Annotated in this window: 42 protein-coding genes; 25 read left to right on the top strand and 17 right to left on the bottom strand. The window is 65.0% G+C overall.

The features are described from left to right. Together alaS and KHY18_RS17655 are read right to left on the bottom strand one after the other, a co-directional pair. The coding region (gene alaS, locus KHY18_RS17660; protein WP_213302739.1) for an alanine--tRNA ligase at positions 1-1,453 on the bottom strand (1,453 nt) is incomplete at its 3' end. Positions 1,454-1,621: 168 nt separating this feature from the next. Further along, positions 1,622-2,956, bottom strand: a complete 1,335-nt coding sequence (locus KHY18_RS17655) for an MFS transporter (RefSeq protein WP_213302736.1) — start codon at positions 2,954-2,956, stop codon at positions 1,622-1,624. A gap of 321 nt (positions 2,957-3,277) precedes the next feature. Here KHY18_RS17655 and cyoA point away from each other — a divergent pair, with 321 nt between their 5' ends. The 7 genes from cyoA (at position 3,278) to KHY18_RS17620 (ending at position 10,088) form a co-directional block, all read left to right on the top strand. Continuing rightward, complete coding sequence (cyoA, locus tag KHY18_RS17650) at positions 3,278-4,324, top strand: ubiquinol oxidase subunit II (RefSeq protein ID WP_213302733.1); 1,047 nt, start codon at positions 3,278-3,280, stop codon at positions 4,322-4,324. A 58-nt stretch (positions 4,325-4,382) separates the two neighbouring features. After that, entirely contained in the window at positions 4,383-6,380 is a 1,998-nt protein-coding gene (gene cyoB, locus KHY18_RS17645; RefSeq protein WP_213302730.1) for a cytochrome o ubiquinol oxidase subunit I, read from the top strand. Next, the gene (gene cyoC, locus KHY18_RS17640) at positions 6,373-7,005 is read left to right on the top strand and encodes a cytochrome o ubiquinol oxidase subunit III (protein WP_213302727.1); all 633 of its coding nucleotides are present in this window, start codon (positions 6,373-6,375) and stop codon (positions 7,003-7,005) included. The genes cyoB and cyoC overlap by 8 nt, the downstream gene beginning before the upstream one ends. Further along, on the top strand, positions 7,005-7,418 hold the full coding sequence (gene cyoD, locus KHY18_RS17635; RefSeq protein WP_213302724.1) for a cytochrome o ubiquinol oxidase subunit IV: 414 nt from the start codon (positions 7,005-7,007) through the stop codon (positions 7,416-7,418). The genes cyoC and cyoD overlap by 1 nt, the downstream gene beginning before the upstream one ends. 65 nt (positions 7,419-7,483) lie before the next feature. Further along, complete coding sequence (locus tag KHY18_RS17630) at positions 7,484-8,215, top strand: SURF1 family protein (protein ID WP_213302754.1); 732 nt, start codon at positions 7,484-7,486, stop codon at positions 8,213-8,215. Positions 8,216-8,278: 63 nt separating this feature from the next. Further along, positions 8,279-9,583: an ATP-binding protein gene (locus KHY18_RS17625; protein WP_249729199.1), complete on the top strand. Its 1,305-nt coding sequence runs from the start codon at positions 8,279-8,281 to the stop codon at positions 9,581-9,583. Next, a complete protein-coding gene (locus tag KHY18_RS17620) occupies positions 9,555-10,088 on the top strand; it encodes a response regulator transcription factor (protein ID WP_213302721.1) in 534 nt (177 codons plus the stop codon). The genes KHY18_RS17625 and KHY18_RS17620 overlap by 29 nt, the downstream gene beginning before the upstream one ends. Before the next feature lie 214 nt (positions 10,089-10,302). On the opposite strand, the gene cyoE is transcribed toward KHY18_RS17620, so the two are convergent. Together cyoE and KHY18_RS17610 are read right to left on the bottom strand one after the other, a co-directional pair. Further along, positions 10,303-11,199 (bottom strand): heme o synthase, encoded by an 897-nt coding sequence (gene cyoE / locus KHY18_RS17615; protein ID WP_213302718.1) that lies wholly within the window; start codon positions 11,197-11,199, stop codon positions 10,303-10,305. After that, positions 11,196-12,365 (bottom strand): COX15/CtaA family protein, encoded by a 1,170-nt coding sequence (locus tag KHY18_RS17610; RefSeq protein ID WP_213302715.1) that lies wholly within the window; start codon positions 12,363-12,365, stop codon positions 11,196-11,198. The genes cyoE and KHY18_RS17610 overlap by 4 nt, the downstream gene beginning before the upstream one ends. Positions 12,366-12,778: 413 nt before the next feature. Between KHY18_RS17610 and KHY18_RS17605 the strand changes: the two genes are divergently transcribed. From KHY18_RS17605 to KHY18_RS17595, 3 genes are all read left to right on the top strand, one after another. Beyond that, positions 12,779-13,006 (top strand): hypothetical protein, encoded by a 228-nt coding sequence (locus tag KHY18_RS17605; RefSeq protein ID WP_213302712.1) that lies wholly within the window; start codon positions 12,779-12,781, stop codon positions 13,004-13,006. 56 nt (positions 13,007-13,062) lie between these two features. Next, a complete protein-coding gene (locus KHY18_RS17600; protein WP_213302710.1) occupies positions 13,063-13,434 on the top strand; it encodes a hypothetical protein in 372 nt (123 codons plus the stop codon). A gap of 298 nt (positions 13,435-13,732) precedes the next feature. After that, positions 13,733-14,740, top strand: a complete 1,008-nt coding sequence (locus tag KHY18_RS17595) for a D-2-hydroxyacid dehydrogenase family protein (protein ID WP_213302707.1) — start codon at positions 13,733-13,735, stop codon at positions 14,738-14,740. A 45-nt stretch (positions 14,741-14,785) separates the two neighbouring features. Here the strand turns inward: KHY18_RS17595 and KHY18_RS27280 are convergent, their stop codons facing one another. The 3 genes from KHY18_RS27280 to KHY18_RS17580 are packed head-to-tail and all read right to left on the bottom strand — an operon-like array spanning position 14,786 to position 17,459. After that, positions 14,786-15,364, bottom strand: coding sequence for a hypothetical protein (locus KHY18_RS27280; RefSeq protein ID WP_213302705.1), 579 nt, complete (start codon positions 15,362-15,364; stop codon positions 14,786-14,788). Next, positions 15,364-15,798 (bottom strand): DNA polymerase III subunit chi, encoded by a 435-nt coding sequence (locus tag KHY18_RS17585; RefSeq protein WP_213302702.1) that lies wholly within the window; start codon positions 15,796-15,798, stop codon positions 15,364-15,366. Before KHY18_RS17585 ends, KHY18_RS27280 begins: the two co-directional genes overlap by 1 nt. A 20-nt stretch (positions 15,799-15,818) precedes the next feature. Beyond that, positions 15,819-17,459: a leucyl aminopeptidase gene (locus tag KHY18_RS17580; protein WP_213302699.1), complete on the bottom strand. Its 1,641-nt coding sequence runs from the start codon at positions 17,457-17,459 to the stop codon at positions 15,819-15,821. A 23-nt stretch (positions 17,460-17,482) separates the two neighbouring features. Here KHY18_RS17580 and lptF point away from each other — a divergent pair, with 23 nt between their 5' ends. The 5 genes from lptF (at position 17,483) to KHY18_RS17555 (ending at position 22,337) form a co-directional block, all read left to right on the top strand. Next, positions 17,483-18,586: an LPS export ABC transporter permease LptF gene (lptF, locus tag KHY18_RS17575; RefSeq protein WP_213302696.1), complete on the top strand. Its 1,104-nt coding sequence runs from the start codon at positions 17,483-17,485 to the stop codon at positions 18,584-18,586. Continuing rightward, on the top strand, positions 18,583-19,689 hold the full coding sequence (lptG, locus tag KHY18_RS17570) for an LPS export ABC transporter permease LptG (protein ID WP_213302693.1): 1,107 nt from the start codon (positions 18,583-18,585) through the stop codon (positions 19,687-19,689). The genes lptF and lptG overlap by 4 nt, the downstream gene beginning before the upstream one ends. Then, positions 19,686-20,069 carry a CbiX/SirB N-terminal domain-containing protein gene (locus tag KHY18_RS17565; protein ID WP_213302690.1) on the top strand — a complete coding sequence of 128 codons (384 nt, stop codon included), beginning with the start codon at positions 19,686-19,688 and terminating at the stop codon, positions 20,067-20,069. Before lptG ends, KHY18_RS17565 begins: the two co-directional genes overlap by 4 nt. An 87-nt stretch (positions 20,070-20,156) precedes the next feature. Beyond that, positions 20,157-21,098, top strand: coding sequence for a CysB family HTH-type transcriptional regulator (locus tag KHY18_RS17560; protein ID WP_213302685.1), 942 nt, complete (start codon positions 20,157-20,159; stop codon positions 21,096-21,098). A gap of 60 nt (positions 21,099-21,158) precedes the next feature. After that, positions 21,159-22,337: a pyridoxal phosphate-dependent aminotransferase gene (locus KHY18_RS17555; protein WP_213302682.1), complete on the top strand. Its 1,179-nt coding sequence runs from the start codon at positions 21,159-21,161 to the stop codon at positions 22,335-22,337. A gap of 10 nt (positions 22,338-22,347) precedes the next feature. Here the strand turns inward: KHY18_RS17555 and KHY18_RS17550 are convergent, their stop codons facing one another. The 3 genes from KHY18_RS17550 to KHY18_RS17540 all read right to left on the bottom strand — a co-directional run bounded on the left by KHY18_RS17550 (position 22,348) and on the right by KHY18_RS17540 (position 26,239). Further along, complete coding sequence (locus tag KHY18_RS17550) at positions 22,348-23,472, bottom strand: CaiB/BaiF CoA transferase family protein (protein WP_213302679.1); 1,125 nt, start codon at positions 23,470-23,472, stop codon at positions 22,348-22,350. A gap of 11 nt (positions 23,473-23,483) precedes the next feature. Next, entirely contained in the window at positions 23,484-24,461 is a 978-nt protein-coding gene (locus tag KHY18_RS17545) for a Bug family tripartite tricarboxylate transporter substrate binding protein (protein WP_213302676.1), read from the bottom strand. A 62-nt stretch (positions 24,462-24,523) separates the two neighbouring features. Beyond that, a complete protein-coding gene (locus tag KHY18_RS17540; protein ID WP_213302748.1) occupies positions 24,524-26,239 on the bottom strand; it encodes an acyl-CoA dehydrogenase family protein in 1,716 nt (571 codons plus the stop codon). A gap of 132 nt (positions 26,240-26,371) precedes the next feature. On the opposite strand from KHY18_RS17540, the gene KHY18_RS17535 reads away from it, so the two are divergent. The 4 genes from KHY18_RS17535 (at position 26,372) to KHY18_RS17520 (ending at position 29,439) form a co-directional block, all read left to right on the top strand. After that, positions 26,372-27,277, top strand: coding sequence for a LysR family transcriptional regulator (locus KHY18_RS17535; protein WP_213302673.1), 906 nt, complete (start codon positions 26,372-26,374; stop codon positions 27,275-27,277). A 131-nt stretch (positions 27,278-27,408) separates the two neighbouring features. Then, on the top strand, positions 27,409-27,852 hold the full coding sequence (locus KHY18_RS17530; protein WP_213302670.1) for a DUF2753 family protein: 444 nt from the start codon (positions 27,409-27,411) through the stop codon (positions 27,850-27,852). 45 nt (positions 27,853-27,897) lie between these two features. Beyond that, a complete protein-coding gene (locus KHY18_RS17525) occupies positions 27,898-28,524 on the top strand; it encodes a superoxide dismutase (RefSeq protein ID WP_213302667.1) in 627 nt (208 codons plus the stop codon). Between the two features lie 12 nt (positions 28,525-28,536). Then, a complete protein-coding gene (locus tag KHY18_RS17520; protein ID WP_213302664.1) occupies positions 28,537-29,439 on the top strand; it encodes a ZIP family metal transporter in 903 nt (300 codons plus the stop codon). Positions 29,440-29,465: 26 nt separating this feature from the next. Here the strand turns inward: KHY18_RS17520 and KHY18_RS17515 are convergent, their stop codons facing one another. Then, positions 29,466-30,947: a sensor histidine kinase gene (locus tag KHY18_RS17515; RefSeq protein WP_213302745.1), complete on the bottom strand. Its 1,482-nt coding sequence runs from the start codon at positions 30,945-30,947 to the stop codon at positions 29,466-29,468. After that, positions 30,947-31,672 carry a response regulator transcription factor gene (locus KHY18_RS17510; RefSeq protein WP_213302661.1) on the bottom strand — a complete coding sequence of 242 codons (726 nt, stop codon included), beginning with the start codon at positions 31,670-31,672 and terminating at the stop codon, positions 30,947-30,949. The genes KHY18_RS17515 and KHY18_RS17510 overlap by 1 nt, the downstream gene beginning before the upstream one ends. A 98-nt stretch (positions 31,673-31,770) precedes the next feature. Between KHY18_RS17510 and KHY18_RS17505 the strand changes: the two genes are divergently transcribed. The 5 genes from KHY18_RS17505 (at position 31,771) to KHY18_RS17485 (ending at position 35,395) form a co-directional block, all read left to right on the top strand. Further along, positions 31,771-32,421 carry a cytochrome b/b6 domain-containing protein gene (locus KHY18_RS17505; RefSeq protein ID WP_213302658.1) on the top strand — a complete coding sequence of 217 codons (651 nt, stop codon included), beginning with the start codon at positions 31,771-31,773 and terminating at the stop codon, positions 32,419-32,421. Beyond that, the gene (locus KHY18_RS17500; RefSeq protein ID WP_213302655.1) at positions 32,418-33,209 is read left to right on the top strand and encodes a molybdopterin-binding protein; all 792 of its coding nucleotides are present in this window, start codon (positions 32,418-32,420) and stop codon (positions 33,207-33,209) included. The genes KHY18_RS17505 and KHY18_RS17500 overlap by 4 nt, the downstream gene beginning before the upstream one ends. Before the next feature lie 100 nt (positions 33,210-33,309). Further along, positions 33,310-33,570: a pentapeptide MXKDX repeat protein gene (locus KHY18_RS17495; protein WP_213302653.1), complete on the top strand. Its 261-nt coding sequence runs from the start codon at positions 33,310-33,312 to the stop codon at positions 33,568-33,570. A gap of 61 nt (positions 33,571-33,631) precedes the next feature. Continuing rightward, on the top strand, positions 33,632-34,333 hold the full coding sequence (msrA, locus tag KHY18_RS17490; RefSeq protein WP_213302650.1) for a peptide-methionine (S)-S-oxide reductase MsrA: 702 nt from the start codon (positions 33,632-33,634) through the stop codon (positions 34,331-34,333). Positions 34,334-34,507: 174 nt separating this feature from the next. Beyond that, positions 34,508-35,395, top strand: coding sequence for a hypothetical protein (locus KHY18_RS17485; RefSeq protein ID WP_213302647.1), 888 nt, complete (start codon positions 34,508-34,510; stop codon positions 35,393-35,395). A 33-nt stretch (positions 35,396-35,428) separates the two neighbouring features. Here the strand turns inward: KHY18_RS17485 and rng are convergent, their stop codons facing one another. The 5 genes from rng to pcaB form a co-directional block, all read right to left on the bottom strand. Further along, entirely contained in the window at positions 35,429-36,919 is a 1,491-nt protein-coding gene (rng, locus tag KHY18_RS17480) for a ribonuclease G (protein ID WP_213302742.1), read from the bottom strand. A 23-nt stretch (positions 36,920-36,942) separates the two neighbouring features. Beyond that, positions 36,943-37,557 carry a Maf family protein gene (locus tag KHY18_RS17475; protein ID WP_213302645.1) on the bottom strand — a complete coding sequence of 205 codons (615 nt, stop codon included), beginning with the start codon at positions 37,555-37,557 and terminating at the stop codon, positions 36,943-36,945. Positions 37,558-37,708: 151 nt separating this feature from the next. Beyond that, positions 37,709-39,205 (bottom strand): fumarate hydratase, encoded by a 1,497-nt coding sequence (locus KHY18_RS17470; protein WP_213302643.1) that lies wholly within the window; start codon positions 39,203-39,205, stop codon positions 37,709-37,711. Between the two features lie 8 nt (positions 39,206-39,213). Next, the gene (locus KHY18_RS17465) at positions 39,214-40,191 is read right to left on the bottom strand and encodes a Bug family tripartite tricarboxylate transporter substrate binding protein (protein WP_213302641.1); all 978 of its coding nucleotides are present in this window, start codon (positions 40,189-40,191) and stop codon (positions 39,214-39,216) included. A 34-nt stretch (positions 40,192-40,225) separates the two neighbouring features. Then, positions 40,226-41,593, bottom strand: a complete 1,368-nt coding sequence (gene pcaB, locus KHY18_RS17460) for a 3-carboxy-cis,cis-muconate cycloisomerase (RefSeq protein ID WP_213302639.1) — start codon at positions 41,591-41,593, stop codon at positions 40,226-40,228. A 125-nt stretch (positions 41,594-41,718) separates the two neighbouring features. Here pcaB and KHY18_RS17455 point away from each other — a divergent pair, with 125 nt between their 5' ends. Further along, positions 41,719-42,453 (top strand): GntR family transcriptional regulator, encoded by a 735-nt coding sequence (locus KHY18_RS17455; protein ID WP_213302637.1) that lies wholly within the window; start codon positions 41,719-41,721, stop codon positions 42,451-42,453. The last annotated feature ends 139 nt before the right edge of the window (positions 42,454-42,592 follow it).

Below are 42,592 nucleotides of genomic sequence, written 5' to 3'. Positions count from 1 at the left end.
CCGCGGCCAGCGACTGCACGCTGGTGCCGTCGGCATACAGCGCCAGCACCTTGGCCGGCGTTGCGAGCTGGGTGTAGCCGGTGAAGGCATTGGCCGCGCCCGCGTATTCGAGCGCGCGGTCCATCTTGAACTTGCCGGCGGCACGCGCCTTGTTCTTCTGCTCTTCCATCGCCGCGCGGAAGCCGGCTTCATCGACGCTCAGGCCGCGTTCGCGCGCCACGTCATTCGACAGGTCGAGCGGGAAGCCATAGGTGTCGTGCAGCTTGAACGCCACGTCGCCGGGCAGCACCTTGACGTCGCCCGCGAGCGCGCTGTCGAGGATTTCCATGCCGTTGGCCAGGGTCTCGAAGAAGCGTTCTTCCTCGGCCTTGAGCACTTCGGTGATGCGCGCTTCCTGTTCGCGCAGCTGGGGATAGGCATCGCCCATCACGGCCACGAGGTCCTTGACCAGCTTGTGGAAGAACGGCGTCTTCTGACCCAGCTTGTAGCCGTGGCGGATGGCGCGGCGCACGATGCGCCGCTGCACATAGCCGCGGCCTTCGTTCGACGGGATCACGCCGTCGCTGACCAGGAACGAGGTGGCGCGGATATGGTCGGCGATCACCTTGAGCGAAGGCGTGCTCAGGTCTTCGATATGGGTTTCACGGCCGGCGGCCTTGATCAGCGCCGCGAACAGGTCGATCTCGTAATTGCTGTGCACATGCTGCAGGATGGCAGCGAGGCGCTCCAGGCCCATGCCGGTGTCGACGCAGGGCGCGGGCAGCTTGGTGATGCGGCCCTGCTCGTCCATGTCGAACTGCATGAACACGTTGTTCCAGATTTCGATGAAACGGTCGCCGTCTTCATCGGGGCTGCCCGGAGGGCCGCCGGGAATGTGGTCGCCGTGGTCGTAGAAGATTTCCGAGCAGGGGCCGCAAGGGCCGGTGTCGGCCATCATCCAGAAGTTGTCGGACTTGTAGCGGCCGCCCTTGTTGTCGCCGATGCGGATCACGCGCTCGGGCGGCAGGCCGATTTCCTTGGTCCAGATGTCGTAGGCTTCGTCGTCTTCCTCGTACACGGTGGCCAGCAGGCGTTCCTTGGGCAGCTTGTAGACTTCGGTCAGCAACTCCCAGGCCCACTTGAGCGATTCGCGCTTGAAGTAGTCGCCGAACGACCAGTTGCCCAGCATTTCGAAGAACGTGTGGTGGCGGGCCGTGTAGCCCACGTTCTCGAGGTCATTGTGCTTGCCGCCGGCGCGCAGGCAGGCCTGGACCGACGTGGCGCGCGTATAGGGGCGCTTGTCCGTGCCGAGGAACACGTCCTTGAACTGCACCATGCCCGAATTGGTGAACATCAGCGTCGGGTCGTTGCCCGGCACCAGCGAGCTCGAAGGCACGATGGTGTGGCCCTTGGAGGCAAAGAAGTCCAGAAACGACTTCCTGATTTCGGCAACGGAAAAAGTGGGTTGGCTCATGGCGTATGGTTTGGAAGTGCGCAGCGCCTGCACGCTTGCATGAAAAGGCGCGCCGCTGTGCAGCGGGACAATCTTCCATTATAGATTTGTGCAGCCCGCTGTGGAGCCCCAAACCCAACGCCCCCTGGTAAATGGCCGACCGGCACGCGGCCGGCCACCAGGAGAGACTCAGTCCCGCGCTTCAATCGCGCGGTTGATCGCCAGCGCCGCCAGCGTGCAGATGCCGCCCGACAGCAGGTAGATGCCCAGGCCGAACAGGCCGAAGCGGGCCGACACCGCGAGTGCCACCAGTGGCGCGAAAGCCGCACCGACCAGCCAGGCCATATCGGCCGACAACGCTGCACCGGTGTAGCGGTAGCGCGGCGTGAAGTTGGCCGTGACCGTGCCCGACGCCTGGCCGTAGGACAGGCCCAGCAGGATGAAGCCGATGATCAGGAAGGCATTGTTGCCGCCCTGGCCATTGCCCAGCAGGCCGGGACCGACAAAGCTGAACACGCAGATCAGCGCGGCCATGGTGCCCAGCGTGTTGCGCCGGCCGAAGCGGTCGGCGAGCCAGCCCGAACCCACCATCGCGACGCAGGCCAGGGCCGCGCCCAGCATCTGCACCCGCAGCACGTCGACCACGGGTTGCTCGGAGTAGATCTCGATATAGGACAGCGGGAAGATGGTCACCAGGTGGAACAGCGCGAAGCTGGCCAGCGCCGCGAACGCGCCGATGACGACGTTGCGGCCTTCGGTACCCACCACTTCGGAGGCCTTCACCGGCTCCAGTTCATTTTGGTGCAGCAGGTGCGAATACGACTGACCGACGACCAGGCGCAGGCGTGCGAACAGCGCGACGACGTTGATCGCGAACGCCACGAAGAATGTGTAGCGCCAGCCCCAGGACAGGAATTCTTTCGAGGTCGTATGGTCGTAGACGTAGGCGAACAGTCCTGCGGCCATGAAGAAGCCCACGGGCGCGCCCAGCTGCCCCAGCATGGAATACCAGCCGCGGCGCTCGCGTGGCGCGGAAATCGCCAGCAGCGACGGCAGGCCGTCCCAGGAACCGCCCAGCGCCAGGCCCTGGCCTATGCGCAGCACGGCGAACAGCACGATGGCCCAGGCGCCCAGGCTCTCGTAGCCGGGCAGGAAAGCCATGCCCACGGTACTGGTACCCAGCAGGAACAGCGCCAGCGTCAGCTTGGTGGCGCGCCCCCAGCGCCGCTGCACCGCCATGGAGATGGCCGTGCCGAACGGCCTGGCAATGAAGGCCAGCGAGAAGATGGCAAACGAAGCCAGCGTGCCGTCAAGGCGTGAAAAGGAGGGGAACAGCAGTGCGGGGAAGACCAGCACGCAGGCGATACCGAACACAAAGAAATCGAAGTACTCGGACGATCGACCGATGATCACCCCGACCGCGATATCACCAGGGCTGACCTCTTCGTCCGTATCGGCACGGGAAAGTGCTTCGGGGCTTTCGCGGCCCCCTGCAGACAATGCTGTGTAACCGGTTGCGCTCATAGAGATGCTCCCATTCAATGACTAGCTCTTTCTACGCTGGTCAACACCCGGGCCCGGTACGGCTTTGGCGCCTGCGCGCGTCAGCCAAAAACTACAGCCCGGCTACCGCCAGCCCCCTCACTCCGGCGGACTTCAAGCCCGCCGACATCGGTTCGGCCTACCCGCCTACAACGAAATCCGCTGATCTACCAAGAATGGCGCAATACACCCACGTATTGACGTGGGACAAAATGTCCAATCGACAATTTGCTCCTTTTTATTACATTTACGCTGGTTCCAATCTCACGTTTACACCTAAGCGCGCTCTGGCGCGCCCATGACATGCTTCAATCCAAGGAAATCCGTGGGCCTGCGTGGCTCACAGCTACTGCGCTTGTCGCCGCTCTCAGCGGCTGCAGCAAAGCCGTAGTTCTCAACCCCGCAGGCGATATCGCCTCGCAGCAAGGCGACCTGGTCGTACTGGCCACCTTGCTGATGCTGATCATCATCGTTCCGGTGATTCTGCTGACGTTCTTCTTCGCCTGGAAATACCGCCAGTCGAACACCGAAGCCGAATACGATCCAGACTTTCACCATTCGACCAAGCTCGAACTGATCATCTGGACCGCTCCCCTGATCATCGTGATCATCCTTGGTGCGATCACCTGGATCAGCACCCACAAGCTCGATCCCTATCGTCCTCTGGACCGCATCGATGCCCAGCGCCCGCTGGCTGCCGATGTCAAGCCGCTGACCGTCGAAGTCGTGGCCATGGACTGGAAATGGCTGTTCTTCTACCCGGAACAAGGCATTGCCACGGTCAACGAACTGGCCGCGCCCATCGACCGCCCCATCCACTTCAAGCTGACGTCGACCACCACGATGAACGCGTTCTACGTGCCTGACCTGGCCGGCATGATCTATGCCATGCCCGGCATGCAGACCGAACTGAACGCCGTGATCAACAAGGAAGGCGTCTACAAGGGCATGTCCTCGCATTACAGCGGCGCAGGCTTCTCGGGCATGACGTTCAAGTTCCACGGCCTGAGCAACGAAGGCTTCGCCGACTGGATCGCCAAGGCCAAGACCGAAGGCAAGGCGCTGAACCGCGAGACCTACCTCGCCCTGGCCACGCCCAGCGAGCGCAACCCGGTCGAGCGCTTCGGCATTGTCGACCCCAAGCTCTACCACACGGTGCTCAACCGCTGCGTCGAAGAAGGCCAGATGTGCATGCACACCATGATGGCCATCGACAAGGCAGGCGGCGAGTCCTATGCACGCGCCAAGGGCCTGAACCTGACCGCCGACATCTGCACGACCGAAGACGCCGACAAGATCACGGCAGCCCTGGAACCCGGCGTGGCCTCCCCCGCCGTCATCCAGCAATAAGCAATTCGGCGTGCAGCAGGCCCTCGCGGTCTGCTGTACGCCTCACAAGAGACCTTTTATGTCTGAACAATTTGATGCAGCCCGACTGATCTTCGGACGGTTGAGCTGGGAATCGATACCGCTGCACGAGCCGATTCTCCTCGCGACCTTCGCGGGAGTGGTGCTCGGCGGCCTTGCGGTGCTCGCGCTGCTGACCCGCTTCAAGCTCTGGGGCATGCTGTGGCGTGACTGGATCTGCAGTATCGATCACAAGAAGATCGGGATCATGTACATGATCCTGGGCATCGTCATGCTGCTGCGCGGCTTCGCCGATGCGCTGATGATGCGTGCGCAACAGGCCGCGGCCACGGTCGACGGGCTGGGTTTCCTACCGCCGCACCATTACGACCAGGTGTTCACGGCCCACGGCACGATCATGATTTTCTTCGTGGCCATGGCCTTGGTCACGGGTCTGATGAACTATGTCGTGCCGCTGCAGATCGGCGCGCGCGACGTGGCCTTCCCGTTCCTGAACAACTTCAGCTTCTGGATGACCACCGCCGGTGCCATCCTGGTGATGGTGTCGCTGTTCATCGGTGAGTTCTCGACTTCGGGCTGGCTCGCGCTGTCCAACCTCGGCCACAACCCCGAGGGCGTCGGTCTCGACTACTACATCTGGTCGCTGCAGATCGCGGGTGTGGGCACCACGCTGTCGGGTATCAACCTGCTGGTGACCATCATCAAGATGCGCGCTCCCGGCATGACGCTGATGAAGATGCCGGTGTTCGTCTGGACCTCGCTGTGCACCAACGCGCTGATCGTCGCCTCGTTCCCCGTGCTGACCGCCACGCTGCTGCTGCTGTCGCTTGACCGCTACCTGGGCACGCACTTCTTCACCAACGACATGGGCGGCAACGCCATGCTGTACGTGAACCTGATCTGGATCTGGGGCCACCCCGAGGTTTACATCCTGATCCTGCCGGCCTTCGGCGTGTTCTCGGAAATCACCGCCACGTTCAGCCGCAAGCGCCTGTTCGGCTACACCTCGATGGTGTACGCCACGGTCGCCATCACCATCCTGTCCTACCTGGTCTGGCTGCACCACTTCTTCACCATGGGCTCGGGCGCGAGTGTGAACTCGTTCTTCGGCATCACCACGATGATCATCTCCATCCCGACCGGGGCGAAGATCTTCAACTGGCTGTTCACCATGTACAAGGGCCGCATCCGCTTCACCGTCCCCATGATGTGGACCGTGGGCTTCATGGCCACGTTCGCCGTGGGCGGCATGACCGGCGTTCTGCTGGCCGTTCCCCCAGCCGACTTCGTGCTGCACAACAGCCTGTTCCTGATCGCTCACTTCCACAACGTCATCATCGGCGGCGTGGTGTTCGGTCTGTTCGCTGCCATCAACTACTGGTTCCCCAAGGCTTTCGGCTACACGCTCGACGAGTTCTGGGGCAAGGTCTGCTTCTGGTGCTGGCTGGTCGGCTTCTGGGTCACGTTCACTCCGCTGTACGTGCTGGGCCTGATGGGCGCGACGCGCCGCGTCAACGTGTTCGAAGACGCTTCGTACAACGTCTGGCTGTACATCTCGTTCTTCGGCGTGCTGATCGTCGCCGGCGGTATCGCTGCGTTCCTGATGCAACTGTGGGTCAGCTTCCGCAACCGCGAAGCCCTGCGCGACGTCACTGGCGATCCATGGGATGGCCGTACGCTGGAATGGTCGACCGCATCGCCCACGCCTGACTACAACTTCGCCATGACCCCCAAGGTCTACGAAATTGACGCCTGGTGGGACATGAAGAAGCACGGCTACAAGCGTCCGCTCGCGGGCTTCAAGTCGCTGCACATGCCCAAGAACACCGGCGCAGGCTTCGTGATCGCCATGGTCGCCACGCTGTTCGGCTTCGCGATGATCTGGCACATGTGGCTGGTGGCCGGCGTGTCGTTCGCCGCCGTGGTGCTGATCTCGATCATCCATACCTTCAACTACAAGCGCGATTTCTACATTCCAGCATCCGAAGTTGCTGCGACTGAAGATGCCCGCACTGAACTGCTTGCCCGCAATGTCTGAACTCCGCATGAACGCTGGCGCCGCTGGCGCCATTGAACCCCGCGACTACCACCTGGCCGAAGAACCGCACGTGGCCAACGGCACGGCGCTGGGCTTCTGGCTCTACCTGATGAGCGATTGCCTCATCTTCGCTGCCCTGTTCGCCACCTACGGCGTGCTGGGCCGCAACTACGCCGCCGGCCCGACCGGCGCCGACCTGTTCGACCTGCCGCTGGTGGCGATGAACACGGCTTTCCTGCTGTTGTCGTCGATCACCTTCGGCTTCGCTATGCTCAAGAAGCAACAAGGCAAGGTTTCGGCCACGCTGGGCTGGCTGGCCATCACCGGCGTGCTGGGCCTGTGCTTCCTGGGTCTGGAACTCTATGAGTTCTCGCACCTGCTGCACGAGGGCGCGGGCCCGGGCCGCAGCGCCTTCCTGTCGTCGTTCTTCACGCTGGTCGGCACGCACGGCCTGCACGTCACCTTCGGCCTGATCTGGCTGGTCGTGCTGATGCTGCAGATCAACAAGCACGGCCTGACGAACGAGAACAACCGCCGCCTGATGTGCCTGTCGATGTTCTGGCACTTTCTGGACGTGGTCTGGATCGGCGTCTTCACCTTTGTCTACCTGATGGGAGTGCTGTAATGAGCGCACACGACATCCACGCCGGCCACGCGCACGACGCGCATGACGACCACCACCACGACGCTGGTCCGCACAGCACCTTCTCCGGCTACATGACGGGCTTCGTGCTGTCGATCATCCTGACGGCGATCCCGTTCTGGCTGATCATGGCCAAGGTCATCGAAGGCCGCAGCACCGCCGTGCTGGTGCTCGGCGCGTTCGCGATCATCCAGATCCTGGTGCACATGTACTACTTCCTGCACATGAACAGCAAGGTCGAAGCCGGCTGGACGCTGCTGTCGACGATCTTCACCGTGATCTTCGTCGTGATCGCACTGTCGGGCACGCTTTGGGTCATGTTCCACATGAACGCCAACATGATGCCGCACCACGACCACGACGCGCCGGCCGCCATTACTGCTCCGCAGTCTTGACCTCCGCTCGTCCCCATGCGCTGAACGCCGGGCCTTCGGGCCCGCGTTCTGTTCTGCTCAAGGCCATGCTCGCACTGTTGGGCGTGGCCTTGTTTGTTTCGTTCCTGGCACTGGGCAGCTGGCAGCTGCAGCGCCGTGCCTGGAAGCTGGAACTGATCGATCGCGTCACCGAACGCGTGCGCGCCGATGCCGTGGCCGCACCCGCGCCTGCGCAATGGCCGCAGGTCACGGCGCAGCAGTATGAATACCTGCCGGTCACGCTGTCCGGGCGTTTCCTGGCGCACAAGACCGTGCTGACCCAGGCCGTCACCGAACTCGGCGCGGGCTTCTGGGTCGTCACGCCGCTGCAGGCCGACGACGGCAGCCAGACGCTGATCAACCGCGGCTTCGTGCCTACCAGCGAACGCCAGGCCTGGCTGCCGCAGGACAGCGCGCCAGTCGCCGACGCACCCGTGCAGACGGTCACGGGCCTGCTGCGCATGACCGAACCCGGTGGCGGCTTTCTGCGCGACAATGATTCCCAGCAACAGCGCTGGTATTCGCGCGATGTCGCGGGCATTGCCGCGGCGCAGGGCCTCGACAAGGCGGCGCCCTACTTCATCGACGCCGGCCGCCCCGGACAGCCCGTGGCCGCCGAGACCTGGCCGCGCCCGGGCATGACGGTGATCGCGTTCCACAACAGCCACCTGGTCTATGCACTGACCTGGTATGGCATGGCCTTGATGGTGCTGGTCGCTGCCGTGGTGGTGGTGCGCTGGGAAAAGCGCCGCGCCGCAGCCGCGCACAAGACCTTGTAGGCCGGCCGATTCACCGCTTGCGGCAAAATCGCAGCGGTGAATCGCCCCCTTCGCCCTCGCTCCATGGACCCGCTTTCGCAGGTCGACCTCACCACCGAACGCAAGAACATGCAGCTGCTGATACAGCTGCGCTGGCTCGCCGTGGTGGGCCAGGTGATCACGATCGCCCTCGTGCATTACGGCCTCGACATCCCGCTGCCGCTGCCCGAAATGACGGCCGTGCTGATGGCGCTGATCGTCACCAACCTCGGCTACCTGTATTGGTTCAAATGGCGCCGGCGCAATGTCACCAGCCTGGGTCTGTTCTGCGCGCTGCTCGCGGACGTGGCCGCGCTCGCCGTGCAGCTCTACCTCAGCGGCGGCGCGAGCAACCCCTTCATCTATCTGTTCCTGCTGCAGGCCATCCTGAGCGCCGTGCTGCTGTCGCCGGCCTACACCTGGGTGATTGCGGCCATCACCACGCTGTGCGTGATCGATCTCGCGGGTTCATCGCGCCCGCTGGCCGTGCAGCCGCACAACAACCTCTACGTCATCGGCCTGCTGACCTGTTTTGCGCTGACCACGGTGCTGCTGGTGATCTTTCTCACGCGCATCGTCGGCAACCTGCGCCGGCGCGACTCGCGCCTGGCCGACATGCGCCAGCGCGCCAGCGAAGAGGAACATATCGTGCGCATGGGCCTGCTGGCCACGGGCGCGGCCCATGAGCTGGGCACGCCGCTGGCGACCATGTCGGTGATCCTGGGCGACTGGCAGCGCATTCCCGAGATCGCGCGCCACCCCGAACTGCTGCAGGACCTCGACGAGATGCGCCAGCAGCTGCTGCGCTGCAAGAGCATCGTCACCAACGTGCTGCTGTCGGCCGGCGAAGCACGCGCCGACGCGCCCAAGCCGACCACCCTCTTTCGCTTCATGGACCGGCTGATCGCGCAGTGGCAGGAAACCCACCACCCGGGGCGTTTTCGCTACAACAATGGCATCGCCCAGGATATGGCGATCATTTCCGATACCGCACTGCAGCAGATGATCTGCAATGTGCTGGACAATGCACTGGAAGCCTCGGCCGACGAAGTCGAGCTGCGCCTGCGCTGCGAAAACGAGCAACTGGTGATCACCGTACTCGACCGCGGCACGGGCTTCGCGCCCGAAATATTGCGCAACTTCGGCAAATACCAGCAATCGAACAAGACGGATCGCGCCGGCCGCGGTGTGGGCCTGTTCCTGGTGACGAATGTCGCGCGCTCGCTGGACGGCACGGCATCGGCGCGCAACCGCGACGACGGCGGCGCGGAAGTGCGCATCGAGTTTCCGCTGTCGTCCATCACCTTAGGAGATACAGACCATGGACCCACGCCTGCTGCTGCTGGTTGAAGACGACGCCGCGTTCGCGCGCACCCTCGCGCGCTCGTTCGAGCGCCGCGGCTACCTGGTGCTGAGCGCGGCCAGCGCCGACGAAGTCAAGCTGCTGCTGCAGGAGCACCGCCCCGGCTATGCGGTCATGGACTTGAAGCTCGCGGGCAATACGTCGGGACTCAACTGCATTCAAATGCTGCACGAGCACAACCCCCAGGCGCTGATCGTGGTGCTCACGGGCTATGCGAGCATTGCGACGGCCGTGGAAGCCGTCAAGCTCGGCGCTTGCCACTACCTGGCCAAGCCGTCGAACACCGACGACATCGAAGCCGCATTCGGGCGCATCGCGGGCGACACCGAAGTCGAACTCACGCAGCAGACCAGCTCGATCAAGACTGTCGAATGGGAACATATCCACGAGACGCTGGCCGAAAGCGGCTTCAACATCTCCGAAGCCGCGCGCCGCCTGGGCATGCACCGCCGCACGCTGGCGCGCAAGCTGGAAAAGCGCCAGGTCAAATAGATTTTTTGCGATGCGGGGTGCCGACTCAGCGCTGTCCGCACAAATAGCGAATGGCCGGGCCCCCGAGCGGGGTAAGCGAGACAAAGTCTCGCAAGGCATCAAAAAGAAACAGCGGGCCTCGACCCCCGTTCGTCCTGAGCCCGTCGAAGGATGAACGGCCTGCGCTCAAGGCATGAAAACGAGCCGCTCAAGATCCGCGCCGGCCCTGCGATGGTCAGAAGAACAGGTAATGATCCACCAGCAACGCCGCGAACAGCAGGCTCAGATGCACCAGCGAGAACTTGAAGGTGCGCCACGCCAGCGCATCTGAATAGTTGCGGCGCAGGCGCCAGGCATAGGCGCAAAAGCCCGCGCCCAGCACCACGGCCGCGAACAGGTAGAGCCAGGAGCTCATGCCGTAGATGAACGGCAGCAGGCAGGCCGCGAACAGCACCACCGTGTACAGCAGGATCTGCAGCCGCGTGTATTCGCTGCCATGGGTCACGGGCAGCATGGGCAGGCCCGACTTGCGATAGTCTTCGACGCGGTACAGCGCCAGCGCCCAGAAATGCGGCGGCGTCCAGAGGAAGATGATCAGGAACAGGATCAGCGCTTCGGGCCCGACCTGGCCCGTCATTGCGGCCCAGCCCAGCACCGGCGGCATCGCGCCCGAGGCGCCGCCGATCACGATGTTCTGCGGCGTGCGCGGCTTGAGCACCACGGTGTAGATCACCGCATAGCCGACGAAGGTCGCGAGCGTGAGCCACATCGTCAGCGGATTGGTGCCTATGAACAGGATGGCCGCGCCCAGGCTGCACAGCGCGGCCGAGAACACCAGCGCATGCGAGCTCGACAGCTCGCCGCGCGCCGTGGGCCGCCATGAGGTGCGCTGCATGCGCGCGTCGATATGCTTTTCGACCAGGCAGTTGAACGCCGCGGCCGCGGCCGCGACCAGCCAGATGCCGGCGCAGGAAACGGCCATTTTCAGCCACTGCGCGCCCGACGGCCAGCCGGGCACGGCCAGCACCATGCCGATGAGGGCGCAAAAGACAATCAGCTGCACCACCCGCGGCTTGGTCAAGGCATAGAACTGGGCAATCCGTGAAGCGGAGGACAGGGTGTCGGTAGTCATGCGCGAGCGATGGCTTTCTTGGAAAGGGAGCGGCGCTGATCCATGTCGGCGCGCGAAGTGCGGCTGGTCGCAAGACTCCAGACCAGTACGCCCACCAGCGCCGCGGCGCCTCCAGTGTGCAGCACGGCGGCAATCAGGGGCCAATCAAATAAGACGTTCGACAGTCCGGTCATCACCTGCAGCAGCAGCAGGCCGCCGAGCCAGCGGCGCTGGCGCGTCAGCGCCTGGGCGCGGCGCAACGCTAGCAGCAGCGCGACCAGGGCCGCGGCCACCACATAGGCGGCGAGCCGGTGCAGGTAATGGATGGCGGTCAGGGCCTCGAAATCGAGGTGGCTGCCGTCCTGCAGCAGGCCCAGCGGGCGCCAGATCTCGAACGCCTGGGAGAAATTCATCGCCGGCCACCAACTGCCTTGGCAAGTGGGGAAGGTAGTGCAGGCCAGCACCGCGTAGTTGGTACTGACCCAGCCGCCGAGCGCAACCTGCAGCGTCACCAGCGCCAGGCCCGCGACCAGCGCGCGGCGCAGCCAGCGAGGAATGGCTTCGGGCACACGGCCTTGCACTGCCAGGCCATGGGCGACCGCGGGCACGCACAGCAGCGCCAGCAGCACCGTGCCGCCCAGCAGATGCAGCGTGACGATGGCGGGAAACAGTTTCTCGGTCACGGTCAGCGCGCCGAACGCGCCCTGGATGCAGACCCAGACCAGGCTGGCCGTGGGCCACCAGGGGCTGCGGCCCGCCGACAGCGGCGTCTTGCGCGCCAGGCGCCAGCTCATCAGCGTCAACGCGATGATCAGCACGCCCACGCCCGTGGCCAGGTAGCGGTGAATCATTTCGACCCAGGCCTTGCCATGGGTCACAGGGCCGGTGGGCATGGCGGTCTGCGCGGCGGTGATCTCCACATGCGCGCCCAGCGGGCTGGCGTTGCCATAGCAGCCCGGCCAGTCGGGGCAGCCCAGACCCGAGTCGGTGAGCCGCGTGAACGCCCCGAACATCACCAGGTCGAACGTCAGGAACAGCGTGAACACGCTGAGCGCGAGCAGGCGCTCGGCCGGGCCATGCTGGCGATTGCGAAACCAGACCCAGGCCAGCGGTGCGAGCGCGATCACCGCACCGATCAGCATCAAATGCAGCAGGGGTTCCAAATCGTAAAGGGGCTGGCTAGTCATCACTCGCTCTTGTCATGTGCGCCGGGCAGCGGCCTGCAGGGCTGCCACCCGGAGATTTCAAGATTGTCTGAAATATCTGAACGCTCTTCATAAAAAAACCCGCGCTGTATGCATTGCGCGAGGCGCGAGCGCGGCGCCAGGGCCGAAACGGAGCATGCGCAGACGAGCCCCGCAGGGCTGACAATCCGGCCTGGCAAGTGCAGACCGGGGCGCATTGTCCCGCGGCAATTCTATCGGTGCGCGTGCCCGGGCACAGCGCGGCCGCAAGTGACCCTATGGAAGATGGGTCTGGCCCGACATGGGCGAGCAGCTACCGTGCAGGCATGTCAGTCCATGCCGCCCAAAACATGCATCGTGGAACGCCGATTACATCTTGTCCTACAGTCGCCGCGACACCCGCCGATATCCAGAACATGACCTACATCGCTGATATGACCTGCATCGTCGACCTGCCCCTGGAGAGCCATGAACATGGCTTTGCCTGCTTCTCATGCGGCCAGCCCCTGACCTCATCGGGTGTACGCTATGACGGCAAGGGCGGCAGCATCTTGTTGCATTTGCGCTGTGCCAACGAGATGGGACAACGATTGATCGTCGACTCGTGGACCAACCGCCGCAAGCATGTGCACGCCACCGGCTGACGACCACCAAGCCGCGCCGAGGTGCGCATGCCGCGCACCTGCGCCCATAATGGGCCATGTCCACGCTTTCATGCCCTTTCTGCGGTCATACGCTGACCGATAGCACTTCGCCCTGCGGCGCGTGCGGAAAAACGCCCTCCACTTTTGCTTCGGCCGCTGACTCGCAGAAGGTCGCGCCCGCGCCGCGCAGCCGTCTCGTTCCCTGGCTCATCGGCCTGCCCGTCGGCGCGTTTGCGGTTTTGATGGTGGTGGGTTCAATGCTGTCGACGCCCGAAAGCAGCAACCAGTGGGTGGCGCGCGAAGCCATCAAGGTCTGCAACAAGGAAGTCGCACGCGCGCCCGAAGACCGCAAGCGGCCCGACCTGACCGCCAAGGACTGCGCCGATCTCGACGCCGCCTTCCGCAGCCAGTACGGTACCGAACCCTGAGCGGGCCATGCGCGCGCACAGGCCGTATATTCCTTGCAGGATATACAGCTTGATACATAACAGTGTAATCTGTAACAATCAAACTCGGTATTCGCGCTGCACGCCCTGCATCACCGACGCATGCTCGTTTGTGCATGCGGGACAATGGTGCATGCATGAGGCTTGCCTGGCGTAAGCATGGTGTACAGCCGACGACGCTGTCCACAATCCTCTTTTCTGTCCCAGGCACGCCTGCCACGCACAGGCACATGCTTGAGTTGCACCTACCTACCCAAAGCCCACGAGCTGGGAGCCCGTCATGAACATTGTCATTTTGGACGACTACCAAGACGCTGTACGCAAGCTGCATTGCGCCTCCCGCCTGGACGCGCTCAACGCCAAGGTCTACACCAACAATGTCAAGGGCCTGGGCCAGTTGTCGGTGCGACTGCGGGATGCCGACATCATCGTGCTGATCCGCGACCGCACCGCGATCACGCGGCAACTGATTGAAAAACTGCCGCGCCTGAAGCTCATCGCCCAGACCGGCCGGGTCGGCAGCCACGTGGACGTCAAGGCCTGTACCGACCATGGCATCGCGATCGCCGAAGGCGTGAGTTCGCCGGTCGCCCCCGCGGAGCTGACCTGGGCGCTGATCATGGCGTCGATGCGCCGCCTGCCCCAGTACATTGCCAACCTCAAGCACGGCGCCTGGCAGCAATCCGGCTTCAAGGCGGCATCCATGCCGCCCAATTTTGCGCTGGGCAATGTGCTGCGCGGCAAGACGCTGGGCATCTGGGGCTACGGCCGCGTGGGCAAGATCGTCGCCGGCTACGGCCGCGCTTTCGGCATGAACGTGCGCATCTGGGGCCGCGACGCGTCGCGCGCCGAAGCCCTGGCCGATGGCTACCAGGCAGCCAATACGCGTGAAGAGTTTTTCGCACAGTGCGATGTGCTGAGCCTGCATCTGCGGCTGACCGACGCCACCGAGCACATGATAGGCCTCAACGACCTGGCGCTCATGAAGCCCACGGCGCTGCTGGTCAATACGTCGCGCGCCGAGCTGATCGAGGCCGATGCCCTGGTCGCCGCGCTGCAGCGCGGTCGCCCCGGCATGGCCGCGATCGATGTCTTCGAAAGCGAACCCATCTTGCAAGGCCATGCGCTGCTGCGCATGGAGAACTGCATCTGCACGCCGCACCTGGGCTATGTCGAGCAGGACAGCTATGAACTGTATTTCGGCGCGGCATTCGAGAATGTCGTGAATTTCATCCAGGGCACGCCCACGCAGATCGTCAACCCCGACTACCAACTGGTCGGGCGCTGAGCACGCGCGCAGCGGCACGGGCCGCCGCGCACGGCCCTCATGCCTCTAGCGCGATCTGAACGCGCCCGTGCGGATCTCGGGCTCACGCTCCTGCGCGATCGCTTCCTGCACAGTCTGGCGCACCACCGATTCAAGCTCTTCCTGCAGGCGCAGCGTCACGGAACGCGTCTGCTCCTGCACCACCTGCGCAATCGACTCGCGCAGGCGCTGATCGAGCACGCGCTCCACGCGTTCGAGCAGACGCTGCACCAGCCGCTCCTCGGCCTGCATCTGGACTTGCGCCCAGGCGACGGCATCGAGCTCGGGACTGGGCTCGGGTTCCTGCTCCGCAAGGCTGGGCAGCACCGTCTCTGCAAGCGGAAAACGCGCGGCAGCGCCGGTCGCGGGAGAAGGCGAATACACCACGCGCGCAGCGGGCTGCGGCTCGGGCAGCGCGGGTTCAGGCGGGGGAGTGGGCGCAGGTGCGGGTGGCGACGCCGGCTCTTTCCACGCCACGGGCGCGGGCGCCACAGCGGGATCGGGCTGCGGCGGCGCCGCGGGTTCGGCGCTGAAAGCCGGGTCCGACACCACATCGGTCAACGTGGGCACATAGCGCGGCGGCGCCTTGGCATTGGGCAAGTCCATCACGCCCCTTTCAGCACCAAGTCATGGCGCACGATGTTCAGACCCAGACCCGCATAGTGCTTCCAGCGCACCCGGGCCTGGGCCCGGTCGTGCTCGTCATGCGCGCTCACCACCTCGACCACGCGCGCGAACGGCGCGAAGTGCGCCGGCACGCTGTCCCAGAGATTGAGCAGCAGGTCCTGGTGCGGCGCGCAGCGCTCGTCCTGGACCAGCACCACGGGCGACGCCGCGAACACCTGCGCGTCATCGCCTTCGCAGGCATGGGCCGGGAAGTCGGTCGGCGACAGCTTCCAGAGCATCTGCGACAAGGCCTGCGTCACCGCCGGAGGCCCGGTCACGACCACGCGCGCATCGTTGCGCAAGGCCTTGCGCACGAACCGGCAGACGTAAGCCAGCTTGTCGGGCGCGTTGAAATGAAAGGCGACTTCGGTCATGGTCACAGCGCTGGCGTCACTCAAAGCAGCGTATCGGTCGCGGCATCGGGCGCGCCGGCCGCGGGCGCGATCGTCTTGGCAACCGCTGCCGTGGTGTCGACCGATGCCGGCAGCTTGGCCGCCTTCGCAGGCTTGTCTGCCTTGGCGGGCTTGGCCGTTTTCACGGGCTTGTCGGCCTTCACGGCCTTGACCACCTTCGCCGCCTTGGCCGCCGCGGGAGCCGCCTTGGCGGCTTCGAGCAGGTAGTGCACCAGCAGGCCCACGGGACGGCCCGTGGAGCCCTTGGCAGCGCCGCCCTTCCAGGCCGAGCCCGCGATGTCCAGATGCGCCCAGGCCATGTCGCCCACGAAGCGCTGCAGGAACTTCGCCGCCGTGACGGCACCGCCCGCACGGCCGGCAACGTTGCCCATGTCGGCAAAATTGCTCTTGAGGCCTTCGGCGTAGTCGTCGTCCAGCGGCATGCGCCAGCACAGATCCTGGGCCTCGTCGCCCGCGTTCTGCAGCGCCTGGGCCAGTTCTTCGTTGTTCGAGAACAGGCCGCTGCGCAGCCCGCCCAGCGCGACCACGCAGGCGCCGGTGAGCGTTGCGATGTCGACCACGGCGCGCGGCTTGAAGCGCGCGACATAGGTCAGCGCGTCGCACAGCACCAGCCGGCCTTCGGCGTCGGTGTTGAGAATTTCTATGGTCTGGCCGCTCATGCTGGTGACCACATCGCCGGGCTTGACCGCGCGGCCATCGGGCATGTTCTCGCAGGCGGGAATCAGGCCCACGACGTTGATCGCGGGACGCAGTTCGGCAAGCGCACGGAACACGCCCAGCACGCTGGCCGCGCCGCCCATGTCGTACTTCATCTCGTCCATTTCAGCCGCGGGCTTGAGCGAAATGCCGCCGGTGTCGAACGTGATGCCCTTGCCCACCAGCGCCACGGGCGCATCGCCCTTGGCCGCGCCCTGGTAATGCAGCTCGATCAGGCGCAAAGGCTCTGCCGAGCCCTGGGCCACGGCGAGGAACGCGCCCATGCCGAGCTTGGCGACTTCGGCCGGGCCGTGGATCTTGCACTCGATGCCGGGCAGTTTGGCCAGCGCCTTGGCGGCGTCGGCGAGCAGCGTGGGCGTCGCGTGGTTGGCGGGGCGATTGGCCCATTCGCGCGTCAGGCCCTGGCCCAGCGCCAGCGCCACGCCGGCGTCGAATGCGGACTGCAGCGCGGCCTTGGACGGCACACCCAGCAGCACTTTTTCCAGGCTGCAAGGCTTGGCCGAGGGCTTGGTGGTGGTGAAGACATAGGTCGCATCGGCGAGCGCCTGCACGGCAGCAGTCAGCGCCGGCGCAGGGACATCAAAACTGAAGCACACTACAGCGCGCTTGAGCGCAGGAGCGCTCAAGGCCGGCCCCACGGCAGCCAGGGCCTTGCGGACTGCCTTGGCCGAGCCGTCGCCGGCTCCCACGAGCAGTACGCGGCGCGCGGCAATGGCGGGCAGATGGTAGAGCGACAATGATTTGCCGGCCTCGGTCTGCAGATCGCCATTCTTGAGGGCCAGGGCCACAAGCGAGGACAGGGGGTCGGACGCAGCGGGCGTGGGCTCGGCAACGAGCAGCACCAGCAGGTCACATTTTTCGTTGGCGGCAGCCGCAATGGTCAGTGCCTTGAGATCAAAGTTCATAATCGGCGTTTTCCTTTCAGCCAATGTTATTCGATTCATCCATACGCAAAGAGCTGGCCCGCAGCTTTGGCGCCACCTTGGTGGTGTTGGTCACGGTCGTCATGACCATGATGCTGATTCGCACGTTGGGCCAGGCATCCCGCGGCAATGTCAATCCCTCTGACGTGATCATGGTCATGGGCTTCACGGTATTGGGCCAGTTGCCCACTATTTTGGGGCTGAGCCTGTTCGTGTCCGTCGTGGGGTCTCTGTCACGCATGTACCGGGACAGCGAAATGGTCATCTGGTTCGCGAGCGGTCGCGGGCTGGTGTCGTTTCTGCCACCGCTGCTGCGCTTTGCCTGGCCGGTCGTGGCCGTGATCGCCGTGCTCGCCACGCTGGTCTGGCCCTGGTCCAACCAGCAGGTGCAGCAACTCAAATCGCAATACTCGCAGCGCAGCGACATCGACCGCATCGCTCCGGGTGAATTCCAGGAATCGTCCGACGGCTCGCGCGTGTTCTTCATCGACAAGGACACGCCGGGCGCCGACGCCGCGAGCAATGTGTTCATCGTCACCAACGAGCCGCATGCGGAGTCCGTGACCTCGGCACGCAGCGCGCGCCTGGTGGTCGAAAACGGCCAGCGCACGGTCATCCTGAGCGACGGTCAGCGCGTGGAGACGCAGACCAATGCGCCGGGCGTGAAGATCAGCGAATTCAAGGAATACGGCCTGCAGCTGGGCGAGGGCACGTCGAGCGCCGAAGAAGACGCATCGGCGCGCAGCCAGTACACGCACGCGCTGTGGAGCAGCGCATTGCCGGCCTACCAGGCCGAAATGGGCTGGCGCCTGGGCCTGCCGCTGGCGGCGCTCAACTTCATCGTGCTGGGCCTGGCCGTGGCCAGCGTGAACCCGCGCGCGGGCAGCAGCTCCAGCCTGATGATTGCGCTGTTTGCGTTCATCGTTTACTACAACCTCATGACCCTGGGGCAGAGCTGGGTCGGCGCCGGCCGCATCAGCGCGCTGGGCTTTCTGGCGCTGCTGCACGGCGGCACGCTGCTGTGCGCCCTGGGCGTGCTGCTCGCGCGCCACCACCGCTGGTCCATACGCTCGCTGTGGCCCGCCCGACGCAAGGAATCCGTGCAATGAAAGTCTTGCGCAGACTCATTTACCGCGATGCGCTGTCCGCCGTCGCCTTCGTGACCCTGGCTTTTCTGGGCCTGTTTTTCTTCTTCGATCTGATCGACGAACTGCGCTGGGTCGGCCGCACCGGCGGCGACCTGTACAAGCCTTCGCATGCGCTGGTGTTCGTGCTGCTGAGCCTGCCCAGCCACCTTTACGAACTGCTGCCCATCACCGTGCTGATCGGCACGATCTTCGTCATGGCGCGGCTGGCGCAAAGCTCCGAGTTCACCATCATGCGCACCAGCGGCATGGGCCCCTGGATGGCGTTGCGCACGCTGCTGGTGCTGGGACTGGGCTTCGTGGTGCTGACGTTTGCCGTCGGCGACTACATCGCGCCCGCGGCCGAACGCCTGGCGCAGACCGTCAAGGCCGCCCAGTTGGGAAAATTGTCGACTGGAGCCACCGGCGCCTGGCTCAAGGAACGCCAGGGCGATCATTCGTTCGCGGTCAACGTCAATGCGCTGAGCAACGATGGCGAGCTGCTGGGCGTGCGTATTTTCGAGTTCGACGCCCAGGGCCATATGGCGTCGCAAACGCGCGCCGAGGCCGCGGCGGTGAGCGCCAAGGACGATACCTGGGAATTGCGCAAAGTGACGCGCAGCACCTATGTCGTCGAAGCCGGCCAGGCCAGGCTAGACCGCGTGCGCGAAGACTCGCTGAGCTGGCCCACGCGCATCAGCGCGGAAATGGTCGCGGCTTCGCTGCTCAAGCCCGACCGCATGGCGACGCTCGATCTGTTCCAGTACATCCGCCACCTCGAATCCAACGGCCAGTCGGCGCAGCGCTATGAAATCGAGTTCTGGCGCAAGGTTTTCTATCCCCTGAGCTGCCTGGTGATGGTGGTGCTGGCCCTGCCCTTCGCCTACCTGCATTTCCGCTCGGGCGGCATCGCGGGCTATGTGTTCGGCGGCGTGATGGCCGGCATCAGCTTCTTCCTGCTGAACAACGTGTTCGGCTACGCGGGCAACCTGCAGAACTGGTCGCCCTGGCTCACGGCCGCGGCGCCGGGCTTCATCTACAGCCTGCTGTCGCTCGGGGCCTTCAGCTGGCTGGTACTGAGGCGATGACCATGACAACAGAAAACTCCCCCTCTTTCGGCGTGATCCTGCTGGGCCATGGCTCGCGCGATCCGCTGTGGCGCGCGCCCATCGAAGCCGTGCAGGCGCGCGTGCAGCGCGCCCAGCCGCAGTCGCCCTGCTGCTGCGCCTACCTGGAACTCACCGAGCCCAGCCTGGCACAGGCCGCCGATCAACTGATCGCCCGGGGCGTGCGCCAGCTGCGCATCACGCCCATGTTCCTGGGCACGGGCAAGCATGCGCGCGAAGATATACCGCGGCTGGTGGCCGAGCTGCAGGCACGCCATCCGGGCGTGCAGGTCGAAGTGCAGGCTTCGGTAGGCGAAGATCCGCGGGTCACGGCCCTGCTCGCGCAGATCGCCACCGAATAACGCGCGGAACAAGCACAAGGCCGCAAATTCGCCGGCTTTTGTTAGACAAATGCGTCATAATGATGGAAGCTCTTAGCAGAAATCATTATGAACCTGCATCAATTCCGCTTCGTTCAAGAAGCCGCGCGCCGCAATCTCAACCTCACCGAGGCAGCGAAGGCGTTGCACACCTCGCAGCCCGGGGTCTCCAAAGCCATCATCGAGCTGGAGGAAGAGCTGGGCGTCGATATTTTCGCGCGCCATGGCAAACGCCTCAAGCGCATCACCGAGCCGGGCCAGCATGTGCTGCAAAGCATAGAACTCATCATGCGCGAAGTGGGCAACCTCAAGCGCATCGGTGAACAGTTCAGCGCCCAGGACAGCGGCACGCTGAGCATCGCCACGACCCACACGCAGGCGCGCTATGTGCTGCCGCCGTCGGTCGCCAAGCTGCGCGAGATCTACCCCAAGGTGCACATCAGCCTGCACCAGGCGACGCCCGCCGAAGTCGCGCGCATGGTGATCGACGAAATCGCCGAAATCGGCATGGCGACCGAATCGCTGGCCGATTACCCCGAACTCGTGACCCTGCCCTGCTACGAATGGCAGCATGTGCTGGTCGTTCCACCCAATCATCCGCTGGCGCAGAAGGAGCGCATTTCGCTCGACGACATCGCGCACGAATCGCTGATCACCTATCACCCTTCGTTCACCGGCCGCGGCAAGATCGACCAGGCGTTCGCCACGCGCCGCATGCAGCCGCGTGTGGTGCTCGAAGCCATAGACTCCGACGTGATCAAGACCTATGTGCGCCTGGGCCTGGGCATTGGCATCGTGGCCGAGATGGCGATGCGCGACGACCCGGCCGGCGACCTCGTGGTGCGCCCCATGGGCCACCTGTTCGGCCAGAATGTCGCACGTGTCGCGTTCAAGCGCGGTGCCTACATGCGCAACTTCGTCTACAAGTTCGCCGAACTGCTCAGCGACCGTTTGAGCCGCGACCTCGTGGTGCGCGCGATGAACGGCCATGTGGCCGACTACGAGCTGTAAACACCCCCCGATCGACCAGCGCACCGGCCCGCGGTGCCTTCATGTTTTTCCTGCTGCACCATGACTTCTACCCCTGCTGCATCCGCACCCCGTACGCCCCTTTTCGCCAGCAAGCTGCCCGCCGTGGGCACCACGATCTTCAGCGTGATGTCGGCCCTGGCCGCCGAGCACCAGGCCGTGAACCTGGGCCAGGGCTTTCCCGACTTCGCCTGCGACCCGGCGCTGATCGACGCCGTGGACCAGGCCATGCGCGCCGGCCACAACCAGTACCCGCCCATGCCCGGCGTGCCCGCGCTGCGCCAGGCGGTGTCGACCAAGATTGCGGCGCTGCACGGGCGCGTCTACCACCCCGACAGCGAGATCACCATCACCGCGGGCGCGACGCAAGGCATTCTCACGGCCATCCTGGCCTGCGTGCACCCCGGCGATGAAGTCATCGTTCTGGACCCCTGCTACGACAGCTACATTCCCAACATCGCGCTGGCCGGCGGCGTCGCGGTGCGCGTGCCGCTCACGCCGCGCACCTTCCGCCCCGACTTCGCGAAGATCGCGGCCGCGATCACGCCGCGCACCCGGCTGCTGATCATCAACACGCCGCACAACCCCAGCGCCACGGTATGGACCGCCCAGGAGATGCGCACGCTCGAGGAATTGCTCGCGCCCACCGACGTGCTGCTGATCAGCGACGAAGTCTACGAACACATGGTGTTCGACGGCGCCGAGCACCAGAGCGCGGCGCGCTTTCCCGGCCTGGCCGCGCGCGCATTCATCAATTCGAGCTTCGGCAAGACTTTTCACGTGACCGGCTGGAAGGTCGGCAGCGTCGCGGCGCCCGCGGCATTGATGGCCGAGTTCCGCAAGGTCCACCAGTTCAACGTGTTCACCGTGAACACGCCCATGCAGCATGGCCTGGCCAGCTACCTGGCCGAGCCCGCGCGCTACCAGGGCCTGCCCGCGTTCTACCAGGCCAAGCGCGACCTGTTCCGCGCCGGCCTGGCCGACTCGCGCCTGAAGCTGCTCCCCTGCACCGGCAGCTTCTTCCAGTGCGTGGACATTTCGGCCGTGAGCGATCTGAGCGAAGCCGATTTCTGCCAGTGGCTGGTGCGCGAAATCGGCGTGGCGGCGATTCCACTGTCGGCGTTCTATGGCGACGGCTTCGACCAGCGCGTGGTGCGCTTTTGCTTCGCCAAGGAAGACGCGACGCTGCACGCCGCGCTCGCGCGCCTGCGCAAGCTCTGAGCCGGCGACGTCAATCGAACTGATCGCCCGCTGTCAGCGGCGCATGGCGGTAGGTCGCGGGCGTGCGCGACAGCTTGATCGGCGAGCCCACGCCCTGGTAGCCCGGCATCTGCACGCGCAGGCCGCGGTGCAGCGTATGCGGGTGCTCCAGCGCCGCGTCCACGGCCTGTACCGGCGCGGCCGGCACGCCGATTTCCATGAGTTCCGTGGCCAGCGCGCTGCCGTCGAAGGCGGCCAGCGCCTGCTCGAGCAAGGGCTTGAGCGCCTCGCGGTGCACCGAGCGCTGACCGGCCGTGGCAAAGCGCGCGTCCTGCACCAATTGCGCACAGCCTATGTGCTCGCACAGCAGCTTGAACTGCCGGTCGTTGCCCACGGCAAAGAACACCGGAATGGTGGCCGTCTGCAGCACGTCGTAAGGCGCGATGTTGGGGTGGGCATTGCCCGAACGTTGGGGCGTCTTGCCGTCCATGAACCAGTTGGCCGCATGCGGGTGCAGCAGCGAGATGCCGCTGTCGTAGAGCGCGGCGTCCACCAGCTGGCCCAGGCCGCTGCGCTGGCGCTCGTGCAAGGCCAGCATCACGCCTATCACCGCATTCATTCCCGTGACCATGTCGACGACCGGCAGACCCACGCGCAAGGGGCCGCCATCGCGCTCGCCGTTGACGCTCATCAGACCGGTCATCGCCTGGATCGCCGCGTCATAGCCGGGCCAGGCGCCCAGCGGGCCGTCCGCGCCGAAGCCGCTGACACGGCACCAGACCAGCCGCGGAAAGCGCGCCTGCAGCTGCGCAAAGCCTATGCCCCACTTCTCCATCGTGCCGATCTTGAAGTTCTCGATCAGCACATCGGCCTGGGCCATCAGCGCCAGCACCTTTTCCTGGCCCTGGGCCGAACCCAGATCGAGGAACTGGATGCGCTTGTTGCGGTTCAGGCCGTGGTAGTACGACGCCACGCCGTCCTGAAACGGCGGGCCCCAGGCACGCGTGTCGTCGCCGCCCGGCGGCTCGACCTTGAGCACATCCGCGCCATGGTCGCCCAGAATCTGCCCGCACAGCGGGCCGCCCAGAACGCGCGAGAGATCAAGTACGCGTATGCCCTGAAGCGCGCCGGAGCGCGCGGCTTGTGTCGTGTCCATGGTATCGGCCTTCAATCGAGTTTCGCGCCCGAGGCATCGACCACGGTCTTCCACTTGGCTGTTTCCGCCTTGATGAAGCGCGTGAGGCCTTCGGGCGTGTGATCGGCCGCCGATTCCAGGCCCTGGGCCGCAAAGCTCGCGCGCACTTTTTCCTTTTGCAGCGCCTGAATGAAAGCGCTGTTGAGTTTCGCGATGCGATCGGCCGGCGTGCCCGCGGGCGCGACCACGCCGAAGAACACGCTCACGTCATAGCCCGGCAGGCCTTGCTCGGCGATGGACGCGATCTCGGGCATGGCCTGCGAACGCTTTTCGGTCGCCACGCCGATGGCCTTGAGCCGACCGGCCTTGATATAGGGCATGGCCGTGAGGATGTCGGTGAAACTCATCTGCACCTGGCCCGCAAGCAGGTCGTTGAGCGCCGGCCCCGTGCCTTTGTAGGGCACATGCTGCAGCGTGGTGCCGGCCATCTTGTTGAACAGCACGCCCGCGAGATGCGACGACGCGCCATTGCCCGACGACGCGTAGTTGAGGCTCTGCGGTTTCGCCTTGTCGAGCGCGATCAGCTCCTTGAGATTGCCGGCCTTGACATTGGCGTTGACCACGAGAATGTTGGGCAGGTAGCCCACATGGATGACGGGCGCGAAGCTGGTCACGGGATCGTAGGAGATCTTGCTGTACAGGCTCTTGTTGATGGCCAGCGGGCCCGACGTGCCGAACATGATGGTGTAGCCATCGGGCTTGGCGCGCGCCACGCCGTCGGCGCCTATGTTGCCGCCCGCGCCGGCCTTGTTTTCGACGACCACGCTCTGGCCGATCTCTTCGGTCAGCGCCGCGGCCAGCGTGCGCGCCATCGCGTCCGTGGGGCCACCGGGCGGAAACGGCACGACGAAGTTGATAGGCTTGGACGGGAAGACCTCCCCTTGCGCCAGCGCGGGTGTGGCGGCCGTGCAGGCCAGGGCACAGGCCAGCAGGAATCTACGTTTGGTCATTGTCTGTCTCCATTTTTTGTATTGATGTCGTCATGGCGCGCGGTTCGCGCTGCGCCCAAACCTCATGCAGGCTGCAGCCAGGCTTGCGGAATTTCCATCTCCTGCAGCGGATCGCGCGGCAGCACGCGGTGCACCAGCACCAGTTGCGCCCAGCGCAGGCGTTCGGCACTGCGGATCTGGCTCGCCTCCCAGGCCATGGCGATGGCCGTGAAGCTGTTGTAGAGCGCCGAGGCCGCGGTGCGCGCCAGGCGTTCGCCGTCGGCGTTGGCATCTACCGCCGCCGCGGCGAACGCGCCAGCGCGGTCGAAGGCTCCCTGCAGCGCCTGCTTGAACGCGGGCGCGGCCTGGGTCTGCGCGAGCAGCTGCGCCGCGTGGGCCTGCAAGGCCGTCAGCGCGTCTTCGCGGCGTATCGCGCGCAACACGTCGAGCGCCACGATGTTGCTCGTGCCTTCCCAGATCGAGCCCAGGTGGGCGTCGCGCACCAGGCGCGGATCGCTCCATTCCTCGATATAGCCGCAGCCGCCGCGCACTTCCATGGCGTCGCCCGTGACCATGCGCGCGTCGCGGCAGGCGCGGAACTTGATCAGCGGCGTGAGAATGCGCAGCAGCGCGTAGCCGCCCGCCTCGCCCGCGTCCGAGCGCTGCAGCGCCCGCGCGGTCTGCAGCACCATGGTGCGCGCCTGCTCGCTGCGGATGCGCAGCTTGTCGAGCTGGCGGCGCATCAGCGGCATGTCCTGCAAGGCCTTGCCGAAGGCATGGCGCTGCTGGGCGATGTACTCGGCTTCGGCGACCGCGCGGCGCATCATGCCGGCCGCGCGCACGCCGTTCGACAGCCGCGAGTTGTTCACCATGTCGGCCATCTGGGCGAAGCCCCGGCCCTGCTCGCCCACCAGATACGCCACGGCGCCATCGATGCGGATCTCGCCGCTGGCCATGGAGCGCGTGCCCAGCTTTTCCTTGAGCCGGATGATGCGGTAGTGGTTGCTGCTGCCGTCGTCGAGCGTGCGCGGCAGCAGGAACAGCGATACGCCTTTCATGCCGGCCGGGTCGCCCTCGACGCGCGCCAGCACCATTGCAAAAGCCGCGTCGGGATTGGAGCAGAACCATTTGTCGCCGGTCAGGCGCCAGGAGCCGTCGGCATGCTTTGCGGCCAGCGTCTGGGTATTGGCGATGTCGGAGCCGGCCGCCTGTTCGGTCATGAACATCGCGCCCTGGGCCTGATCGGCGAAATCGGTGGCCGTGAGCTGGGCCCAGTACTTGCCGACCAGTTCGGGCGCGCCGAACTTGCGCAGCGTGCGCGTCAGCGAATCGGTCATAGACAGCGGACAGCACAGGCCGAACTCGGCCTGCACGAACAGATAGGTCAGCGCGTACTTGGCCAGCGGCGGCAGCTTGCCGGCCCAGCCCAGCACGCCTTCGCGGTGCGACATGATGGCCAGGCCGAAGTCGCCATAGGCCACACGTTCCATTTCCACATAGGCCGGGTGCTTGTCGATACGTTGCACGTCCCGTCCGCTGCGCGTGCGGTGGGCCAGCGTCGGCGGATTCTTGTCGGCGAGCAGCGCCAGCTCGTCGAGGCGCCCGCCCGCGAGTTCGCCCATGCGCGTGAGATAGGGCTGCAGGTGGGCGTCGATTTCCTCAGGCAGGTACAGCTGCAACAGGGGCGCGAACTGCGCGTCGGTGGTGTACAGGTTGCTGCCATGGCGGTCCGGCACCGGATGGGGGGCGCTCGCGTCAGCGGGATTTGTGCGGGGCTCATGTCTCTTTGTCTCCTGGATGGCAGCGCGGCCAACGGGCTCGCATGGGACAAATTCTGGGAAGGAAGCCTATTCGCGTCAAATATTATTAATGAATTGATCTATATTCTGTAAATATCAATCAGTGCTTTCATACCGGCGCTTGAGCATCCCATGATCCACCTCGAAACCCGCCAGTTGCAGTACTTCGTGGTGCTGGCCGAAGAGCTGCATTTCAGCCGCGCGGCCGAGCGCCTGTGCATTTCGCAGCCGCCGCTGAGCATCGCCATCAAGCAGCTCGAAAGCGCGCTCGACGCCCAGCTGTTCGAGCGCAACAGCCGCGGCGTGCGCCTGACCCATGCGGGCCAGCACCTGCTGCTGCAGGCGCGCGATATCCTCGAACGCACACGCCGCGCCGCCGTCGACACGCGCGCCGTGGCGCACGGCATGGCCGGCAGCCTGCGCCTGGGCTTTGTCGGCTCCAGCATGTACCGCGGCCTGCCCGAGGCGCTGGAACGCATGCGCGCCCAGTACCCCGATGTGCGCGTGGACCTGCATGAACTCAACAGCATCGACCAGGTCGCGGCGCTGCAAAGCGGCAAGATCGATCTGGGGCTGATGCACACCATGGCGCCGCCGCTGGGCATGAGCGCGCAGACCATCGCCAGCGAGCCCTTCATCGCCTGCCTTCCCGCCAGCCACCCATTGGCGAGCCAGGCAAAGATCTCCATCGCCCAACTGGCCAACGAACGCCTGATCCTGTTTTCCGAAGCCGTCTCGCCCGACTACTTTCGCGTGATACGCAGCATGTGCCAGAAGGCCGGTTTCGATCCCGAGCTGCGGCATGAAGTGCGCCACTGGCTGTCCGTGCTGTCGCTGGTGAGCACCGGCCAGGGCGTGTCGCTGGTGCCCGCATGCCTGCAGCGCGCGGGCATGCAGGGCCTGGCGTTCAAGCCGATCGCGCGCAAGACGCCGCTGTCGGTGCTGCAGGCCATGTGGAGCCCATCGCCTGCGCACCCGCTGGTGCCGATATTGCTGGGCCACTTCCAATCGGCGGTGAAAAAGCAGTTGCACGCCTAGGGCGGCGAACATGAAAACCGCCGATGTCAATGTCGGTCAAATGGGCTTTACTTCAGGAATGATTCTCATTTAATATCTGCAGGATGAATGAAAGACTTCTGCCAGCAAGCCTTTCCCCCGCCGATCCCATCGTGCCTTGCAATACCCCGCTGCTCGCGCAATGGAAGCAGTTCACGCGCGCCGGCGTACAGGCCAGCCGCAACCATCAGCCCATGCAAGCCACGGCCCTGCATCAGCAGGCGCTCGCCATCGCGCAGCAACTGTTTGCCGCCGATGCAGACGCCGGCACCGACGACGACCGGGTCGCGGCCTTTGTCGTGAGCCACCTCAATCTTGCCGACGCCTACCTCGCCACCGACCAAGGCGGCGCTGCGGCCGAATGCCTGTGCCGCGCGCACGACGAACTGCTGACGACACTGCAAGACGAAACCCTGCCCACATCACTGCGCATCGCCGCGAGCCGCCATCGGCGCGAAACGCATGCGGCCCTGATTCAACACCTGGCCGCGCATGGCCCCCAACTCCTGGTCAGCCAAACCCTGGCCAGTCCCATCACGCCGGCGCAGCTGCATTGACCCGGGCTGCCCTCCCAGTTTCTTCACCCCCAAAGACGGACTACGATGCCCTACACCCTGCCCAAGCTTGCCTACGCCTATGACGCGCTGGAACCCAACATCGACGCGCAGACGATGGAGATCCACTACACCAAGCACCATCAGACCTATGTGAACAACCTCAATGCCGCGCTCGAAGGCAGCGAGTACGCCGAGCTGGCGATCGACGCACTGATCGCCCAGGTCGAGTCCCTGCCCGAAGCGCTGCGCCCGGCCGTGCGCAACAACGGCGGCGGTCACGCCAACCACAGCCTGTTCTGGGAAGTCATGTCCCCCCAGGGCGGCGGCCAGCCCACGGGCGATCTGGCCCGCGCCATCGACGCCGACCTCGGCGGCCTGGACGCGTTCAAGGCAGCATTCACCAAGGCCGCGCTGAGCCGTTTCGGCAGCGGCTGGGCCTGGCTCACGGTCGACAAGGCCGGCAAGCTCGCGGTCGAAAGCAGCGCCAACCAGGACAACCCGGCCATGGTCGGCATCGGTTCCGGAAATACTGCCATCCTCGGACTGGATGTGTGGGAACATGCGTACTACCTGAAGTACCAGAACCGTCGTCCTGAGTACATCGCAGCGTTCTACAACGTCATTGACTGGGCCGAAGTCGCTCGCCGCCACGCTCAGGCACTGCAAGGCTGATCGGACACACGCATGAATGATTCCAGCACCGGCGCCGCACCTGGCGCGCAACGCATGCGGCTCAAGACCCGGGTCGGGCTGGCGATCTCCGTGCTCGGCCTATGGGCGCTGTGCGCCCTCGTCTGGAACGGACTGCAGAACAATCCGGCGGCGCGCGGCGCGCTGCTCGCCGGCGGCGTCGCCGCGCTGGCCACGGCGCTGGGCACCTTGCCCGTGCTGCTGGCACAGCGCCCGTCGGAACGCCTGCAGGACACCCTTTTCGGCTTTGGCGCGGGCGTGATGCTCGCGGCCTGCGCGTTCTCGCTGGTGATTCCCGGCCTGGACGCCGTACGCGCTGCAGGCGGCAGCGCCTGGGCCGCGAGCGGCTCGGTAGGCGCCGCCATCCTGCTGGGCGGCCTGGCGCTGCTGGCCATGGACAAGCTGCTGCCGCACGAACATTTCATCAAGGGCCGCGAAGGCGCGAGCGCGCAGCAGTTGCGCCGCACCTGGCTGTTTGTCATCGCCATCGCCTTGCACAACATTCCCGAAGGCCTGGCGATAGGCGTGGGCTACGCGGGCAACGAAGGCCTGCGCGCCAACGCGCTGGCCATAGGCATTGCCATCCAGGACGTGCCCGAAGGCTTTGTCGTTGCCGCCGCGCTGCTTGCCGCCGGATATGGCCGCCTTCTTGCGGTCGGCATAGGCATGGCATCGGGACTGGTCGAGCCCATAGGCGCCGTCGTCGGCGCTTCCATCGTCGGCCATTCGGCCATGCTGCTGCCCTGGGGCCTGGGCTTCGCGGCCGGCGCGATGCTGTTTGTCATCAGCCACGAAATCATTCCCGAATCGCACCGCAAGGGCCACGAAGTCTTTGCCACCGCAGGGCTGATGTTGGGCTTTGTGATGATGATGGTGCTCGACACCGCGCTGGCCTGAGCACGGCGGCTGGCGTTGGATGTGCATCAGACGCTTTCAGCGCCCGCGAGCTGAAAGCAAAACACCGCGCCCTTGCCGGGCAGCTGCACCAGCCGGATCTCGCTGCCGTGCAACTGCAGAATGCGCTTGACGATCACCAGGCCCAGTCCGCCGTTGGTCGCGCCATCTGAGCGCGAACCGAACACCGGGCGCATGAACAGCGACGGCTGCAAGGCGGCCGGTATCCCTGCACCCGTATCGCTGATCCGCACCGCCACGCCAGTGTCTGAAGAGCGCAGCTGCACTTCGATTTGACCGCCCATGGGCGTGTGGCGTATGGCGTTGTCCAGCAGATTGGTCAGCACCCGTTCAATCATGCCCAGGTCGGCGGACACCACCGGCAGGCTGGAAGCGATATCCGGCAGCAGCCGCTGATGGCGCGCTTGCGCGGCCAGCTCGAACTTCTGGAACACGTCCTGCACCAGATCGGCGAGCGCGAAATTTTCCTTTTCAGGCTTGACCACGCCGTACTCGAGCCGCGCCAGCTCGAACACCTCCTGCGCCAGTCGCCCGACCTTGCGGCTCTGGCCCAGCGCGATTTCCAGATAGCGCCGCCGCTCGGCCTCACTGAGCGTTGCGGCCTTGAGCATCAAGGTTTCGAGATAACCGTGCAGCGATGTCAGCGGCGTGCGCAGATCGTGCGAGATGTTGGCGAACAGTTCGCGCCGCTGCTGGTCCTGCAGCGTCAGCTCGCGCCATTGCTCGGCGATGCGCTGCGTCATCTGCGTGAACGCCTGGCCCAGCAGCGCAATCTCGTCATGGCCTTGCGCCAGGCGCGCCAGCCGCGGCGCCTCGCTTTCCAGCGCGTCCATGCCTTCGGTTTCAAAGCGCTTGACCGCGGCCGTCAGCTCGCGCAGCGGACTCGTGATGAGGCGAAACGCGGCCAGGCCCGCGAGCAGGCCCAGCAGGGCCACCAGCCCCATCAGCCACAGCGTGGTGCGCAGCACGTTGCCGGCCGCCGTGTTGGCGACCAGCGCATCGTGGTCTTCACCTTGCAACACCACATAGACATAGCCCGCATCGCGGCCGTTCATACGCAAAGGCGCGGCGCTGAACACCTTGCGCACATCGGGACTGCGCGGATCGTCGCCCACGATGGGCAAGGCCGCGCCCGCGAGCAGCTGCTGCACCGGCTGCAGGTTGACGCGGTCGCGCTTGAGATGGCCCGGCGGCGCGGCCTGGGCGACGATGCGCCCGTCGAGGCCCAGAACATAGACTTCCACGCTGGGATTGACCGCCATCAGCTTGTCGAACAAGGCTTTCACCGCCTGCTGGTTGAGCCCTCCGGGCTGCATCAATTCGGCGTTCTGCGCGATGTGCGCGGCCAGCCCGCTAGACAGGCGCTGTATCACTTCCTGCTCATGCTTGCCGTTGGAGCGCAGCTGCAGCCAGACGGACGCGCCGCAGCACACCAGCAGCAAGGCCGCGAAGACCAGCGACAGGCGCCGGGACAGCGTGGCCCAGGCCATCATGGCGCGGCCTCGCCATCGGCCGCGGCCGACATCTTGTAGCCGTGGCCCCACACGGTGAGAATGCGCCGCGGCTGCGCGGGATCGGCTTCGACCTTGATGCGCAGCCGGTTGATGTGGGTGTTGACCGTGTGCTCGTAGCCTTCATGCTGGTAGCCCCAGACCTGGTTGAGCAGGTCCAGCCGCGAAAACACCTTGCCGGGGCTGCGCGCGAAGAAGTACAGCAGATCGAATTCACGCGGCGTCAGCTCGATGAGCTTGCCATGGACGCGCACCTCGCGCGCCAGCGGCTCGATGTCGAGCTCGCCTACGCAAACGCTGCCCGAGTCCAGGCGCGCATTGCGCGCCAGCGCGTCGGTGCGCCGCAGCAGCGCCTTGACGCGCGCCACCAGCTCCAGCACCGAAAACGGCTTGGCCAGATAGTCGTCGGCGCCCAGCTCCAGCCCCAGGATGCGGTGCACTTCGCTGGAGCGCGCGCTGATGATGATGATGGGCGTATACCTTGCCATGGCGCGCGCGCGGCGGCAGATTTCCAGGCCGTCTATGCCCGGCAGCATCAGGTCGAGCACCAGCGCATCCCAGCTGCCGCGTTCGAGTTCGGCCAGGCCCGCATGGCCATCGGCGGCATGCGTGACCGCATAGCCTTCATCACGCAGATGCAGGCGCAAAAGCTCCGCGATGTGCAGGTCGTCCTCGACGATCAGAATGCGCTTGGTGGTGTCCATAGGCTGCCATTTTCTCGCGATACGCGTTTTCGAGTTATCACAATTAATTGAACTTTGCGTGATACATCGGCGATCGGGTGCGGCCAACAATTTGCCCCATGAACCGCACTCTCATCGCCCCTTCTGCCGCGCCGGCCCGGCCCGCCGACAGCCGGACCATTCACCCGCTGTGGATGCGCATCACGCATTGGCTCAATGCGCTGGCCGTGGTGATCCTGGTGATGAGCGGCTGGCGCATCTACGATGCCTCGCCGCTGTTCGGGTTTTCCTTCCCGGCGGCCATCACGCTGGGGGGCTGGCTGGGCGGCGCGCTCCAATGGCATTTCGCCGCGATGTGGCTGCTGTTCTTCAACGGCATTCTCTACCTCGCACTCAACCTCTTGAGCGGCCGATTGGCGCGCAAGTTCTTTCCGCTCACGCCTGGCGGCGTGCTGCGCGACCTCAAGGGAGCGCTGCGCGGCAAGCTCTCGCACGCCGACGCGCGCCAGTACAACCAAGTGCAAAAGCTCGCCTATCTGTTCGTCATGCTGGACCTGATCGTGATCGTGCTGTCGGGCCTGGTGCTGTGGAAGTCGGTGCAGTTTCCCCTGCTGCGCGAACTGCTGGGCGGCTACGAGTTCGCGCGCCGCATCCACTTCGTTGGCATGGCCGGCATTGTTGTATTTCTTATCGTGCATCTGGTGATGGTGGCACTGGTGCCGCGCACGCTGCTGGCGATGATTCACGGCCACGCGCCCAAGACACCATGAAAATCTTCAAAGCCCCGACGCTGGCGAACATCGATGGCGCGGCCGCCGTGGGCGAAGCCCAGCGGCTGATCGCCAGGAAAATCGACCAGCCCGCGCGCCGCGCCTTCTTGCAGCGTTCCCTCACGCTGGGCGGCCTGTCGCTGCTCACGGGCTGCAGCATCAGCGACGACGCCCATGTCGAAGCCGCGCTGTCCAGGATCTCGCGCCTCAACGACCGGGCCCAGGCGCTGCTGTTCGACCCGTCGCAGCTCGCGCCCACCTATACCGATGCGCAGATCACGCGCCCGTTTCCTTTCAACGCCTACTACAGCGAAGACGAAGTGCGCGTCGTGGACGAAGCCAGCTACCGGCTGGAAGTGACGGGCATGGTCGCCGACCGCCATGCCTGGACCTTGGCCGAGCTGCGCGCCATGCCGCAGGACAGCCAGATCACCCGGCATATCTGCGTCGAAGGCTGGAGCGCCATAGGCAAATGGGGCGGCGTGCGCTTTGCCGATTTTCTGCGGCATATAGGCGCCGACACCAGCGCCAAGTATGTCGGCTTCAAGTGCGCCGACGACTACTTCACGAGCATCGACATGCCCACCGCCCTGCACCCGCAGACGCTGCTGGCGCTGACCTACGACGACCAGCCGCTGCCGCCCAAGTACGGCTTTCCGATGAAGCTGCGCATGCCGACCAAGCTGGGCTACAAGAACCCGAAACACATCATGGCGATGTTCGTCACCAACACCTATTCCGGTGGCTACTGGGAGGACCAGGGCTACAACTGGTTCGGAGGCAGCTGAGGGGCGGCTTGCGCCCCTTGGCCGCCGAAGAAAGCGCGGGGCCCGGTTTCACGAAGCCGGGTCGATCTTTGACAACGACAACCCAACGGAGAAAATCCAAATGAACAAGCTCACCACCACCCTGCTCGCCACCTGCATCGCCTTCGCGGGCGCCTCGGCATTCGCCGCCGACGACATGGCCAAGGACAGCAAAAGTTCGATGTCCAAGGACAGCATGAAGAAGGACGCCATGGGCAAGGATTCGATGTCCAAGGATGGGATGAAGAAAGACTCCATGGCCAAGGACGGCATGAAGAAGGACGCGATGAAAAAGGATTCGATGGCCAAGGACGGCATGTCCAAGGACGCGATGTCCAAGTAATCACCTGCCACGCCACGCCGCGGCCCGGCCGCGCAACACCCACCTGCACAAGGAAACTTCCATGAAATCCTTCTCCCTGACGGCCGGCACCCTGGCCGCAGCGGCCTTGCTTTGGCAGGCCCTGCCCTCGTTCGCGGAAACTGCGCGCCGGGTGGCGGCGCCCGCGGCCGATATCACGGCGCTGTCCACCGCCAAGGCCGAGACCGCCGTATTCGCCGGCGGCTGCTTCTGGGGCGTGCAAGGCGTGTTCCAGCATGTCAAGGGCGTGAGCAATGCGGCCTCGGGCTATGCGGGCGGCGATGCCAAGACCGCGCGCTACGAAGACATTGGCTCGGGCCGCACCGGCCATGCGGAGTCGGTGCGCATCACCTACGACCCGCAGCAGATCAGCTACGGCAAGCTGCTGCAGATCTACTTCTCCGTGGCACATGACCCGACCGAACTCAATCGCCAGGGCCCCGACAGCGGCACCCAGTACCGCTCGACGGTATTCGTGCAGAACAGCGAGCAGGAGCGCATTGCCAAGGCCTACATCGCCCAGCTCGATCAGGCCAAGGCCTTCGGCAAGCCGATAGCGACCACCATAGAGTCATCCAAGCCGTTCTATCTGGCCGAGGACTACCACCAGAACTATCTGACGCTGCACCCCGGCCAGCCGTACATCATGATCAACGACCTTCCCAAGATCGAAGACTTGAAGAAATTGTTCCCCGAGAGCTATACGGCCAAGCCGGCGCTGTTTCCCACGGGAAAGGCCAGCTGAACCCTGTCCGGCGCCCGGTATGCGCAACAGCTCCATCAGCAAGCCGCTGTGCCGCCGCGGGATCGAGATGATAAGGTTTCTCTGGCTTGGATATCAGCCCCTTGCCGCCTGCGCGCGATGAAAACGAAAGCCATAGTTGACGTGCCAATTCAGGCGCTTCAATCAAGGCTGATCATGCGCACTACTCTCTATAACTTCTGCTTGCGGACAGCAGCAGGTGTGGCGTTGATGTTTGGCTTGGCAGCTTGTGGCGGCGGCGGCGGCCCGCAATCCGCTACCGGCGAGAGCGTCCGCGGCGACGCTGGCACGCAGGAGACCCTGCAGGTTCCCGAAGCCAGGCTCACGGCGTTCACTATCCCCTTCTGGACCACTTTCCCAATGACCGTCTCCAAAGATGCAGAGGGCCACGATGTGCTGAAGGTCGTCAAGGAAAAACCAGAGGTCTATCGGGCGCGCAAGAAGGTTCGCAGTGAGTTTCTGAAGATGGACGTTTGGAGTGCCAGCACCAGTTACTACCTCGGTACGCTTGAAAATCGCTTCGGGATGCTCTGTCGTGAAAACAAGAACATCAAGGTGATTCCGCAAGCAGAACCCAAAGATGGTGGGCAAGGGGAGTTTCAGAGTGACGAGATAGTGGGCAAATACGTTTTCGTATCCAGCGACCTCAAGGAGGTGGCCTACTCTGAACTGTTCGGCAGGGTTTATGAAGACATATACAACTGCCTGGATCGGAGAAGAGTCTGGGGCATAGACGCCAACGGCTACAGCTATGGTTTTGACGAATTCGCAGAAGACGGGACAGCACTCGCCCCCTTCGCCCGGCCGCGGCCCCACGATCCGCGATTCAATATGACGCCAGAACAAATCGCCCAGTGGTTCTCAGAGAGCGGCATCGAGGAGATCATGGGAGCACAAGCCAGAATCTTTCGCGCCAAGGCCTTCAAATACACGGCCCATGGCAAGTCGATCTACGTCTTCTTTTCCATGAGCAGTCCCAAGCACCCTGACCCCTCCCACCCCGAAAGCGCACCGGAACATACGAAGATCAGCGTATCGCAGTGATTCTGCGAGGCGCGGCAACCATCTGCCCGAAGGTCACAGCAGCACGATGTCGTACTGCTCCTGGCCCATCGCGTTCTCCGCCTGCAGCGAGATCGGCTTGCCGATGAAGTCGGAGAGGCTGGCCAGGTGCGGGCTTTCCTCGTCGAGGAACAGATCGACCACCTGGCGCGAAGCGATCACGCGAAATTCCTGCGGATTGAACTGGCGCGCCTCGCGCAGGATTTCGCGCAGCACGTCGTAGCAGACGCTGCGCGCGGTCTTGACGATGCCCTTGCCGGTGCACATGGGGCAAGGCTCGCACAGCATGTGGGCCAGCGATTCACGCGTGCGCTTGCGCGTCATCTCGACCAGGCCCAGCTGCGAGAAGCCGCCCGACATCATGGTCTTGACGCGGTCGCGGCCCAGCTGCTTGCGGAACTCGGAAAGCACCGACTGCTGGTGCTCCTCGCGCACCATGTCGATGAAGTCGGCGATCACGATGCCGCCCAGATTGCGCAGGCGCAATTGCCGCGCGATCGCCTGGGCCGCCTCGAGATTGGTCTTGAAAATGGTGTCGTCGAAATTGCGCGCGCCGACGAAGCCGCCGGTGTTCACGTCGATGGTCGTCAGGGCTTCGGTCTGGTCGATGATCAGATAACCGCCCGATTTCAGGTCCACGCGCCGGCCCAGCGCCTTGGCGATTTCCTCGTCGATCGAGTACAGATCGAAAATCGGCCGTTCGCCCTTGTAGAGCTGCAGCTTGGGAACGGCCGCGGGCATGAATTCGAGCCCGAACGCCTGCAAGGCCGCGAACTGCTCGCGCGAATCGATGCGAATGGTCTGCGTATGTTCACCGACGAGATCGCGCAGCACGCGCTGCAGCAGGTTCAGATCCTGGTGCAGCAGGGAGCCCGGCGGCAGCTGCACCGACGACTGCTTGATGCGCGCCCAGGTCTTGCGCAGGTAGGCAATGTCGTCCGACAGCTCCTGGTCGTTCGAATCTTCGCCATTGGTGCGCAGGATGAAACCGCCGCCGCCGCCCGTGGCCTTCTCGCCGACCAGGCCTTGCAGCCGCGCACGCAGTGCATCACGTTCCGCGGGAGGAATCTTCTGCGATACGCCCACATGGTCGTCCTGGGGCAGGAACACCAGCAGGCGCCCGGCAATGCTGACCTGGGTCGACAGGCGCGCGCCCTTGGTGCCTATCGGGTCCTTGATCACCTGGACCAGGATGGCCTGGCCTTCGAAAATCTGCTTCTCTATCGGTTTGACCGGCAAGTCCTTGCGCGCGAACATCGGCGCTTCGCCGTTTTCCTGGCGCTGCCAGACGTCGGCCACGTGCAGAAAAGCCGCGCGTTCCAGGCCGATGTCGATGAACGCCGACTGCATGCCCGGCAGCACGCGCGCCACCTTGCCCAGATAGACATTGCCCACCAGGCCGCGTTCGAGCGGACGCTCCATGTGCAGTTCCTGCACCGCGCCGCTTTCGACCACGGCCACGCGTGTTTCCTGGGGCGACCAGTTGATCAGAATGTCTTGTTGTATGTTCATTGCTTGCCTCATCCAATTCAAAGGGACCAGCCGGCCTGGCGCAGCAGCTCGGCGGTTTCGAACAGGGGCAGACCCATGATGCCGGTGTAGCTGCCCGCGAGGTGGGCGACATGCACGGCGGCCGCGCCCTGGATGCCATAGGCGCCGGCCTTGCCCATGGGCTCGCCCGTGGCGACATAGGCCGCGATCTGCGCAGGTGTCATCGGTGCAAAGCGCACAAGAGAAATCGACAGCGCGGTGAAGCGCTCGCTGCCCGACTGCAGCGCCACGGCCGTCAGCACTTCATGTTCCTGGCCCGCGAGCAGCGACAGAATGCGCGTCGCATCCTGCGCGTCTTCGGGCTTGCCCAGAATCTGCGCACCCAGCGCCACCGTGGTGTCGGAACAGAGGATGGGCGCCGGCGGCAGGCCGCGGCGCGCATGGCGGGCGACGGCTGCATCGAGCTTGAGTTCCGTGACGCGCCGCACGTAGTCGCGCGGCGCTTCTGCGGGCAGCGCCAGCTCTATGGCTTCGGCATCTTCTGCCACGTCGCCGGCCGCATTGGGCAGCAGCAATTCGTGGCGAACACCGATTTGTTCGAGCAGTTGACGGCGACGGGGGCTTTGCGAGGCGAGGTAGATGAAATCGGACATGGCAGACGGTAAAGACTGCTGCAACCCTTGAAATGCAAGCGTCGCAGGCTATGAAAAAGATAGTACCACGGGCCTTGACGGCCAGCGGTTGTCTCCCATCGTCTCACCGATTCATCGGTCGCGCGGCAAAGCGCGGGACAGCCCTTGCGCGTCAGGATGCCTTGCCAAAAAGGTGGATGGACCGCCCCTGACTGTCCACGGCGACCGTCACCGGAAAGTCGTGCAGCACGAACTCATGGATGGCCTCCATGCCCAGATCGGCGAACGCGACGACGCGGGCCGCGCGTATCGACTGGGCCAGCAGGTAGGCCGCGCCGCCCGTGGCGCTCAGGTACACGCCGCCGTGGCGCGCGATCGCCGCGATCGCGTCCTTGCCGCGTTCGGCCTTGCCTATCATCGCCAGCAGTCCGGTGCCGGCCATCAGCGGCTCGACGAAGCGGTCCATGCGCGTGGCCGTGGTCGGGCCCGCGGGCCCCACGGCTTCATGGCCCACGGCATCGACCGGACCCACGTAGTAGATGGTGCGATCGCGCAAGTCCACGGGCAAGGGCTGGCCGCGCGCCATCAGATCGACCAGGCGCTTGTGCGCGGCGTCGCGCGCGGTCAGCACGCTGCCCGACAGCAGCAATGTCTGCCCGGTCTTCCATTGGCGGACCTGGGCCTTGTCGAGCTGGTCCAGATCGACGCGCACCGCGCCCGGCATGTCGAAGCGCTCGGCGATGCCGTCCCACAGGCTTGCGGGCGGCTCGGCCAGCTCGGCCGGGCCGCTGCCGTCGAGCGTGAAGCGCACATAGCGCGCGGCCGTGCAATTCGGAATCAAGGCCACCGGAATGGTGGCCGCATGGCAAGGCGCGGTGCGCAGTTTCACGTCCAGCACGGCCGACGACCCTCCCAGGCCTTGCGCACCTATGCCCAGCGCGTTCGCGCGCTCGAACACTTCGAGGCGCAGCGCCTCCTCGGCGCCCTGCGCGCCCCGGGCCTGCAGCAGATCGATGTCGATCGCATCGAACAGCGACAGCTTGGCCAGCAGCATCGCCTGCTCGGGCGTGCCGCCTATGCCTATGCCCAGCGTTCCCGGCGGGCACCAGCCCGCGCCCATTCCGGGCAACTGCGCGATCACCCAGTCGGCGACGCTGTCGCTGGGCTCCAGCGTCGCGAACCGCGTCTTCACATCGCCACCGCCGCCCTTGGCGACGACCAGCACCTCGAGCGCTTCGCCGGCGACGATCTCGCACTGTACGACGGCCGGCGTGTTGTCGCGCGTATTGCGCCGCAGTCCCAGCGGGTCGGACACCATGGTCGCGCGCAGCGGATTGACCGGGTCGGTGTAGCCGCGGCGCACGCCTTCATTGGCGACTTCCTGCAAGGAAAGCGGCGACGCGCCGTCGTGCCGGAAGAACTGCACGCCGCAGCCCACGCGCAGAAACACCTGGCCCACGCCCGTGTCCTGGCAGATGGGCCGCCGGCCCAGCGCCGCGAGCCGGCTGTTGACCAGCAGCTGCTCGATTGCGGCGCGCGCCGGCGCATGCGTCTCGCGCGCCTGCGCGCGGCGCAGCGCCTGCACGTAGTCGGCCGGGTGGTGGTGGCTCACGTACTGGAAAGCCCGGGCCAGGCTTTCGACCAGATCTTCCTGTGCGATGCGGACCATGGGCGCGCTCAGTCGAGCTGGATCTTGGCCGCGGCGACGACTTCGTTCCAGCGCAGCACTTCGGCGGCCGTGAACTTGCCGAACGCGTCGGGTGCGTATTGCGCGTCGGGCAGCAGCTTGATGCCCTGGCTCGCCATGCGCTCGGTCCAGGCCTTGTCGGCCAGTGCCTTGAGGTAGGCCTGGTGCATTTTCTCGACCACGTCGCGCGGCGTGCCCTTGGGCGCGTACAGGCCGTACCAGGTGGCGGCCTCGAAGCCGGGAATCGTTTTCTCGGCCAGCGGCTTGACGCCCGGGTATTGCTTGGGCATGGGCGTGAGCGAAGTCAGCGCGATCGCGTTGAGGCGCCCGCCCTGCACCTGCGGCAAGGCGGTATTGCTTTGATCGAACATGGCATCGACCTGGCCGCCGATCAGGTCGTTGATCGCCGGGCCCGCGCCCTTGTAGGCGATCTGCGTGACTTCGATGCCGGCGCGCGACGCGAACAGCGCGGCGATCAGATGCGAAGTCGAGCCCACGCCCGCGTTGCTGAAGTTGAGCGACAAGGGCTTGGCCTTGGCCGCGGCAACGAAGTCGTCGGCGGTCTTGTAAGGCGAGTTCTTGCCGACCAGCATCACCAGCGGGGTATCGGGAAAGCGGAACACGGGATCGAAGCTCTTGACCGGGTCGTAGCTGAGCTTCTTGTACAGCGCCGGGCCCGCGCCCATGTAGCCCATGTGACCGACCAGGAAGGTATAGCCGTCGGCGGGCGAGCGCGAAGCCTTGGTCGCGCCTATGGTGCCGCCCGCGCCCGCGACGTTCTCGATGACGATGGTCTGGCCGACCTGGCGCGACACCTTGTCGGCGATATCGCGCGCCATGGCATCGGTGGGCCCGCCCGCGGCAAAGGGCACGATCCAGGTCATGGTCTTCGTGGGCCAGGCCTGGGCCGCGGCCATCTGGGATGCGAGCAGCAGGGCAACGGCGGCGGAAGTCTTGAGCAGCTTCATTTTTTGTCTCCTTGGATTGTGATGGCAGTCGGGATCAGAGGGTCTTGGCCGATGCTTCCAGTGCACGGTCGACCATTTGCGGCGCCAGCCCCAGGTAGTTCACGGGGTCGGTCAGGTGCTCGATCGCGGCGCGATCGAAATGCGCGGTGACGGCGGGCAGCGCGCTGAGTGCGTCGGCCAGCGTGCCGCCGGATTCGTTGACGGTGCGGCAGGCGTCGTAGACCACGTCATGCGCCTGCTGGCGGCCCATGGCCGGGGCCAGGCCCATCATCACGGCCTCGGCGACGATCAGGCCGCGGCTGATGCCCAGGTTGCGGCGCATCTGCGCGGCGTCGACGATCAGCCCGCCGAGCGCGAACTTGGCCTGGTGCAATGCGCCCGCGGTCAGGATGAAGCTTTCGGGAATCGCGATCCACTCGGCGTGCCAGGGGCCGGTCGCGCGCTCGAAGTCCTGGATCATTGCGTCGACCATCAGACCCGCATGCTGGCGCACGCCCTTGGCCGCGGCCAGCATCAGCTCGCTGGAGATGGGGTTGCGCTTTTGCGGCATGGTGCTGCTCGCGCCGCGGCCCTTGACGAAAGGCTCGTAGACTTCGGCAAACTCCGTCGACGCCATGATCATGATGTCGAGCGCAATCTTGCCCAGCGAGCCAGTGACCAGCGCCAGCAGGTTCACGGCTTCGGCGAAGCCGTCGCGCGCCACATGCCAGGTGGTCACCGGAACCTGCAGGCCCAGCTCCTCGGCCAGGGCTTTTTGCACTTCGAAGCCCTTGTCGCCCAGCGAGGCCAGCGTGCCCGCGGCGCCGGCGAAGCTCACGCACTGCACGCGTGCGCGCAGCTCGGCCAGGCGCTGCTGGTGGCGATCGAACATCGCCAGCCAGATCGCCACCTTGTAGCCGAAGGTCACGGGCAGCGCCTGCTGCAGGTGGGTGCGTCCGGCCATGGGCGTGTCGCGGTGCTTCTTCGCCAGATCGGCCAGGATGGCGCGCAGCGCGCGGATGTCGGCTTCCACGATGTCCAGCGCGGCGCGCACCTGCAGCACGTTGGCGGTGTCCATGATGTCCTGGGTGGTCGCGCCCCAGTGCACATAGCGGCCGGCGTCGCCGCACATCTCCACCAGCTGGTGCACCAGCGGCAGGATGGGGTAACCGACGATGTCGGTCTCGTGGCGCATATGATCGAAATCGATCTTCTCTATGCTCGACTCGCGCGCAATCGTCTGCGCCGCGTCGTGCGGAATCACGCCGCAGCGGGCCTGGGCCCGCGCCAGCGCCACTTCGACTTCGATATAGCGGGTGATGAGCCCGCGATCGGAGAAGACTTCGCGCATCGCCGGCGTGCCGAACGCATCGCGAAACAGGATGGAATCGATGACAGTGCTGGAAGAGGAGCCGTTGAGCATGGGAGTGCAATCCAATATGTTGACTAAAATCGAACATATATTTATGTTCGTACATATAGAAGTGTAGATATGTTCGAACAATTGAGTTCACAGTGAAAACCCTGATTCGGGACACAATCCAAGCGATGAAGAAAAGCACACAGACAGACCTCTGCCGCGAGCTGACGGACGCCATCACTTCGGGGCTGCATCCTGTGGGCAGCCTGCTGCCCACCGAAATGGAGCTGTGCGAGCAATACGGGCTGAGCCGCTACGCGGTGCGCAAGGCGCTCGACGAGCTGCAGGAGCTGGGGCTGATTTCGCGCAAGAAGAACGTGGGCACGCGCGTCGAATCGGCGCGGCCCGCGATGGGCTTCACGCAGTCGATCGCCACGGTGGACGAGCTCGCGCAGTTCGGCGCGCGGCATGTGCGCACCGTCAAGTCGTCGCAGGAGCTGGTCGCCGACCTGGCGCTGGCCAAGGAGCTCGACTGCCCCGGCGGCACGCGCTGGCTGCGCATCTCCAGCCTGCGGCTCGACAGCAGCCAGGCCAATGCACTGCCCATCTGCTGGACCGACGTCTATGTGGACGCCGCTTTCGCCGACATCGCCCAGCTGGTGCGCGCCTCGCCGCAGACGCTGATCAGCAGCCTGATCGAAGAACGCTACGGCCGCGCGATCGCGCGCATACGCCAGGACGTCGAGGCCATCCTGCTGCCCGCCGACATGGCGGCGGAACTCAAAACGGAAAGCGGCTCGCCCGCGCTGCGCATCACGCGGCGCTATTACGACCCGGCAGGCGAATTGCTGGAAATTTCGCGCTCATTCCACCCCGCGAATCGGTTCACGTTCTCCATGGAAATGAGTCGGAGCAAGGATTGAGCGAGGCCAGCGAGCCGAGGTCTCGCAATGAATCAACAAGAAACAGCGGGCCTCATTCCCCGTTCGTCCTGAGCGAGGTAAGCGAGGTAAGCGAGGTAAGCGAGGTAAGCGAGGTAAGCGAGGTAAGCGAGGTAAGCGA

The organism is Acidovorax sp. CCYZU-2555, from assembly GCF_018413525.1.
Taxonomy (GTDB): Bacteria; Pseudomonadota; Gammaproteobacteria; order Burkholderiales; family Burkholderiaceae_C; genus Comamonas.
The sequence above is the reverse complement of the archived record's forward strand: the minus strand, read 5'-3'. Positions and strand labels throughout refer to the sequence as shown.

Excerpts from the sequence above, each read along its gene's own strand:
- KHY18_RS17655 (WP_213302736.1), bottom strand. The coding sequence starts at position 2,956 with ATGAGCGCAACCGGTTACACAGCATTGTCTGCAGGGGGCCGCGAAAGC.
- cyoA (WP_213302733.1), top strand. The coding sequence starts at position 3,278 with ATGCTTCAATCCAAGGAAATCCGTGGGCCTGCGTGGCTCACAGCTACT.
- cyoB (WP_213302730.1), top strand. The coding sequence starts at position 4,383 with ATGTCTGAACAATTTGATGCAGCCCGACTGATCTTCGGACGGTTGAGC.
- cyoC (WP_213302727.1), top strand. The coding sequence starts at position 6,373 with ATGTCTGAACTCCGCATGAACGCTGGCGCCGCTGGCGCCATTGAACCC.
- cyoD (WP_213302724.1), top strand. The coding sequence starts at position 7,005 with ATGAGCGCACACGACATCCACGCCGGCCACGCGCACGACGCGCATGAC.
- KHY18_RS17630 (WP_213302754.1), top strand. The coding sequence starts at position 7,484 with ATGCTCGCACTGTTGGGCGTGGCCTTGTTTGTTTCGTTCCTGGCACTG.
- KHY18_RS17625 (WP_249729199.1), top strand. The coding sequence starts at position 8,279 with ATGGACCCGCTTTCGCAGGTCGACCTCACCACCGAACGCAAGAACATG.
- KHY18_RS17620 (WP_213302721.1), top strand. The coding sequence starts at position 9,555 with ATGGACCCACGCCTGCTGCTGCTGGTTGAAGACGACGCCGCGTTCGCG.
- cyoE (WP_213302718.1), bottom strand. The coding sequence starts at position 11,199 with ATGACTACCGACACCCTGTCCTCCGCTTCACGGATTGCCCAGTTCTAT.
- KHY18_RS17610 (WP_213302715.1), bottom strand. The coding sequence starts at position 12,365 with ATGACTAGCCAGCCCCTTTACGATTTGGAACCCCTGCTGCATTTGATG.
- KHY18_RS17605 (WP_213302712.1), top strand. The coding sequence starts at position 12,779 with ATGACCTACATCGCTGATATGACCTGCATCGTCGACCTGCCCCTGGAG.
- KHY18_RS17600 (WP_213302710.1), top strand. The coding sequence starts at position 13,063 with ATGTCCACGCTTTCATGCCCTTTCTGCGGTCATACGCTGACCGATAGC.
- KHY18_RS17595 (WP_213302707.1), top strand. The coding sequence starts at position 13,733 with ATGAACATTGTCATTTTGGACGACTACCAAGACGCTGTACGCAAGCTG.
- KHY18_RS27280 (WP_213302705.1), bottom strand. The coding sequence starts at position 15,364 with ATGGACTTGCCCAATGCCAAGGCGCCGCCGCGCTATGTGCCCACGTTG.
- KHY18_RS17585 (WP_213302702.1), bottom strand. The coding sequence starts at position 15,798 with ATGACCGAAGTCGCCTTTCATTTCAACGCGCCCGACAAGCTGGCTTAC.
- KHY18_RS17580 (WP_213302699.1), bottom strand. The coding sequence starts at position 17,459 with ATGAACTTTGATCTCAAGGCACTGACCATTGCGGCTGCCGCCAACGAA.
- lptF (WP_213302696.1), top strand. The coding sequence starts at position 17,483 with ATGTTATTCGATTCATCCATACGCAAAGAGCTGGCCCGCAGCTTTGGC.
- lptG (WP_213302693.1), top strand. The coding sequence starts at position 18,583 with ATGAAAGTCTTGCGCAGACTCATTTACCGCGATGCGCTGTCCGCCGTC.
- KHY18_RS17565 (WP_213302690.1), top strand. The coding sequence starts at position 19,686 with ATGACCATGACAACAGAAAACTCCCCCTCTTTCGGCGTGATCCTGCTG.
- KHY18_RS17560 (WP_213302685.1), top strand. The coding sequence starts at position 20,157 with ATGAACCTGCATCAATTCCGCTTCGTTCAAGAAGCCGCGCGCCGCAAT.
- KHY18_RS17555 (WP_213302682.1), top strand. The coding sequence starts at position 21,159 with ATGACTTCTACCCCTGCTGCATCCGCACCCCGTACGCCCCTTTTCGCC.
- KHY18_RS17550 (WP_213302679.1), bottom strand. The coding sequence starts at position 23,472 with ATGGACACGACACAAGCCGCGCGCTCCGGCGCGCTTCAGGGCATACGC.
- KHY18_RS17545 (WP_213302676.1), bottom strand. The coding sequence starts at position 24,461 with ATGACCAAACGTAGATTCCTGCTGGCCTGTGCCCTGGCCTGCACGGCC.
- KHY18_RS17535 (WP_213302673.1), top strand. The coding sequence starts at position 26,372 with ATGATCCACCTCGAAACCCGCCAGTTGCAGTACTTCGTGGTGCTGGCC.
- KHY18_RS17525 (WP_213302667.1), top strand. The coding sequence starts at position 27,898 with ATGCCCTACACCCTGCCCAAGCTTGCCTACGCCTATGACGCGCTGGAA.
- KHY18_RS17520 (WP_213302664.1), top strand. The coding sequence starts at position 28,537 with ATGAATGATTCCAGCACCGGCGCCGCACCTGGCGCGCAACGCATGCGG.
- KHY18_RS17515 (WP_213302745.1), bottom strand. The coding sequence starts at position 30,947 with ATGGCCTGGGCCACGCTGTCCCGGCGCCTGTCGCTGGTCTTCGCGGCC.
- KHY18_RS17510 (WP_213302661.1), bottom strand. The coding sequence starts at position 31,672 with ATGGACACCACCAAGCGCATTCTGATCGTCGAGGACGACCTGCACATC.
- KHY18_RS17505 (WP_213302658.1), top strand. The coding sequence starts at position 31,771 with ATGAACCGCACTCTCATCGCCCCTTCTGCCGCGCCGGCCCGGCCCGCC.
- KHY18_RS17500 (WP_213302655.1), top strand. The coding sequence starts at position 32,418 with ATGAAAATCTTCAAAGCCCCGACGCTGGCGAACATCGATGGCGCGGCC.
- KHY18_RS17495 (WP_213302653.1), top strand. The coding sequence starts at position 33,310 with ATGAACAAGCTCACCACCACCCTGCTCGCCACCTGCATCGCCTTCGCG.
- msrA (WP_213302650.1), top strand. The coding sequence starts at position 33,632 with ATGAAATCCTTCTCCCTGACGGCCGGCACCCTGGCCGCAGCGGCCTTG.
- KHY18_RS17485 (WP_213302647.1), top strand. The coding sequence starts at position 34,508 with ATGCGCACTACTCTCTATAACTTCTGCTTGCGGACAGCAGCAGGTGTG.
- KHY18_RS17475 (WP_213302645.1), bottom strand. The coding sequence starts at position 37,557 with ATGTCCGATTTCATCTACCTCGCCTCGCAAAGCCCCCGTCGCCGTCAA.
- KHY18_RS17470 (WP_213302643.1), bottom strand. The coding sequence starts at position 39,205 with ATGGTCCGCATCGCACAGGAAGATCTGGTCGAAAGCCTGGCCCGGGCT.
- KHY18_RS17465 (WP_213302641.1), bottom strand. The coding sequence starts at position 40,191 with ATGAAGCTGCTCAAGACTTCCGCCGCCGTTGCCCTGCTGCTCGCATCC.
- pcaB (WP_213302639.1), bottom strand. The coding sequence starts at position 41,593 with ATGCTCAACGGCTCCTCTTCCAGCACTGTCATCGATTCCATCCTGTTT.
- KHY18_RS17455 (WP_213302637.1), top strand. The coding sequence starts at position 41,719 with ATGAAGAAAAGCACACAGACAGACCTCTGCCGCGAGCTGACGGACGCC.